Consider the following 44,268-nt stretch of genomic DNA (forward strand, 5'->3'; position numbering starts at 1 on the left):
TTGAGCAGGTCGGTGGACATGACGACCGCGCCCTCGTGGTGTGCGGTCATCATCCGCACGAAGAGGCGGTCGAAGGCCGCGCCCCGGGTGGCGGCGAGCTGCCGGATGGCCTCGGCGGACTGCATCCCGCGCATCGTGCCGTGGTCGTGACCGGGGACCTCGGCGGGCAGCCCGCGGGTGCCGAGCCAGCCGCGCAGCACCCCGATCTCGGGCCCCTGGGCGGCCCGGATGCGGTCGGCGACGGCGCGTACCCGGGGGTCGGCCGCCCGGTCGGGGGCGAGGGTCGCCATCTCCAGCGCCTGCTGGTGGTGCGGGATCATCATCCGGACGTACCAGACGTCGAGGCCGTTGTAGCGGGGCGGTGCGGCGTCGCGGACCTCCTGGGCGGCACGGGTGGCCGCCGACGCCCCCGGCCGGCCGGGCACGACGACGGGTGGCGCGTCGACCGGTGGGGCGGCAGCGGTGGCGGCAGTGGTGGTGGCGGACGGAGCGGCCGCGGGGCGGTCGTCCCCCGGCCACGCCAGCGCCACGCCGGCCACGACCAGGAGCACCGCCAGCGCTGTGACGGCGAGCCAGACACGTCCCTGCCGGCCGGTCATACGAAACTCCCTCCGGTCGAGGTGAGAGCGATCCTATCCATAGACAATCCTGCTTGAATGTGACTGGCATCACATTGATGAATGTCATCGACCGGTAAGGTGTGGAAAATCATCATCCCCTTTCGGAGGGTGCCGCCGATGATCAGCATCCGCACGTCCCGAACCCGGATCGTCAGCCTCGCCGCCGCCGGCCTGCTCGTCGCCGGCGTCGTCGCCGCCCCGCCCAGCAGCGCCCAGGAGGTCCCCCGGGCGCAGGCCGCACCGGCCACCGTGGACAACGCCGTCCCCGGGGTCGACGAGATCTCCAGCAGCCCCAACCTGCGCCAGGTCGCCAACCTGCCGAAGCAGGCGCCGTTCGACACCTCCGCGGCGTTCGGCACCGACATCGCGTTCCAGGGCCGGTACGCGTTCGTCGGCAACTACGACGGCTTCGTCGTCTACGACATCTCCCGGCCGAGCGCGCCCACCATCGTGTCCCAGGTGCTCTGCCCGGGCTCCCAGAACGACGTCTCCGTCCACGGTGACCTGCTGTTCCTGTCCACCGACTCGTCCCGCAGCGACGACTCCTGCAGCAGCGTCGCCCAACCCGCCTCCGAGGCGGGGTCGTGGGAGGGCATCAAGATCTTCGACATCAGGGACAAGCGCAGCCCTCGCTACGTCAAGTCGGTGGAGACCGCCTGCGGCTCGCACACCCACACCCTGGTGCCGGGCAAGGACCGCAGGACCGTCTACCTGTACGTCTCGTCGTACAGCCCGCGGGCCGAGTTCCCGGACTGCCAGCCGCCGCACGACTCGATCTCCATCGTGAAGGTGCCGCTGCGGTCGCCGACCGACGCGGCCGTGGTGGCCACCCCGAACCTGTTCCCGGATGGCGGCTACCCGGGCATCCCGGGTGAGAAGTCGGCCACCACCGGTTGCCACGACATCACGGCGTACGCGGCGAAGGACATCGCGGCCGGCGCGTGCATGGGCGACGGCATCCTGCTCGACATCGCCAACCGGGAGGCGCCGCGGGTGATCGAGCGGGTCCGCGACACCGAGAACTTCGCCTTCTGGCACTCGGCGACCTTCAACAACTCCGGCACCAAGGTCGTGTTCACCGACGAGCTGGGCGGCGGTGGCGCCGCGACCTGCAACGTGGCCACCGGGCCCGAGCGCGGCGCGGACGCCATCTACGACATCACCGGTCGCGGCGACAACCGCCGGCTGGCGTTCCGCAGCTACTACAAGATCCCCCGGGCCAACGCCGACACCGAGAACTGCGTGGCGCACAACGGCTCGCTGGTGCCGGTGCCCGGCCGGGACATCATGGTCCAGGCCTGGTACCAGGGCGGCATCTCGGTCTGGGACTTCACCGACTCCCGGCAGCCCAAGGAGATCGCCTTCTGGGAGCGGGGTCCGCTGGACGCCGGTCAGCTCCGCACCGGTGGCTCCTGGTCGGCCTACTGGTACAACGGCCACATCTACTCCAGCGACATCCAGAAGGGCCTGGACGTGCTGGAGCTGCGCGACCCGCGTACCTGGCTGGCGCAGCTGTTCCGGGTGCCCGAGCTGAACGTGCAGACCCAGACGGGCTACCTGAGCTGGTGACCCTGAGCTCGTGATCCGTCGGCCGGGTCCGGCCCCCGTCGTGGGGCCGGGCCCGGCTCAGCTCATCGGCAGCCGGTAGCCGCGCTCGCCGCCGCCCGCGGTGACCAGCCGCACCTCGCCGGTGCGCAGCCCGTAGGTCACCGACCAGCGGGTGTGCGGCTGCCGGACGGAGTCGAGCAGGCGCAGCGCCGCCGGGGCGTCGACCGTGCCGCCGGCCCGGTCCAGTGCCTCGGCCAGCACCCCGTAGCGGTGGTCGGTGCGCAGCTCCCGGTCGGCCACCCCGACGGCCGGCACGTTGGTCAGCGCCTGCCAGGCGCCCCGGCCCTTCTCGGCCCGCATCCGGCCGTCCACGAACTCGATCACGGCGGACGCCCCGGTGGCGTCGGCGATCAGGTAGTGCAGCGGCGGGCCGCCGTCGAAGTCCAGGTTGTAACGCCCGAACACGGCGATCGCCTCATCCACCGTGGCGGCCGAGTCCAGCACCAGGCGCAGGACGCGCACCGAGCCGACGGTGGGCCGGCCGGGCACCGGCTCGGCGGTCGCGCCGTCGTCGGCGGCCAGCCCGACGGCCAGGCCCCGCTCGTTCATCCCGTCGAAGGGCAGCAGCGGGGCGTTCAGCAGCCGGCGGTCGCCGGCCGGGTCGGCCGTGACCCCCAGGTAGGAGATGTCCACCAGGGAGATCGAGGCGTAGCCGTCCGGCGGGTCGGTGCGCAGGACCAGCGCCGGGTTCGCGTCCCAGTCGAAATTGCGGGCGAACAGCGGCCGGCTCCGGTCGCCGCCCGCGGCGAAGAGGGAGCAGCCGAACGGGCTCGCCTGCGGGGTGCCCGCGATGCCGACGGTGGGATCGTAGTCGCCGGCGTACGTCATCTCGTACAGCGGCAGGTCGTCGACCCGGCGCAGGCTGGCCAGGGTCCGCTCGACCTGGCCGGCGTCCTGCCGGGAAGCGCTCGGCGTGCCGGTCCCGGCCGGCGCGGCGGCCGGGCGGCCCTCGGCGCAGCCGGTGGTCACGAGGAGCAGGGCGAGCCCGGTAGCGAGCAGGGTCCTCCGCATGCCCGCGACGCTAGAAGAGGCGGCGACGGTTGTCCATGGGGGACGTCAGCGGTCGGGGATGCGCGCCAGCTGCGCCTCGATCGCCTCCCGGGTCAGGGCGGGCCGGCCCCCGGCGTGGCCGACGGTCGCGCCGGCCGCCGCGACCGCGTACCGGGCGATCCGGGGGTACGGATCCTCGCGGAGCAGGCCGGCCGTCACGGCGGCGACGAAGGCGTCGCCGGCCCCGGTGCTGTCCACCGTGGCCGTCTCGCTCAGCGGCACGAACAGCTCCCCGTCCGGCCAGACGAACGCGTTCCCCTCCCCCGCCACCTCGATGGCGACCAGCGCCGGCCCTCGGGCGGCCAGCTCCCGGCCGGCGCCCAGCCCCGCCTCGGCGTCCTTCGGCGGGTCGCCGCCGAGCAACAGGCCGGCCTCCCGCGCGTCGGCCCGCAGCACGTCCGCCCGGGACAGCAGTTCCGCCGCGCCGGCCGGGTCGGCCGGCGCGCCGTCGAGCACCACGAGCCGGCCGGCGTCGCGGGCGTGCCGCACCGCCGCGAGGGCCGCCGGCAGCGGCTGCTGGAGCTGGACGACCACCGCGCGGGCGGCCCGCAACACCTCGGCCGCGCCGGTCACGTCCGCCTCGGCGAGCAGGGTCGCCTCGGGGATGTCCTCCAGGTACCGCCAGCGGGCCCGGGCGTCCACCACGTCCACGATGAGCGCGCTCGGCGTCCCCGCCCGGCGCAGCACCGGGGCCACGTCGATGCCGTCGCTGCGGGCCCGGCCCAGCAACCGGTCACCGACCTCGTCCTCGCCGACCACACCGAGCAGCCCGACCCGGACGCCGAGCTGGGCCAACCCGACCGCCTGGTTGGCGCCCTTGCCGCCGAGCAGTTCCCGCCGGCACCGCACCGGGGCCGTGCCGGACGGGCCGGGCACCTCGTCCACCCGCAGCACGAGGTCCCGCGCCACCTGCCCCACCACGATCGCGTCCAGTCCGGTCATGCCGGGCTGATACCCCGGCCGCCGCCGGTCACGCCCGGCTCAGCCGCGGACCACGGTGAACATCCAGCAGCCGTACACCACGTTGCGGCTGTGCAGGCGGTCCACGGTGGGGTCGGCCAGCAGCTCCGCGATGACCGCCTCCGGGTCGTCCCCGTCGTGCCGCCGGCCGCCGACGATCCGGCCCCGCCGGTCGTACGCCCGCAGCACCTGCGGTCGCCCCCGCCAGTCGGCCGGGTACGCCGTCACGTCGGCGGGGCCGGGGCACTCCGCGGCGTGCGCGAAGATCGGCCCCACCTCGCGGTACGGGCCGGGCGGCAGCGGCGGGGCGTACCCGAAGAGCAGCAGCGCCTCGCCCGCGGCGGCGTCGCGGAGGCAGCAGCGCAGCGGCTCGCCGCCCTCGGCGCAGCACCGCTCGGTCGGCTGGCCGGAGGCGTCGCGGCCGGTCCGCCGCACGTCGGCCAGCGCCTCGGCGGGCACGGGCTGGATGGCGTACCTGATGCGCGTCGTCGTCATGCGTCCAGCCTGGCGCGGGACGCGCCCGGTGGCTGGCGGCCATCGGACCTCGCGGGCGCGAGGCCGCGGTCACGGACGGGACGGGACGCGCCGCACGGCGCGCGGGCCGACCAGGCGCCGGACCACCGGCACGGCGTTCCACTTCGCCGCGCCGACGAGGTCCCGGGCGTGCTCCAGCACGGTGTAGTCGGGGCGGGCCTGCCCGTCGGCGATGGCCCGGTCCAGGTCGTTGCCGCACCGGGTGAGCACGCTGTCGAAGTCGCGCCGGACCGGTTCGAGCAGCTGGTAGCCGAAGGAGCGGTGCAGCCGGGCGAAGAGCGGCTTGTAGAGCCGGGCCCGCTCGTGCAGCCCGGACGAGTACGACATGGGGTTCTTCGGCCGCCGCCGGACGTAGTCGGGCAGCAGGTCGGCGAAGGCCCGCCGGACGATCCACTTCTCCTGCCCGTCGCGCAGCTTGAGGTCCAGCGGCAGCCGCATGGCCAGCTCGACCACGCTGAGGTCGAGGAAGGGCACCCGGGCCTCCACGCCGTGGCCCATGCTGGCGCGGTCCACCCGCTGCAGCTCGGTGCGGCACAGGTTACGGATCTTGTGGAGGAAGAGCCGCCGGGACCGCTCCGGGCCGACCTGGTGGTACATCGGGTAGCCGCCGAACAGCTCGTCCGAGCCGTCGCCGGTGAGCACCACCTTGACGCCCAGCTCCCGCAGCCGCCGGAAGATCGGCACCGAGACCACGGCGTTGATGATGTCGCCGTACTCGGTCAGCTCGGAGATCCGGATGGCCTCGCGCACGTCGGCCAGCCGGATGTCGCGGGGGCGCAGCTCGATGACCTCGTGCGGCACACCCAGGTCGGCGGCGAGCCGCCGGGCGTACGCCACGTCGGGGCTGCCCGGGGCGCCGACCGTGACCGCCACGCAGTCCGGGTGCAGCTGGGTGGCGTGCAGCAGGGCCAGCGAGCTGTCCAGGCCGCCGGAGAGCACCACCCCGACGGTGAGGTCGGTGTCCAGCCGCACCCGCATGCTGTCGGTGAGCGCGACCCGGACGAGCAGGGCGGCCTCGTCCGGGTCGTCGATCACCGGCAGCCCGGCGCCGAGGGTGAGCAGGTCGACGTACGGGCGCAGCCGGACCGGCCCGTCGGGCTCGGCCCAGCCGTGGTGCCCCGGCGGCACCTCGCTGATCGGCGCGCCGTGCCCGACCAGCGCCTTCAGCTCGGAGGCGAGGTGCAGGCAGCCGGGGCCGCGGGACCAGTAGAGGGGCTTCACCCCGAGCGGGTCCCGGGCCACGTAGGTCCGGCCGGTCGCCCGCTCCACCACCGCGAAGGCGTACTCGCCGCGCAGCCGGCGGACCGCCTCCTCGCCCCACTGCCGAAAGGCGACGAGCACCACCTCGGTGTCGCCGGTGGTGCGGAACTCGTGCCCGAGCCGGGTCAGCTCGGCCCGCAGCTCGTGGTGGTTGAAGACCTCGCCGTTGTAACAGAGGACGTGCCGCTCGTCGGGCGAGACCCAGGGCTGCACGGCCCGCTCGCGGTCCACCACCCGCAACCGGCGTACGCCGGCGAGCAGGCCGGCCTCCTGCCGGGTCTCGGTCACCTCGCCGCGCGGGGCGAGGACGGCCAGCATCCGCCGGAAGAGGGCCGGGTCGGCCTCGGGGCCGATGCTCAGCGCGATCCCGCACATCGACTCAGATCCCCATCTCGGCCTCGTAGGCGCGCCGGAACCGGCGGCGGGCGGCGGGCGCGAGGCAGAGGTGCCAGGCCTGGCCCTCGTCGACGACGTTGATCTCGCCGGCCTCCTGCCGGGCCAGCAGCAGCTCGGCGAGGAGGTCGCGGGCGCCGAACCGCTCGTACCACTCCAGTTCCACGTCGGCCGCCCAGCCGAGGCAGTGGCCGCTGGGCACCATGGCGGCGTAGCCGAGCCGGCGCAGCCGGTACTGGTGCTCGGCGCTGCGCGCGAGGCTGGTCACCCAGAGCGCCGGGGTGCCCGGCCGGGCCGCCGCGGCGAACTCCCGGCCCACGTCGTTGAGCAGCGCGATCACCTCACGCCGCGCCCGGCGGAACCGCAACCCGGCGGTACGCGGGGTGGCGTCCGGCCGGAGCCGTCGCTGGACCGCCCGCAGTCCCCGACCGAGGACGGTGCCGGGCTGCTCCTGGTAGCGGAAGGCGAGCAGCCCCCGCCGGCGCAGCCACTCCAGGTCCACCAGGTCGGTGCTGGTGTCGACCTGACCGTCGGTGAGGAAGGTCCCGCTGTCCCGCCACCACAGCACGTCGATGCGGGAGAGCAGGTAGATGCGGACCAGCGCGGTGAGGTCGTGCGCCGAGCTGCGGGTGTTCGGCTGGTAGCGGGCCATCTCCAGCAGGAGGGTCTCCCGGGCGCCGACGAACCCCTGCGGGGTGGCGTCGAGGACGGCGGCGATGGCCGGCTCCCGCAGCCGCTGGTCGAGCAGCACCTGGCGGGCGGTGGTCGACGGCGCGTCCGCCAGGGCGCCCACCTCGACCAGCAGTTCCGCGACCGCGGCCCGGTACGCGGCCAGGTCCGGCTGCTGCCCCGGCCTCGTGCGCGCCCCGGTGGCCGGGGGCAGCCGGCGGGCGGGGGCGGCGGACGCGACGGCTGGCCCGGGCTGGTGGCCGGGGCTTCGGCTGGGCACTCGCATGGTCGGCCCCTTTCCGGGCAGGACACGGCGTAGTCGAACCTGGACACACCGTAATCACCAGGATCGGCAGCTCCCCGAACAATCCTCCTATCTCCCCCCTAAGGTGCTCATCCTGCCGAGAGGCCCTGCACCCAGGCGTAATCCGGGGCGGCCGGCAGGCCGGCGTCCCGGCCGGTAACAACCGCGTCGGCCAGGTGCAGCGCCGCGCCCAGGGCGGCGCGGAACAGCAGCGAGCCGGTGCTCACCCGGGCCACCCCGAGCCGGCCCAGCGCGGCCAGGTCCGGGCCGCCCGGCCGGTGCAGCACGTTGAGCGGCAGCCCCACCTCGGCCACCAGCAACCCGACGGTGTCGTCCGGTGCGCCCGGGGCGAACAGCCCGTCCGCGCCCGCCGCCCGGTACGCCGCCGCCCGGTCCAGCGCCGCCGGCAGCGGGTCGGGCACGCCCAGCCACCAGGCGTCGGTGCGCGCGTTGACGAAGAGGCCCGGCACCGCGGTCCGGACCGCCGCGATCTTGGCGGCCACCTCCTCGGCTGGCGCGAGGGCGCCGTCCGGCCGGCCGTCCTCCAGGTTCACCCCCACCACGCCGAGCGCGGCCAGCTCGGCGGCGTACCCGGCCACGGCCGCCGGGTCGGCGCTGAAACCGTCCTCGATGTCCACGGTGACCAGCGCCGGCAGGTCCCGCAGGCGGCGGGCCAGGTCGAGGGTCTCGTCGCGGGTGGCCCCCGTCCCGTCCGGCCGGCCGGCGGCCGCGGCCACCCCGAGGCTGGTGGTGCCCACGGCCGGGTGGCCCCGGGCGGCGAGCGCCGCGGCGGAGGCGTGATCCCAGGCGTTGGGCAGCAGCAGGGGCCGGCCCGGCCGGTGCAGGGCGCGGAAGGCGGCGGCGCGGTCGATCATCGGACGATCACCTCAAGGCTGGTCGGGACACGCAGGGTGGGGTGCGGGGCGTAGCTCACGGGCTCGGCGCCGGGCGCGACGGGTCCGGTCGGCGCGGTCGGCACGGCGGAGGCGGGTCCGGTCGGCGCGGCCGGCACGGTGGGGCGGCACCGGTCGCGCAGCACGTCGACCACGCCGGCGGCGAGGGCGAGGGCCTGCCGTTCGCCCGGGCAGCCCCGGGGACCGGCACCGAAGGTCAGTGGCCCGACGGGCCGGCCGGGGTGGAACCGGTCCGGGTCCGGGTGGAGGGCCGGGTCCCGGTTGGCCGAGTCGAAGCGGAGCAGCAGCACGGCCTCCGGGCCGATCTCCCGGCCGCCCAGGCGGCGCGCGGCGGTCGCGACCCGGCGGGTGGCGCGCACCGGCGGGTCCAGGCGCAGCACCTCGGCCAGCAGGTCGGCGGTGCCGACCGTGGCCGGCGCGCCCAGCCCGTGCCGGACCGCGGCGCCGATCAGCCCGGCCGTGGCGTCGGCGGCCTGCACGAGCAGACCGATGCGGTTCGCGACGACCTCGGCCGGGGCCGGCGGCGACAGGGCCAGCAGCGTGGCCACCGCCCGGTCGGCGCGCGCCACCGCCGCCGGTTCGGCGCCCGGGTGGTAGGCGGCGGCCACCACGGTGACCGCCGGCACGGCCGCCGCCGGGTCGGCCAGGCCGAGCCGCGCCGCCAGCACCTCCAGGGGTACGCGCCGCGCGAGCAGTGCCATCACGTCGACCCGCTGCGGGCGGCCGTCACCTGGCCCGACGGCGGGCGGTTCCACACCGGCCCGGGGCGCCGGGGCAACCGCCCCGGACGGCCCGCCGGCGGTGGTGGTGTCCGGCACGGTGCTGGTCACCGGCACGGTCATCGCGCCGAGCAGCGCGGCGGTGGACCGGGCTGCCGCCGCCCGCAGCTCGTCCGGGTCGAGGTCGGCCAGCGCGGCGACCCCGATGGCGCGCCGGGCGGGATGCCGGTCCGGCGCGCTGAACCGGCTCACGGCGCCGCGCAGCCAGGCCAGGGTGCCCGGCGGACCGTACGGTGGCGTACCGGGGGCGGGGGCGATGATCGGCCAGTTCACTCCTCGACCGTAGGTCCGCCACCTTTCGGCCCGGACCGAACAATCCGCCGCCCGGGTCCACCGGGCGGGGTGAGGCGGAGCGCCGGGCCGGCGCCTCGGGCGGCCCAGCCGAGGTCGAGGAAACGGCGGCCCCCACCGTCCCCTACCGGCGCACAGGGCGCGGCCCCCGCCACCGGGAGGTGACGGGAGCCGCGCCGTGGTCCGATCGCCGGTTCAGTCGGTCGGCGCCGGGACGGTGTGCGCGGTGAACCGGTCGCGCGCAGCCAGGCCGGGCGGGTTGGAGTCCACCGTGAAGACCTGGAACGCGTCGTTGAGGTTGCGGTAGACGACGATCCAGTCGGTCTGGCTGCCCTTCACCGCAGCGATGGTCGGGTCGCTGGCCGCGAGGCGGGCGGTCCCGGTGTCGCCCGGATCACGCACCAGATTCCAGTTGTCCCAGACCTGGGAGCCCTGCGCCGTCTCGAACACCCGGTACACCTCGCTGTCGGTGCCCCGGACCACGATGGCGGCCCGGCCGAGGATGGGGTCGAGGATCGCCGCCGGCGACCCGGCGGCGTTGGTCAGCGTGCCGACCGCTGCCCACGACGTCGGCCAGCCGCCGGCCGGGCTCTGCCGCTTGGTCACGATCGAGCCGTCCGCCGCCCGCGCGAAGATCGCCGTGTAGGGGCCCGGAAAGACGATCGCCGCCGGGGTGCCCGTCACGTTGCCGCCCAGGTCCGTCCAAGGCGTGAGTCCGCCGTCGCTGGCGTACACCGCGGTCTTGACCGTGCCGGTGGTGCTGGTGGCGACCAGCCGGAATCCGTTGTCGACCTGCACGGCGGTGAGCGGCCCGGCGAGCCCGGCGACACCCAGGCTCACCCACGAGGCGCCCGCTCCGGTCTGGCGGTAGTGCCAGAGCCGCCCGTCGGCATCGACGCCGAAGACAACACTGACACCGGTGGAGAGGGTCACCGCGACCGGCGGCGCCGCCATCGAGCCGCCAAGATCCACCATGGGCTTCCAGGTGGGCGCGCTGGCGCCGGTCTGCTCCGCCGCCCAGATGTTGCTGCTGATGTGCTGGGCGGTGACCTGGACGTGGTCGCCGAGTTGGTTGAGCGACGGCCGCCCGGTCATCGCCTCGATGTCGGAGATCACCGTCCACTGGGGGGTGCTGAAGACGTCGGGGCTCTCCTGGTGGGCGACCCGCAGCCGACCCAGGTTGTCGGTGTACGCGTATTCGATCGTGCCGACCTGCGCGCCGGCCGCCGGCGCACCCTGCAACACCGCGATCGGCGCGTACGCCTGCAGCGGCAGCGGGTCGGTCCTGTCAGCGAACCAGGCCTGCAGCTCGACCAGCAGGTGCACCGTGCCGGAGCTGTTGTTCTTGATACGCACCTTGCCCTCGGTCCCCACCTTGCTGACCACGAGGCTGGAGCGGGCGATCTGCCCGGCGGTGAAGTTGTCCGTCGACGGGGTCGGCTGAGTGCCGCCGAGTGGCCACACGGTGAGGAAGCCGCCGGTTGCCGGGCTGACGGCCGTGACATTGAGGACCGCGCCGGCGATGCCCCGGGTGGGCAACCCGTTGGTACCGCCGACGGCGACGTCCACCGTGCCGTTCGCCGGCACCGCGGTGCCGCCGTTGGCGCGCGTGTCGAGCAGCCGGCTGGCCAGGATCGGTCGCAGGCCGGCACCCGTGGTCGGGCCGCTGGTGAAGTACCCCTGCACGGTGATGGCCACGTGCACCGCGGAGCCCCGGTTGTTGATGACCACCTTCCCGTCGGCGGGAAGCTTGACGCTCAACCCCATGGAGGTCGTGCCGACCAGGTAGTCGATGCCGCTGGCGGCGGCCGGCTCGTTCGCCGGCGCGAGCGTCGCCCAGCCGCCGTTGGTCGCACCCGTGACGATCAGGTCGACCATCGCGGCCTTGGCACCGGCCGGCACGACACCACCGGTCAGGGTGACCGTCCGGGTGCCGCCGCTGGCGATCGTGCCGGTCGTGGTGCCCAGCCCCGTGCGGGTGTCCACCACCCGGGTGTGGTCGACCGGCACGAAGCCCGAGCCGGTTACCCCGTCGTAGGAGGACTTGAAGTAGCCCTGCACGTCCAGCTTGATGTGCGTGTTGCCGCTGTTGTTGTAGACGGCCACCTTGCCGTTCGTGCCCACCTTGACGACGACGGAGTTGGAGATGACCTCCCCGACCGAGGCGTTCAGGGAGGAGGCGGTGGGCCTCGTCGTCTGGTCGGGGTAGACGGTCAGGTGGGTGTTCCCCGTCGAACTGATGGCGGTCACGTCGACCAGGAGGGCGTCCACACCGGTCGCCGGGACGCCGCCGACGCCGAGCGCCTGGACGGAGGCGGTGCTGCCGGCGGGGCGCGCGCCGGTGTAACCGCCGATGCCCGAACGGGTGTCCAACAGGACGGCGGCGGCGGGTACGTAGTCACCCTTCTTGCCGGACACGTCGGCGTGCGCCGGTCGAGTGGGTACTGCAGCTACGGCGAGAAGTATCGCTACCAAAGCGCACAGGGCGCCGCCGTTGCGTTTCCATACAGTTCTCAACGAGGTGGCTCCGCTCTTTCTCGATGCTCGTTTGCAACGTTCGGGAGGGGTTGTTGGGCCAGGTCGGCCCACTGGAGAAGCTCTTCTACGCGGCCTTTGCCACGCGACCAGCGGTCAATCCAGATCGGCCAGCGAGCTTTCAATGAGATCGGAGATCGGTCCACACGTCGGCTCTTGCAGGGCACTCCGGAAAACCGCTTCGACCCGATTGCGGAGGCGTGGATCAAAAACGGCGCACATCAGCAGGATATCTACACAACTGGAATTCCCTCGACGAAAGAGTTCGTCAACGAACACCGGCAGGCACTCGGCCATCTGCCGCACGCATTCTTTCGCGGAAACAGGACCGACGACACTGGAATCCACGTGATCGCCATGACCGCCGGCGATAACTGCAAGAAGGTCGAAGACGTACGGGCGGGCCGCTTCGCCGGCCAGCGGCAGCCCGGCGAGCAGGCACGACGTCAACGGCACCACACTCTCCGAGAGTCGCCCCTGGACCATCGCAACGTTGTCGATCCGCCAGTAAGCCTCGCGCGCCTTGTCATCGGAGCCGGCGCACACAAGCGCCTCGACGGCGGCTGGAAGCGTTGAAGCGTCTCCACGGAACGACCTCAGAAGGGACCAGTTGTGTCGTGCAATCTCGAGACGTAGCGGCTCCACGCCGAATACCTCCTGATTCACTCTGGCCATCCCCCCGCGTGCCATTCGGCAGCCAGCCGATCGGAGTCGAACACGGTTTCCCCTCCGGGAAATGCGCCGCGCCCGAAGCGTGCCTCACAGAAGATGCACACAGGCTGCTGCTCCAGCAGCCTGTTGGGCCGCAGCAGAACCGCCGCAGTGAACCTCACCTTACTCGCGTCGCCACCCAGGGCATTGACGACGCACACCTCGGCGCAGCCCTGCGTAGAGGAGGCACCGGCAGCGAACTCGCCGGTCTCGACGTTGTAGCCGGCCGTCGCGACGGTGGGTCGCTGCCGCTGGGACAGCTTGCTCATCTGCTTCGCGAACTGGTCCCGGACCTGGATGGCTGCGCCCTCCAACTCGGAGTCGGAAAGGCCAGTGGACCTGTAGACGCCACTGGTGTTGCAGTTGTGGACCAGAACGGCGGCGCTCTCGGCTACCACATAAAAGGTGTGGAGGCCGTCGACCGTCAGGTTGTAGGCCGTCTGCCATTCCGACCACTTCCGGGTCTCCACCACGCTGGCGGGCCGGTGGTCGGCAGTCTCGAAGACGTACCCGGGACGGAGGTTCTCGGCGTTGGTCCACCGCTTCGGGTCGGCCAACCAGAACGGATGGCCGTCGGTAGCCGTCACCTGGGCGGTACGTTCACCGTTCTTGCCGTCCACGTCCACGGTGATCTGGACGAGCTTCTTCACTCCGGTGCCGACGATCAGCCCGGTGACGACCCGCTCCTCGGTGCGGCCGGTGGTGGGATCGGTGGCCACCACCCGGTCGCCGATCCTGACGTCGCGAATGGGCTTGACCCCACCGCCAGCCATGAGGACCGGCGTCGAGCCGGTGAAGCTGTTCGCGCACCGCCCCAGCAGCTTGTTGCCGAGAGATCGGGCGCCACCCGCCAGGGCACGCGATTCGGACGCGATCGCCCGGGCCTCTCCGAGGCCGGCGCTCAGCGCCTTGCTACCGGCCGACCGCAGGCCACCGCTCAATCCGCGGATTCCGGCCCCCAGTGCCGCACCACCGATCGAACCGAGCGCACCGCCGATGGCGCCGGTCAACGCGCCGAAGGCCGCCGTGCCGGCCAGGTCCCAACCGCGCTTGCCTTCCATGTAGCCGGTGACCGCCGAGCCGACGGCGCCCGCGAGGGCCCCGCAGGCGACCGCGCCGACACCGGTCCAGCCGATCGCCGCGCCGCAGCCGAGCCCGACGACGGTTCCTGCGACGAAGCCGGCGATGTCCGCCTTGTGGTCCTCGACGAACTGGGTCGCCTTGTCCCACACGGTGGAGACGCCCTCGGTGATCGACCCGACCGCCTTGGCGGCGTCCTGCCACAGCTTCTGCTGGAACTTCTTCGGGTCCTTGATCGCCATGGTGGTGGTCGCGACGATCGCCGGCAGCATCTTGAAGCCGGTCGACACGACCTTGCCGAGGGCCATGAGCGGTTTGGTGAGGGCCTGGACCACCGGAAGCCTGGTGAACTTCACCGCCTGGGCGATGGCCGCCTTCGCCTTGGCCTGCACCGCGACTTTCATCTGGTGCACCTGTGCGGCGATGGCGGCCTTTTGCTTCTTCGCCCAGTCGGTCGCGCTACGAACGACCTTCGAGTTGACGACGGCGTTCTTGAGCGTCCGTAGCCCGTTGACCGCCTTGTTGAGCAGGGCCTTGCCGGCGTCGGAGACCATCCGGGCCGCCGTCTTGAGGCCGGACCACGCCAGTCTCGCGCCGGTGTAGAGGGTGTCGCGGGTCCAGGTGTAGGCGGAGTACAGCGTGCCGACCGGGTTGCTGACGAAGCTGGACACGGCGTTGCCGACCTTGTTGGCGGCCTTCTTCAGCCACCGCGGCCAGTGCCCGTCCGGGTCGTCGAAGTCCAGCGGGGCACCGGCGGCGTACGCGTACCGGTTGGCCAGGATCGAGTCGCCCGTGCTGTAGGTGACGCTGTCCCGGGAGGTGAAGGTGCCGGTGCCGGGCTCGTACCAGCGGGCGCCCATGTCGACCTGGCCGGTGTCCGGGTCGGTCCAGTCGCCCTGGTAGCCGAGGCGGCCGGTGTTGCCGAAGCTGGCCGTCTTCTCGCCGAACGGGTCGTACCCGGTCGAGTCGTTCAGGGTGGCGAGTTTGGTGTCGGCCGGGTCGATGGCGGCCACGACGTCGCCGTGCGCGTCGGTCAGCGACAGCCGCTCCGTCGAGCCGATGCCGGTGGCGAGCAGGTCGTTGCCCGGCCCCCGGGCGTAGTACTCCGCCCCGTCGTGCACCACGTCGTCGGTCAGGCCGGCGTAGACGAACGTGTTCCCGGTGCGGGAGACGACGCGGTCCAGGCCGTCGTACTGGTAGGTCTGGTCCTCGGCGGCGGTGAGGCGGTCGAAGGCGTCGAAGGAGAACTGCTCGGCCAGGCCGGAGCTGGTCCGGGTGCGCAGCGTGCCCCGCGCCGTGTACGCGTAGGTGTAGTCGCCGTCGGAGACCAGCCGGTTGCGCTCGTCGTACGTGGCGGTCTTCGAGCCGGCCTTGATCCGGTTGCCGCTGGCGTCCCAGGCGTAGTCGATGGTTCCGGCCGACGACGTCCAGGTGAGCAGACGGCCGGCCTTGTCGTAGGTGTAGCCGTTGGTGCCGGCGCCGGCGGTGCCGCTGGTGTTCTTGCTGGTGACGTGACCGTTCAGGTCGAAGCCGTAGGCGATCGAGGCGACGGTCTGGTTGGCGGAGTTGCGCAGCACGTCGCTGTTGACCCGGCCGTAGTCGTCGTACCCGAAGGTCCGCACCCGGCCGGCGCCGTAGTCGATGGTCTTGAGGTCGCCGGCCGGGTCGTAGCCGAACTTCTGCTGCTGGCCGGTGATGCTGTCCGTCGCCGTGTCCAGCCGGCCCTTCAGGTAGCCGAAGCTGGCCGTGCCGGTGACGTCGGTGCGGCTGGTCATCAGCCCGTCGTCGTCGTAGCCGAAGCTGGCCGAGCCGGACGGGCCGGCGGCCGAGAGCAGCTGACCGCGGTCGTTGTAGCTGAAGGTGTTGTTGCCACTGGGCGCGCTGACGCTGGTCAGCCGGCCCGCGCGGTCGTAGTCGAGGGTCCGGGCCGCGGTGCCGGTCTCGCCGCCGGAGCCGGTCTCCCCGGTCAGCCGGCCGGACGCGTCGAAGGTCCGGGTGCGACTGACGCCGCCGGGTGCGCTGAGCCGCACGGCGTTGCCGTCGGCGTCGTACCCGATGGTCCAGGTGCGGTCGGCGAGTGCCGGGTGGGCCGCCGTCGACGGCTCGATCGCCGACTCGGGCAGGCCCAGGGTGTTGTACGTGTAGATGGTGGAGTTGCGCCGGCCGTCGGTGTAGCGGGTGCGGTTGCCGGCCGCGTCGTAGCCGAAGGTCGTGGTGATCGACTGGGTGTCGTTCACCGGCTCGACCTGCTTGACCAGCCGGCTCGCCGCGTCGTACTCCTGGGTGGTGACGGTGCCGTACGGGTCGGTGGCGGAGGTCATGTTGCCGGCGATGTCGTAGCCGTAGGTCTGGGTGCGCAGGACCGTGCCGTCCGGCTTGAGGTCGGCGTCGCTGACCCGGTTGCCGAACAGGTCATAACCCACCCGGCTGGTCCGGCCGAGGCCGTCGGAGACCCGGATCTGCCGCCCGACGTGGTCGTAGCCGAAGAGGGTGGCCTCACCGGTCGGCCTCGTGGTGCGGGTGACCGCACCGGCCGCGTCGAAGGTGTTGACCGTGGTCGCCCCGGTGGGCGAGACCACCGAGGTGGCGTTGCCCGCGTCGTCGTAGGCCATCCGGGTGACCAGGTTGCGGGTGCTGGGCTTCCGCTCGACCAGCGTCTGGGTGACCTGCCGGTCCAGGTCGTCGTAGGTCGATTCGGTGCGGACACCGGTCGGTCCGGTCGTGGAGAGGACCTCGCCGGTACGCGTGTACGTGTAGCTGGTGACCGCGCGGTCGTCGTTCGTCTTCGCCGGCTCGTCCTGCGTGACCAGACGGTTGAGCTGGTCGTAGGTGTAGCGGGTGGTGCCGGCCGGGTCGATCTCCTCGACGACGTTGCCCAGCGGGTCGTAGCTCCGGCGGGTCTCCGGCGTGACGGGCTGGGTCACCCCGGGCGCCTGGTAGGTCGGCGCGACGGTGCGCACCGGCCGGCCCAGCTTGTCGTACTCCGAGCGGTTGATCAGGCCGCGCGGGTCCCGGACCGCGACCTGCTCGCCGAAGCTGTTGTAGCCGACGGCGCTGGTCGGACTGGTGGCCGCCGGGGCGCCACCGTTGCTCTCCGCGTCGACGGCGGGACCGGTCGCGCCGACCTGCTGGCCCAACTCGTCGTAGCGGTAGGTGGTGGTGTAGGCCGCCTTGTCGGCGCCGGCGGCGTTGCCGCGCGGATCGGTGACGGTCAGCCGCAGGCCGCGCTGGTCGTAGGTGTAGCTGGTGATCCGGGACTCGCTGCCCGCGACCACCTTCTCGGTGAGCACGTTGCCCGCGTCGTCGTAGGTGTAGTCGACCGTCTCCGAGGTGACGGGCACGAACCACGGCAGGTTGGAGGGATTGCCGGTGCGCACCGACCGGGTGACGTTGCCGTTCGGGTCGTAGGTCACCGTCGTGGTCCGGGCCAGGCCGGCCGGGTCCGCGATCGTGCTGATGACCTTGCCGGCCCGGTCCGGCGTGTAGTCGGTGGTCTGGGTGCCGTTGCTGCCGACCTTGCGGGTCAGGTTGCCCGCCCCGTCGTACGTGTTCGCCTCGACGACGTAGTCCCGGGTGGTGCCGTCCGGGTTGTGGAAGCCCTTCAGGGTGATCTTCTGCAGCAGGTCGTCGCGGTAGTACAGGTACTCCAGCCGCCGACCCATCGCGTCGGTGTCACTGGCCAGCCGGCCGGCGAAGTCGTACGAGTAGGAGTGCAGCACCAGGTAGTCGCCGGTGCCGGTGGCGGGCGAACCCGGCGGGTCGCTACGCCAGTCCCGCAGCCGGACCTCGGCCACCTTGTTCTGAGCGGTGTACGCCCAGTCGTACCGGTTGCCGTTGGCGTCCGTCATGGTGGTCTTGTTGCCGAAGCGGTCGTAGCCGTAGGTGGTCTCGTTGCCCTCGGGGTCCACCACCCTGGCCGGGCGGCCCTGGTCGTCGTACTCGGTGGTGGTGACGCGGTCGGGATCCCCGCCCACCAGGTCCGAGACGGTGACGGTGGTCGGGTTGCCGTCGGCGTCGTACTGGGTGGTGCTCCGGCTCTGGTGCTGGGTGCCGTTGACCGCGTCGGTGGTGACCGGGCCCGTGACCGTGGCGACCCGCGCGTGCTTGTCGTAGGTGATCGTGGTGGTGACGCCGGCCGGGTAGCTGTCGGAGATCACCTTCTCGGTGATCCGCCGGCCGAGCGGGTCGTATGTGTACTCGGTGACCAGGCCGGACGGTTCGGTCAGCCGGGCCAGGTCGCCGTTGCTGTAGTACGCGTACCGGGTGATCTTGCTGCGGGCGTCGGTGCTGGTGGCCAGCAGGCCGGCCGGCACGGTGCCGCCGCCGACCGCCGACTCCGTGCCGTTGGTGTAGGTGTGGCCGACCGTGCTGCCGTCCGGGTTGGTCTGGCTGGCGAGCTGGCCGTTCGGGGCGTACGACATGGTGGTGCGGTACGTCGTGTCGGTGGCGCTCGCCGAGCGGCCGTCCCGGGTCTCGACCGCGAGATCCTTGCGGGGGTCGAGCGAGTTCGTGATGGTCGCCGAGTAGGTGTAGTAGTTCGTGAAGCACTGGGTGCTGGTGCGGCAGCTCTTCCGGGTGGCCAGCCGGCCCTGTGCGTCGTAGGTCATCTCGACCGAGTCACCGTTCTCGTTGGTGACCTTGGTCTGCATGCCCTTCTCGTCGTAGGAGAAGCTGCGGATGGCCATGCCGTCGAGGGTGTGCCGGACGAAGACGGGGCCGTCGGAGTCGTCCGGGATGATGGTGCAGAACGCCGGGTCGTTCGGGTCCGGTTGGGAGCAGGTCGGCGTCGGGCTGGGAGTCGGCGTCGGGCTGGGCTGCGTCGGCTGGTCCTCGGGGCGGGTCTCGAGGCCTAGCGGGCTGCCCGACCGGAGCATCTGGCCGCCGAGGGCGTCGTACTCGTACAGGTAGGGACGGTTGGCGGGGTCGAGCACCTGGACACCGCGGCGCAGGTCCTTGTCGCTGCCGTAGATGGTGGGCGCGCCGACCTTCCAGGTGCCGCCGTCGTCGTCGGTGTACTCCTTGACCCGGTCGGTCGCCGTGTCGTACTCCACCTCGGTGGCGACCCGCCCGCTGGGCAGGGTGACCCGGGACAGTTGCTGGGCGGCGGGCTTGGCGTACTGGAAGTGCGCGGCCACGGTGGGCGGGCCGAGCGGGTGGGAGTAGAGGGCGACCTCGTCGATGGTGCCGGCGAAGTACCGCTGCGCGGTGGCGCCCCAGCCCGGCCAGGACGCGGGAGTGGTGGCCGAGGCCAGGCCGACTTGGTTGAAGGTGAGCAGCGAGCCGTCGATCGTCTGTCCGGTGAGGTCACCGACCTTGACGCCGTCGAGGTACATCGTCTGGGTGTTGGCCATCGCGGACAGCACGACGTGGTGCCACTTGTTGTCGTTGACGGTCGTCGTGGAGGTGATCGGGGCGATGGTGCCGGTGGCGAACTGCCCGCGCAGCTTGCCGTCGCTGCCGGTGTAGAGGATCGGAACGCCGCTGGTCGCCGCCGTGCCGACCGCCTTGTCCTGGTAGCCGACGAGCGGGCCGCCGGTCTGGGTCAGGCCGATCTTGAACCACAGCTCCACCGCGGCGTCGCGGCTCTTCTTCACCAGGCCCTTGGGCAGCTCCAGGTAGGCGGTGGTGCCGTTGAACGCCGCCGCGGTGCCGCTGGTCCCCTCCACCACTCCGGGCTGGTTGAGCGTGACGTTGCGGTAGGTGGCGGCGTCCTTGCCCAGGTTGATGGCGACGTCGCTGCCCGCCGCGGTGCCCTCCGACTCCCCCAGGTGGTAGTACGAGTCGGGCTTGGCGTCGAGGACGGCCGTCCGGTAGTGCGACCCGGGCGTGTAGTCATAGGCGGTGCACACCCCGTCCGGGCCGCAGACCTTGGTGAGCAGGTCCCCCGTGTGGGTGTAGTTCCAGGTCAGGGCCGCGCCGTTGACCACGTCCGTGCTGACCGTGGTGATGTGGTTGCCGGTCCACGTGAAGCGCAGCGCCCGGCCGGCGGTGTTGGTGAGGCTGTTGGAGACCTGGGCCTTGGCGAGCTTGCCGGTCAGCGGGTCGTAGGTGAGCACGACCGAACGCGACGAGACGTCGGTGATCTTCTGCAGCTTGCCGGTGAGGGCGAACTGGTAGGTGGTCCCTCCCCGGTCGAGCAGCTTCCAGCTGGTGGAGTCGACGGTCAACTGGGCGACCCGGCCGGGCGGCGCCGCGTAGGTGCCGTCGCTGTTCCTGCCGAACCGCACCTCCTGGCCGTCGGGGTAGCGGATCACCACGTTGCCCGACCCGTCGTTGTCCGGGATGAGGGCCACGTCGTAACGGCTGGACCAGCCGGCGCCGAACACCCCCGTCGACCGCGGGTCGAGGCTGTTGTACGTGCGGCCGAGGTTGAGCTCCGGGCCGACCGTCGCCACCGTCGCGTCGACGGCGGCCGTGGAGAAGTTGCCCGTCTGGGCGTCGAACTCCCGGCCCTGCTCCGCGCCGGGGGCGGTGCCGACCTTGGAGAGCAGGTCCGGCTGGGGCACCGAGGCCATCAGCACCGAGTACGGCGAGATCACCTCGTTGGCGGCGTCCTTGACGTACGCCCGCCACATGTAGTTCTTGCTCCAGGCCAGGCGCCCGCCGGGCACCACCCAGGACTGCTTGGCCTGATAGCCGGAGTTGGTGCAGTTCGTGGCGGTGCCGGAGTCCGTCCGGTCGCAGATCTCGAACTTGAACGACAGGGTGGACCCGGGCGGAGCGTCGGTGTCGACGGCCCGCGCCCACAGCAACGGGGTCAGCGTGGGGGCCTGGTAACCGTTCTCGGGATAGAGCTCCTGGACCACCGGAGGCACGTCGAACACCTGGAGCACGATGCGGCCCGGCGGCACCTGCTGGTCGGTGAAGACGACTCCCCCGTTGCGCACCATGGTGAAGTCGACGAAGTAGGAGCCCGGAGGCAGGGCCTTGATGGTGGCGTCGAGCGTCACCTTCGCGCCGCGCGCGAGGGTGGCGGGAAGGCTGGCCGCGCGCTGCTGGGTGACGGCCGCGCCCGTGCTGGCGTTGTAGACCCGGTAGGCGAGGTAGTAGTTGGCCGGGGACCATGCCTCCGCGCCCAGGTTGGTGACCGTCACCTTGACCTTGCCGGCCTGGTTCTGCAGGACGGGCGGCTCGGGCGTGGGCTTGGGGATCGAGTACGCGGCGTTGTAGGGCGTGTGGGTGATGTACAGCGCCGGCGGGTTGGCGGTGCCGGTGCCCGCGAACTTCTTCCAGGCCGTGCTGTCGGTGGTGGACGCCCGCAGGGAGAGGCCGTAGTTCGCCTGGGTGCCGTTGACCCAGCGCTGCACCAGGTTGCGGCCCGCCACGCCGAGGTCGAACATCTCGCCCGCGGCCGGGCATGCCGACTGGGACTGGCCGAGCCCGACGTACCCGTGGGCGAACGAGCGGCTCGCCAGGGCGCTGCCGACGGCCGGGCCCGGGTAGGAGTAGCCGCTGCCCGCCGACCAGGACCCGGTCACCGGATGCACGGTGACCGTCCGGGCCTTGCAGGAGGCCGCGTCGAAGTTGACCACGGACAGCGCCGCGCCGTGGATGGTGTGGTACTGGAGCCGGCTGACCAGGTCGCCGAACTTCAGGTACGCGGCCGCGTTCTGCCCGCCGGAACGGCCGACGAGCAGCTCGGAACCACCCGAGGTGGAACCGCTGCCGTGCACGTACATGCTGCTGTCCGACCGAACGGCATCGACCGGGGGGCCGACCGTGGGGTCGACCTCGACCGGGTAGGTCCGGTCCCCGTCGGAGAGCCAGGCGCGGTCGAGGGTGACCTTCAGGGCCTGCTGGCCCCCCTGGGCGACCAGGTCGTACCGCACGCCGGTGGAGGTTGCCGGACCGGCGGTGCCGGCACCGGAGTCGATCATGTAGCCGGCCGGTATGACCCCCTGCTGCCGTCCCTCACGGTCGGTCAGCACGATCTGGCCGTCGACCAGCTTCGCGGTGAGGCCCCGCAGGCGCAGCGGGAAGACGTACGTCGTGGGCGCCTTCGCCGAGCGCAGGACCAACGTCTCCTTGACGCCACCCGCGCGCGGCTCCAGCCGCAGATCGACCTCGGGCAGGACCTCCGGGTAGGTCACGGCCCGGCCCTCCACCCGGCCCGGCGTGTCCGCCGCCCCGGCGAGCCCGAAGGCCAGCTCCGCGCCGCCGTCGAAGGTCACCGCCGCCAGCTCACCGGCGGCCCCGCGATCGGCGAGGCGCAGGCCGACGGAGTCCGCCACCGTGCGCCAGCCCGGGCCGTCGCCCGCGGGCGCGAGGTCGAGGTCGATCGGCGCCCAACTGCCGTCGGCCCTGCGGTAGTTGATCGGGGCGGACGAGAACTCGGTGGTCTGCGTGCCGTCGGCGTTGTCGTAGACCCGCTGGTGCGCGGTGCGCTCGTTCGCCCGCTCCCGGCTGGTGCTCCGCTCGTACCCCGGCTTGTGCACGGCCGGCGACGCGCCGACCGAGGCCTTGTTCCGGCCCGCCTGCGGCTTCTGGTCGAGCTTGTGCAGTGGGAACCGGCTGCGCATCGACCGGGGCAGCTCGCGGTTCACCGAACCGGGCTTGACGTGGGACCGGCCGGCGGCCGTGCCCCAACTCTGGCCCGGCTTGGTGCCGGCCGCCCGGCCGGCCGCCGCGCGCACGTCCCGTGCGGCCTCGCCGGACAGGGCCGTCACCCCGCTGCCGCCCACGTTGAGCATCAGTACGCCGGCCACGGCGGCGGCGACGGCCGAACGGGCGCTGGTGGAGCGGAGGAACGCTCCCCGTCGCCACGGCGACGGCCGCAGCCTGGACAGGCGTGCGCGCAGGTCGGACAGGTGGGGCGGGCGGAACGACATGGGAACCCCTGGAGGGAGGCGGGCCGGAATCGGCGGACGCGCGAGGGTGTGATGGCAAAGGACGCGGCCCGGCGTTCAAGAATCAGCGCGGGTCACGCAACAGGTATGAGGCGCAATCGGGAGCGAAGAAAGCTGGATCCGCCGGGGGATCAATACACCCCGGGGAGCACGGAATCAGGTGGCAGCAACTCGGACCGACGGAACGGTCCCGGATCGGGACAAAAACCTGATAGACGAACGCCCACAGCTTCACACCCCCGCGTGTCGCTACTCATCAATGCGCCGCTGTACAGTGGCAGCGCCCCGATCAGGTGTCAAGACCCGTCTATCTCTGCGGGTGGCACCTTCATCGCGACCTGCGGCGATCACGGAGCGTGAAGATTCCGTGCAAAATGTCCAGATAGCGCGACCTGGGGCGGTTTGAAGGGCGGGTACAGCCGGTCCACGAGGGCGGGTAGCGGGGACCGTTCGGATGGTGCATCATTGCGCCGTGTCGGCGTCGGACCGACCGCGGAACGGGCGGCCAACCGGCCATCACGACCAGACGGTCAATTGTCGTGGCACCCGTTCGCGCCCAGAATCGGGGAGAGTAAAACAATGGGCGATCACGATCAGGATCAATCTGCCAGAGGCATCCGCCGGCGCACCGTGCTCGGTTTCGGCGCAGCTCTGGGAATTGCGGCCGGGAGCCTCTCGGTGCCGTTCGCGCAGACACCGGCGCAAGCGGCCGACAGTTTCACCTGCAGCGGTCCGGCCAGCTTCTTCAACAACAACACCTCGGGCCTGCTGTACCACCGGACCCTGACCAACCCGTTGACCACCACCTACTCCTGGAGTGGCGCGACGGACATCGGCAAGAGTGGCTGGACGTTCGGCCGCATGCTCGGCGGCCCGAACGGGCGCGTCTACGCCATCAACTCCGCCGGCCTGACCCGCTTCCGGTGGACCGGAACCACCTGGGAACAGGTCGACGGCAAAATCAACTGGCTGCTCAGCAGCAGCTTCACCGGATACGCGACCAGCGCCTTCCGCGACAAGATCACAGTGGACGAGGCGGGCGACTTCTACCTCATCGACGGCAACGGCATCCTGCGCTGGTATCGGTTCGACGAGCCCAGTCGCAAGTGGGTGATCTCCGGCAAGGCCCTCGACACGGGTTGGGACAAGTACAACCTGGTCGTCGCCACGAGCCCTGGCGTGCTCTACGCCCGGCTGGCCGCCGACGGCACCCTGCACCGCTACCGCTTCGACCCGGCGACCGAGCGCTGGCTGATGCGCGACAAGCTCGTGGGCAGCAGCGGTTGGGCCGCCTTCACCAGGGGGCTGTTCTCCGCCGGCGGCGACTCGGTGTTCGGCATCCAGAGCAACGGCGACCTGTACCAGTACCGATACCGCGAGGACACCGGCACGTGGCCCGTGCTCTTCCAGAAGATCGGTAGCGGCTGGAACTTCCCGAACGTCTTCGCCACCACGAACACCTGCCACCAGGGCGGACTGACCAGCCCGGTCAAGCCGTCCACGCCGACGGTGGCGAACGCCCCGCTGTCGGCGATGCAGGCCCCGCCGGCGCCCGGCGCGACACTGGGGACGGTCGAGTACGCCTACACCGACAACATCGGCCGGCTGGTGCACGGCCGCCAGACGGACCCGGACAGCTTCAGCTCGGTCCAGTGGACCCCGGTGTCCGGCGCCGACGCCCACACCGGAAAGCCCGCCCTGATCGCCGACTACCAGGGCCGGATCAACCTCTACGGACACCAGACGAACAGCGACATCCGCCCGCTGAGCCAGACCGCCCCGGGCGCGCTCACCTGGAACGCCTGGGGCAATCTGGCCGGCGGGATGCGGTCCGAGCCGTCCGTGGTGCGGCTCTCCGACGACAGCCTCGCCGTGTTCGCCCTGGACACCGACGGCGCCTTGTGGGCCCGGCCCCAGAACGGCAGGGACGGCGACCTGCTGCCCTGGACGAAGCTGGGCGGCACCGGCCTGACCGGCACGCCGGTGGTCGACGCCGGGCTCAACGGGACCGCGACCGTCACGGCGATCGACAGCACCGGCGCGGTCGTCACCGCGACCTACCAGAACCGGGCCCTCACCGCGCCGTTCGCCAGCATCGGTGGCGGCACCGGCTTCGCCGGCACCCCCGCCGTCGTGGTCATGCCCGGGCGCCGCGCGATGGTCTTCGCCCGCCACAGCGACGGCACCATCAAGAAGCAGTACCAGAACACCGACGGCACCTGGCCCGGCACCTGGACCCTCGTCGGCACCGGCACCATCACCCCCGCCGGCAACCCCGCCGCCATCCTCGACCCCAATCTCGGCCGGATCCTCGTCGTCACCCGCACCACCGAGAACAGCATCTACAACGCCTGGGAAACCGGCCAGGGCACCGAAACCTGGGGCACCTGGACGCTCAACGGCGGCGAGGGCCTCTACGGCGTCGATCCCACCGCCTTCAGCTACCAGGCCAGCGGCGGCACCCGCCTCGCCTTCGTCAGCCGCACCCTCAACGGCACGGTCGTGCCCTTCGTCACCGACGCGAGCGTGCTCACCCGCACCGCCGCACCCAGGTTCAGCTCGGTGAAGATCCCCCAGCCGAAGAAGTGACGGCAGCGGCACCGGCCGGCGGACCCAGGGAGGACCGCCGGCCGGTGCCCGCCGGTCGACGCACCGTCAGCGCCGTCTCTCCTGCTCGAGGCAGGACAGGGGGACGGTCGTCCGGGTCTCGCTGTCGTAGCTGCGCGCCGCGACGAACTCCCCGGTGGGGCGCTCACCGCCGGCCAGCGCCCGGGCCCGGCGCCGGTCGGCGTCCCGGAACCGCAGCGCCAGGCTCAGGTGCGGCACCCAGCGGCCGGGGGTGTGCCACGGGCGCGGCCCGGGGGCCGCGGCGAGCACGTCCCAGACCGCGCCGTGCAGGGCGACCAGTTGCGGGGCGGGGCGGACCAGCCAGACCAGCGGGGCGGTGCCGTCGAGCACCTCCACCCGGTCGAGGCGGGCCGGCAGGGGCAGCGCGGCGTCGCAGAGGTCGGCCAGGCGCTCCTCGGCCCCGGACGGGAACTCGTCGACCGAGGCAAGGGTCAGGTGCGGCCGGTTCGTCGGGTGCGGGTGGCGGGCCAGGCTGGGCAGGCCGGCGGCGGCGAGCCGATCCCAGGCCGCCCGTACCGCCTCCTCCAGCTCCGGGGAACAGAGCAGTTCGACCGTACGCACGCCGTCAGGCTAGCCGCCGGCGCGGTGCCGCGGCGTCCCCCGGGGAATGCCCGCCCGATGAGCGCGCTGGCCGGGACCGGTGGCCACCCGTGACCGGGGCCGCCCGTCGCCGGACGGCCCCGGTCGCACCGGTCAGCGGTGGAACCGCAGGTAGTCGAACTCCGCGGTCACCGCCGGGGTGGCGCCGCCGTGCGCGACCAGACCGATCCGGGGCGTGGTGTCGGCCGGGAAGGTCCAGACCGCGCCCCACGTCCAGTGCCTGCCGTCCCGGCTGGAGCCGGCCCGGAACTCGTGCTCGCCGGTGACCCGGTCGACGTGGTGGGCCAGCCGCAGCCACGTCGTGGTGGCCGGGGTGCCGACGATGCTGCCGCCGTACACCGGCTGGCCGGCGAAGGGCAGCTCGTAGCCGTACTCGACCTGGCGGGTGTTCCAGATGGCCACCTGGGCGAGCCGGGCGAAGCGGTCGTCGTCCACGTACGCCACGAGGCCGGCCTGCTGGTAGTTGCGGACCACGTCCTCACCCAGGTCGAGGGTCACCTTCGTCTCCGCGACGTAGTCGCCGGCGGGCGCGTCGCGCAGCAGCACGCCGGCCGTGTTGCCGGTGCCCACCAGGTCGCTCGACTCGACCGGCCAGCGCAGCGCGCCGCCGCTCACCGTGGCGGCCGGGTTGGGCCGGACCCACTGCCAGGCCGGGTCGAGCCCGTCGGAGAACTCGTCGGAGAACCGGGACAGCACCGGACCGACGCGGGGCGGGGCGACGGTCTGGCGGACCGGGCGGTACAGCGCGGCCGCGCTGACGTTGTCGAACTCGGCCGTGCCACCGTCGGCGCGCAGCGCGAACGGGCCGGCCGCCGGCCTGGCGAGCTTCAGCGCCACCACGGCGAGCTGGTCGCCGAGGCGGGCCGGGCTCAGCTCGGCGACGAGCTGGCGGTCGCGGACCTCCACGGCCAGGTTGTGCCGGCCGGTGAGGTCGAGCCCGGCGGGCAGCGGCACGCTCGCGGTCGCGCCGCCGCTCTCGCGGGCGGTCAGCCGGCCGCCCCCGACGCTGACCTCGACCCGGCCGAGCCGCAGCACGGCCGTGTCCGCGCCGGCGAGGCGCAGGTCGGCCTCGGCGCGGACGTCGCCGCCGAGCCCGGCCCGGGCGGTCAGCGTGCCGGTGCCGGACAGCACGCCGCCGGTCACCCGCCAGTGGCCCGCGCCGCCCCGCCAGCCGCCGAGGTCGGCGGTGTCGAAGCGGGCGTCGATCCGGCCGGTGGTGACCGGCGCGGGCCGGGCTCCCTCGGAGGGGCCGGCGCCGGCGTTGACGGTCGGCCAGCCGTCCACCCAGTCGAGGCGGTCCAGCAGCATCGGCCGCTCGTTGATCCCGAACGGCTCGTCCAGGTACGGGTCGGCCCGGTCGATGGCGTGGTACGCGATCCAGTCCTGCCCGGACAGGTCGGTGAGCACGGCGTTGTGCCCGGTGCCGATCCACCGGTTGCCGTTCTGGGTGAGCACCGGCGTGCCACCGGCCCGGGAGGCGTCCAGCCGCTGGCCGTCCCGGTCCACGAACGGCCCGCGCGGGTCACGCGCCCGGCCCACCTGGACGGAGTAGCCGGTGGCCGGGCCGGCGCAGCAGTTCGCCGTGGAGGCGAACAGCCAGTACCAGCCGTCGTGGCGCAGCACGTAGCTGCCCTCGAACTTGTTGTCGACGGCGACCAGGCTCGGCGTGCCGACCGCGCGCAGCCCGTCCGGTGACAGCTCGGTGACCGAGATGCCGCCGTAGTAGCTGCCGAAGTAGAGGTACGACCGGCCGTCGGAATCGGTGAACTGGCTGGGATCGATGGTCCAGAGGTAGCCGCCGCCCCCGCCCGGCCGCGGGGCGACCACGGGCGTGTCGGAGAACGTCCACGGCCCGGCCGGGGTGGGCGCGGTGGCCGCCCCGATCGCGGTGTCGAAGGTGTCGCCGGAGACGGTGGTGTCGGTGACGGTCACGTACATGACCCAGCGGTCGGCGACCCGGCGCACGTCGGGTGCCCAGAACGCGGCCCCGGGTGCGGCGAAGGACGGCCGCTGGTCGGGCGTGAAGGCGTCGCCCACGTAGGTCCAGTCGACCAGGTCGGCGGAGCGGGCGATCGGCACCCGGTGCGCCTGGCGTTCGCCCTCGCGCAGCGGGTCGGAGGTGCCGAAGGCGTACCAGAGGCCGTCGTCGCCACGGACGACGGCCGGGTCGGCGAAGGTGTCGGCGAAGCCCGCCGAGACCGGGTTCCGGTAGCGGTCGGCCCCGGCGGCGGGGGCGCCCGCCGCGGCCGTGGACGTGGTCAGCAGCAGAGCGAGTGCGGCGGCGAGCACGCGGCCGCCGCGGTGGAGGTGTCCCATCAGGCCTGCCTTGGAGGTAGACGGAGGTCACTGCGGTGCCCCCGCTTTCTACAACGTTGGAGACAACGATGTAAAGGGCGACGCGCACGCGTCGGTGGGGACCGAACAATTCCCGTGCCAGCATTGCCCGCATGACCACCCGCACCGACGGCCGCACCCTGGCCGGGCTCGCCGCGCTGCTCGCCGACCCGACCCGGGCCGGCTTCTGCCTCGCCCTGCTCGACGGGCGGGCCTGGACAGCCGGCGAACTGGCCCGGTCCGCCGGGGTGGCCCCGTCCACCGCGAGCGACCACCTCACCCGCCTGGTCCGGGGCGGGCTGCTGGCCGAGGAACGGCAGGGCCGGCACCGCTACGTCCGCCTCGCCGACCCGTCGGTGGCCCAGCTCATCGAGGACCTGGCCGGCCGGGCGCCCGCCCCGGCGACCCCGCCCCGCACGCTGCGCGCCGCGTCCGCCCAGGCGTCCCTCGCGTACGCCCGGACCTGCTACGACCACCTGGCCGGCCGGCTCGGCGTGCTGGTGCACGACGCCCTGCTGGCCCGGGGCGTGCTCGACCGCGCCGGCGGCCTGGCGCTCACCCCGGCCGGGATCAGCTGGCTGACCGACCTCGGCGTGCCCGTCGAGCCGCTGCGCGCCGGCCAGGTGGTTGCGGACCGTCCCGGCCGCCAGGTGGGTCCGCCGGGCGATCACGGCCACCGGGGTGCCCAGCTCGGCGAGGCGCAGCGTCTCCAGCTCCCGCGGCGTGAGCGGGCACTCCGGCAGGGTCAGCGCGTCGGCGGCGAGGGCCGGGTCCACGTACCGGGCGCCGGCATGCACCCGGCGGATCACGTCGGCCAGCGCACCCCCGGGCGCGCCCTTGGCGAGGAACCCGCGGGTGCCCGCGGTCAGCGCCGGCCGGAGGTGGGCGGGCCGGCCGTGCCCGGTGAGGATCACCGTGGCGCACCCGGGCAGCACGCGGGCCAGCTCGGCGGCCACCTGGACCCCGCCGGGCGGCGGCATCTCCAGGTCCAGCACGGCGACGTCGGGACGGTGGGCCAGCGCGGCGGCCAGGGCGGCCCGGCCGTCGGCGGCGTGCGCCACCACCTCCAGGTCGGGCTCCAGGTCGAGCAGGGCCGCGAGGGCGAGGCGGATCAGCTCCTCGTCGTCGGCCAGCAGCACCCGGATCACGACGCCACCGGCACGGTCGCCACCAGGTGGAACACCCCGTCCTCGGCGTACGCCCGGACGCTGCCCCCGGCCGGTGCGAGGCGGTCGGCCAGCCCGCGCAGCCCGCCGCTGAGCGCGTCCGGGCCGGCGCCGCCGGCGCCGTCGTTGCGTACGGTCATGGTCACGAGGCCGTCCTCCCGGGTGAGTTCGATCCGGCACCAGTCGGCCCGGCTGTGCCGCAGCACGTTCGTCCCGGCCTCCCGCAGCACGGCGGCCAGGTCGGCGGCGACCGGCGCGGGCAGCTCGCCGGCCGGTGGCACCACCGTGCAGCGCACCCCGCTGGACCGCAGCACCTCCCCCACCGCGGCCAGCTGTTCGGCCAGGTCGACGGCGCGGTAACCATGCACGGCCTCGCGTACCCGGGTGAGGGCCGACCCGGCCAGCCGGCGCACCTCGGCGGCCTCCCGGCCCGCCCGCGCCGCGTCGACGGGTGCGAGCCGCTCGGCGAGTTCGGCCTTGAGCGCGATCACGGTGAGGTCGTGGCCCAGCAGGTCGTGGACGTCGCGGGCGAAGCGCAGCCGCTCCTCGGCGGCGGCGAGCCGGGCCCGGGCGGCCTGCCCCTGCCGGGCCTCGACGACCAGGTCCCAGAACCAGACCTGGAGCCAGGTGACCGCGGCGACGCCGGCGCCGACGCCGCCGGTCACGAGGAGGGCGGTGGGCAGCGGCCCGCCGGTCGCCAGCGTCACGGCCGCGGAGGCGCCGAGCACCCCCGCCGCCGCCAGCAGGGCGGGCAGCGGCCGGAACAGCAGCGGGGACATGCCGACCAGGGACGCGCCCAGCCACGCCCAGGTGGGCCAGGCGCCGGCGGCGACCGGGCCGACGAGCGGCAGGCTGAGCAGGGCGGCCACCGCCAGCGCGGCGTGCCGGCGGCGCCGGGCCCGCCCGGCGAGCCACGGGGTGACCGCCGCGTGCAGCACCGCCGCCTGAGCGGCGGTGAAGCCGGCGAGCCCGAGCACGCCGAGCGCCACCCGCCGCGGCTCCGGCTCCCGGGCCAGCCCGACGCACGGCAGCAGCAGGGTGGTCCCGACGTTCGTGGCCAGCGACAGCAGCGTGAGCTGCCGGGCCCGCCGCAGCCGGCGGTCCGCCGCGTCGACCGTCATGTCCGCCGATCCTAGGGCCGCCGGCCGCCCGGTTCACCCCTGCGGAATGTCACGCCGCACCCGTGCACGACGCACGGCTTTCCCGTGACGGACGCGCATGGTTCCGCGCGCGGGGCGCCGGCAGGCTCGGGGCATGACGGAGACGACGGTACGCGTACCCCTGCGGACGGATGCCCGACGGCTGGCCGGCCACCTGGCCGGGATGGTCGTGGCGATGGTGGTCGGCATGCTGCTGCTCGGCCCGCTGTGGCGGGCCGGCACGGCGCTGCTGGGCGGCGTCGACGCGCTGGCCCGGGCGGATGTCGGCGCGCTGGTGATGGCAACGAACATGGGCCTGGGCATGGCCGCCTGGATGTGGCACCGGGGCCACGGATGGGCGGCCACGGCCGAGATGGTGGCCGTCATGTACGTCCCGTTCCTGCTGCTGCTTCCACCCTGGTGGGCCGGGCTGGTCGGGGACGACGCGCTGATGCTCGGCGGCCACCTGCTGATGCTGCCGGCGATGGCGCTGGTGGCGCTGCGGCACCGGCACGCGCATCCGGCGCCGGCCCGCCGCCATCCGGTCGCCGCGGCGGTGGCGCGCCGGTGGCCGACCGGGCTGGCCCTGCTGATGACCGTGGACCTCTGGGTCGCGCCGACCGTGTTCTCCCCGTGGACGCTGCTGGTGCTGCCGGCCGGCTACCTGCTCATCGGCACCTGGCGGCGGCAGTGGGGCGACCGCCGGACCGTGGCGTGGCAGCTCGCCGGGCTGGCCGGCTGGGGCGGCCTGGCGGCGGCCGCCCTGCTCGGGCCGGACGGCCTGGCCGGCGTGCTGGTGGGCCTCGGCTGGCTCGGGCACGCCGCCTGGGACGTGGCGCACCACCGCACCGGCCGCGTCGTGCCCCGGGGGTACGCGGAGTGGTGCGCCGTGCTGGACGTCGCCGTGGGGGCGACCACCCTGCTGGCCGTCCTTTCCGGGTGATCCGGCCGGCCGTCACCCGGCCGGATCACCCTTGACGTGGCGGGGACGACGGTTTGCGGCGGTCGCCGCGACGGCCGGGCGGCGGTGATGAAAAGCTTGCCCCATGAGTTCCGCACCAACCCCGACCGATCCCGCCCAACCCGCCGAGGACGAGGCCGTCGCCTTCACGGACCTCGGGCTGCGCACCGAGCTGCTGAACGCGCTCGCCGTCCTCGGCTACGAGGAGCCGACCCCGATCCAGCGGGAGGCGATCCCGCCGCTGCTCGCCGGCCAGGATCTGCTGGGGCAGGCCGCGACCGGCACCGGCAAGACCGCCGCGTTCGCCCTGCCGCTGCTGCAGCGGATGCCCGACGACCGTCCCGGCGGGGACCCGGTGTCGCTGGTGCTGGTGCCGACCCGCGAGCTGGCGGTGCAGGTCTCCGAGGCGTTCCACCGCTACGGCAAGGACCTGGGCGCCCGGGTGCTGCCGATCTACGGCGGCCAGCCGATCGGCCGGCAGCTGCGCGCCCTCGACGCCGGCGTGGACGTGGTGGTGGCGACGCCGGGCCGGGCGCTGGACCACATCGCCCGGGGCACCCTGCGGCTGGGCGGCCTGACCACGGTGGTGCTCGACGAGGCCGACGAGATGCTCGACATGGGCTTCGCCGAGGACATCGAGGCGATCCTTGAGCACGCCCCGGCCGGCCGGCAGACCGTGCTCTTCTCGGCCACCATGCCGGCCCGGATCGACGGGCTGGCCCGCCAGCACCTGACCGACCCGGTGCGGATCCAGATCGAGCGCGAGCGGCCGGTCGCGGGCGAGGCCCCGCGGGTGCGGCAGAGCGCGTACATCGTCGCGCGGGCGCACAAGCCGGCCGCCCTGGGCCGGGTGCTGGACGTGGAGTCGCCCACCGCGGCCATCGTGTTCTGCCGCAGCCGCGAGGAGGTGGACCGGCTCACCGAGACGATGAACGGCCGCGGCTACCGGGCCGAGGCGCTGCACGGCGGGATGAGCCAGGAGCAGCGCGACCGGGTGATGGGCCGGCTGCGGTCGGGCACCGCCGACCTGCTGGTCGCCACCGACGTGGCGGCCCGCGGGCTGGACGTGGAGCAGCTCACCCACGTGGTCAACTACGACGTCCCGTCGGCCCCCGAGTCGTACGTGCACCGGATCGGCCGGGTGGGCCGGGCCGGCCGGGAGGGCGTGGCCATCACCCTGGCCGAGCCGCGCGAGCACCGGATGCTCAAGACCATCGAGCGGGTCACCGGCCAGCGGATCGCGGTCGACAAGATCCCCACGGTGGCCGACCTGCGGACCCGGCGGCTGGAGCTGACCCAGGCGGCGCTGCGGGAGTCGCTGCTGGAGGACGACCTGGAGCCGTTCCGGGCCATCGTCGAGTCGCTGACCGACGAGTTCGACCTCGTGGAGGTCGCGCTGGCCGCGGTGCGGCTGGCCCACGAGGCCACCCTGCCCGGCACGGCCGACGAGGAGGAGGAGATCCCGCAGGTCGCCGTCCGCCCGTCCCGCGAGCCCCGACCCGGGTTCGACGCCCGGGACCGGCGCGGCGGCGGCGGTGCACGTCCCCGCTCCGGCGGCACCACCCAGGTCTTCATCGGCCTGGGCCGGCGCGCCGGGGTGCGCCCGCAGGACCTGGTCGGGGCAATCACCGGGGAGACCGGGGTCAACGGCCGGGACATCGGTTCGATCGAGATCGCCGACCGGTTCTCGCTGGTCGAGGTCCCGTACGGGGTCGCCGACGAGGTGATCCAGGGGCTGCGGGGCAGCACCATCAAGGGCCGCAAGGCCACGGTGCGCCGGGACCGGGACGGCGACGGCGGCGGCGAGCGCCGCTTCGACGGTGACCGCCGGGAGCGCCGCGGCCGGGACGGCGACGGCGGCGAGCGGCGGGAGCGCCGGGACCGCTGGTGAGCACGGCCGAGGCCCCCGGTCCGGGTGGACCGGGGGCCTCGGCGTGGCGGGTGGTCAGGCCGCGGCGAGCGGCTGGCCGCCCAGGCTCTCCGCGTCGACGTCGGCCGGGCGCAGCGCCAGGGCGAGCACGTCGGCCACGTCGGCGAGGGTGTGGACGGTCAGCGCCTCGCGGACCTCGGCGGGCAGGTCGTCCAGGTCCGGCTCGTTGCGCTTCGGGATGATCACCTCGGTCAGGCCGGCCCGGTGGGCGGCGAGCAGCTTCTGCTTCACGCCGCCGATGGGCAGCACCCGGCCGGAGAGGGTGACCTCGCCGGTCATCCCGAACTCGGGGCGCACCGGCCGGCCGGTCACCAGCGACGCCAGCGCGGTGACCATGGTGATACCGGCGCTGGGGCCGTCCTTGGGCACCGCGCCCGCCGGGAAGTGCACGTGGATCCGCCGCCCGGCGAGGACGTTCGGGTCGATGCCGAGGCGTCGCCCGTTGGAGCGCAGGTAGGACAGCGCGATGTGCGCCGACTCCTTCATGACGTCGCCGAGCTGACCGGTGAGCGTCAGCCCCGGCTCGCCCTCCATGCTGGTCGCCTCGATGAAGAGCACGTCGCCGCCGGCGCCGGTGACCGCCAGCCCGGTGGCCACGCCGGGCACCGCCGTCCGCTCGGCCGACTCCGGGGTGAACTTGGGCCGGCCCAGGTAGCGGGCGAGGTTGTCGGTGTCGACGCGGACCGGCGCCGGGTCGGACGCCAGCGCCACGGTGACCTTGCGCAGGATCTTCGCCAGAGCCCGTTCGAGCTGCCGGACACCGGCCTCCCGGGTGTACTCACCCGCGATCAGCGCCAGCGCCTCGTCGGCCACGGTGACCTCGTCGGCGGTCAGCCCGGCCCGCTCCCGCTGCCGGGGCAGCAGGTGGTCCCGGGCGATGGCCACCTTCTCGTCCTCGGTGTAGCCGTCCAGGGTGACGAGCTCCATCCGGTCCAGCAGCGGGCCGGGGATGCTGTCCACCACGTTGGCGGTGGCCAGGAAGAGCACGTCGGACAGGTCGAGGTCGACCTCCAGGTAGTGGTCCCGGAAGGTGTGGTTCTGCGCCGGGTCGAGCACCTCGAGCAGGGCCGCGGCCGGGTCGCCGGAGTAGCCGACGCCCAGCTTGTCGACCTCGTCGAGGAGCACCACGGGGTTCATCGAGCCGGCCTCGCGCAGCGCGCGGACGATGCGGCCGGGCAGCGCGCCGACGTAGGTGCGCCGGTGGCCGCGGACCTCCGCCTCGTCGCGGACGCCGCCGAGGGAGACCCGGACGAAGGTGCGGCCGAGCGCCCGCGCGACGGACTCACCGAGGCTGGTCTTGCCGACGCCGGGCGGGCCGGCCAGGGCGAGGACCGCGCCGGAGCCGCGCCCGCCGACCACGCCGAGGTTGCGCTCGGCGCGCCGGTTGCGCACCGCCAGGTATTCCAGGATGCGGTCCTTCACGTCGGCCAGGCCGGCGTGGTCGGCGTCGAGCACCGCACGCGCCGCGGCCAGGTCGGTGTTGTCCTGGGTACGCGTGCTCCACGGCATCTCGAGGACGGTGTCCAGCCAGGTCCGGATCCAGCCCGCCTCCGGTGAGGCGTCACTGGCCCGCTCCAGCTTGCCGACCTCGCGCAGGGCCGCCTCGCGCACCTTCTCCGGCAGGTCGGCCGACTCCACCCGGGAGCGGTAGTCCGCGGAGCCGTCCGGCTCGTCCTCGCCGAGTTCCTTGCGGATCGCGGCGAGCTGCTGGCGGAGCAGGAACTCGCGCTGCGACTTCTCCAGCCCCTCGCGGACGTCGCTGTTGATCCGCTCGGTGACCTCCTGCTCGGCCAGGTGGTCCTTCACCCAGCCGACCAGCAGCTCCAGCCGGGCGGTGACGTCCGGGGCGGCGAGCAGCTCGGTCTTCTGCGCCAGGGTCAGCCAGGGCGCGTAGCCGGCCGCGTCGGCCAGCTCGGAGAGGTCGGTCATCCGCTCCATGGCGTCGATGACCTGCCACGCGCCGCGCTCCTGCAGCACCGAGGTCATCAGCGCGCGGTACTCGCGGGCGAGTTCCCGGGCCCGGCCGGCCGGGGCGGGTTCGTCGAGGGTGGTCGCCTCGACCCAGAGGGCGGCGCCCGGTCCGGGCACGCCGGAGCCGATCCGGGCCCGGGCGAGGCCGCGGACCACGGCGGCCGGTTCGCCGCTGGGCAGCCGACCCACCTTCTCGATGGTGGCGATCACGCCGACCGAGCCGTACTCGCCGTCGAGGCGGGGCACGGCCAGCAGCGTCTTGTCGCCACTGGCGCGGGCCGCGTCGACCGCGGCCTGGGTGGTCGGGTCGAGGGTCACCGGGATGACCATGCCGGGCAGCAGGACGGCGTCGGTCAGGGGAAGTACCGGAAGAGTTGCCATCGAACACCTGCTATCGCGTTGAGTTGAGCGTGTCAGGCTCAAGTAACAAACCGTCTCCCTTGTTCCGGCTTGTGACCCACGCCACTCCCGCCGTGCCGGCAGACCCGTCACGCGCGCGAAGACGCATTTGACGGCGCGCGGATAACCCGACCCGCCGAATGGCGAAGGACGGGTATTGTTGCGAAATTGCCACGAGATACGTCAAACTCATAGCCACACCCCGCCCGACACAGGGAGTAATGGCGATGGCAAGGAAAGTAATCACCGTTCTGACCGACGACCTCGACGGCGGAAAGGCCGATCGGACCGTCGAGTTCAGCCTGGACGGCGTGGCGTACACGATCGACGTCTCCGACGAGAACGCCGGCGTCCTGCGCAAGGCGCTGGACCCGTACATCAGCGCTGGCCGACGGATCGGGCGCGGCCCGGTGGAGGCCGGTCGCGCCACGCGTGCCGGCGCCCGCCCGAGCACCTCGGGAATGGACCGCGAGCAGAACCGCGCCATCCGGGAATGGGCCGTCAAGAACGGCTACGAGATTTCCGAGCGGGGCCGCATCCCCGTCTCGGTGGTGGAGGCCTACAAGAACCGCTGAACCCTCCCGGTTCACCGTCGGGCATCCCGGGGTCACGCTGAGAAATCGGCGCGACCCCGGTCGGCTTTTCCCGGCGTTAACAATTTTCAGCCGGGTGGGGTGTCCCGGCAGCCAACGTCGTCCCGCGCCGGCCCTCCCGAGGGCCGACACTCCCCGACCCGGGAGCCCATCGGTGCACGTCAGCATGGCGACCAGCGCCGGCACGGCCGGCCGGCCGAACGAGGACTTCGCCGGCGCCGTTCCCGGCGCCGCGGTGCTGCTCGACGGCGCCGGCATCCCGGGGACGGAGTCGATCTGCTCCCACGGTGTCGCCTGGTACACCCAACGGCTCGGCGGCGCGCTGCTCGGCCGGCTGTCGCGCGGCGACGGCCGGGATCTCGCGGCGATCCTCGCCGCCGCGATCGACGAGATCGCCGCCGAGCACCGGGGCACCTGCGACCTCACCAACCCCGCCAGCCCGCAGGCAACCGTGGCGATCGTCCGCGCCCACCGGGGCCGCCTGGACCACCTCCTGCTCGCCGACTCCTTCCTCGTCCTCGACCGGGTCGGCGGCGGCCCGCAGGTCGTCACGGACGAGCGCGAGGTCACGGCCCGGCGCATCTGCTCCACACCCCTGGCGGGTGTTCCCGAGGGCACACCGGAGTACGACCGCATCCGCGCCTCCTGCGCCCAGGCGCTGCGCGCCCGCCGGAACCAGCCGGGCGGCTACTGGATCGCCAAGGACGACCCGCACGCGGCGGAAGAGGCCGTGACCGGCAGCCGGCCCCTGCGCGACCTGGACGGCGTCGCACTGCTCAGCAACGGCGCCAGCCGCCTCGTGAGCCCGTACGCGCTGACCGACTGGGCCGGCGTGCTGGGGCTGCTCGCCGACGGCGGGCCGGCCGAGGTCGTCCGTCGCGTGCGACGGGCCGAGGCCGGCAGCCCGGCCGGCACCGCCGCGCCGGCACCGGACGACGCCACGGTCGTGCACTGCACCGACCTGGGCGGCTTCGACATCGGCGCGGCGACCGGGCCGACCGGCGGCCGCTGAGGCCGGCCACCCACCCGGGAGGGCACGCACGGAACGGCGGAGCCGCCCGGGGCTTACCCCCCGGGCGGCTCCGGCCGTGGGTGCTCAGTTGACGCGGATCCGCACCACGTCGATGGCGGGGGTCTGGTTGGCCCGCTCCATCATCGGGATGCGGTGCGAACCGTCACCGGCCCAGACCGCGCACTGCGCGAGGCCCGACTGGGGCAGACCGGGGACCTGGATGGTCACCTGGTCGGCCTGGTTGCTGCCGCCGCCGTCCTCGGTCGCCACGAAGAACGCCGGAACGTCCTGCGGGTTCGACGGCGCCGCCTGGGTGGTCTGCAGCATCCGGCAGGCGGTGTGGAAGTGCCCGCGGACCAGACCCTGGTCGTTGAGCAGCGAGCTCTCGACGTAGTAGCCACCCTGGCCGGCGGCGAGGAACCGGTCACGGATCAGGTTCCGGGTGCTGACCTGGAGGGTGAACGGCTGGTTGCGCTGGACCCGGTTCGGGAACTCCGTGATGAGCAGCGAGGGGTTGTTGGCGGCGGAGCCAACCTCACCGAACGCGGTGCTCACGCAGCGGTTGCCGTTCTGGAAACCGTCGTGCGCCTGGAGCTGGCTGTCGGTGCAGTCCTTGGCTAGCACGTTCAGGCCGTTGTTGCCGCCGTTGTTGCCGCCGTTGTTGCCGCCGTTCTGGCCACCGTTGTTACCGCCGTTCTGCCCACCGTTGTTACCGCCGGTCGGCGTGCTGCTCGGCGCGCCGGTCTGCCCGCCGTTGTTGCCGCCGCCGTTCTGGCCGCCGCCGTTCTGGCCGCCGTTCTGGGCGTTGTCGGCGATGGCGCACTGGGCCAGCTGGTCCAGGCCCTGCGGGCGCTGGGCGACCCGGCCGATGGCGGTCGCGATCCGGTTCAACGTCGCGGTCCGCTTCTCGGCGAGCGGCCGCAGGATGGCGTTGTTGATGAAGCTGCCGCCGTTGCGGGCGCCGTCGGCCGCCAGCCGCCGGTTGGCCTCGGCGATCTGGCTGTCCAGCAGGGCGAGGTTGCGGTCCACCTCGGCGCGCGCCTGCTGGGGCACCTGCGGCAGCTTGCTCCGCACGTCCGGGCAGGCCACGGTGGGCGTCCCGGCGCCCGCGCCGCCACCCTTGGTCTGCTGGCACTCGGCGGACGACATCTGCCCGTCACCCCAGTGGTTGCGCACCCAGCGGCCGTTCTGCCAGGTCCGGGTGGTGCTGCCGCGGCCGTCCGGCGCGGTGGCACCCGGGCTCGGGGCCACGCAGGACGCCGAGGCGGCGCGGACGGTGGTCCGCCGGTCCTGGGCGGACGAGATCTGGGTGACGGCGACGATTCCGCCGAAGACCGCGAGCGTGCCGACCACGGCCAGCAGACGCTTGCTCCGCGCGTTACCGGATGACCGGCGCGCCCGTGTGGACCTGCGCATCGAATTGCTCTCCTTCTCGATCCGGTAGTTGACTGGTGACCCCGGCGGACCGATGAATTTCGGGGTGAGGATCACCGCGACGTTCCGGTCGCACGTCGATGACCGACGATGCCCTTTCCGCACCGTCCCCGCGCCGTCCGGCGCGGCGGGGAAGATCTGCGTCCATTCCCGCTTAGGTACGGAGCGAGGACGGCGAAGGTTCAACCGGGGATCGGGAGAATTCGCGGAGATTTCCGGGGCGGCCGGACGCGGCCCCGCGACGCCGGGTCAGTCGGCGCAGAGGTGGTCGAAGGCGAAGCCGCCCACGAACTCGTCGCGCCGAGCGGCCAGCCGCCGGATCTGCCCGCGTACCTCGTCCCGGTCCACCAGGGACGGATCGGCGGCGTCCAGGTCACGCATCCGCTCCCCGACCGCCACGGCGGCCAGGTCCTCGGCCAGCCGGCCCGGGTCCACACCGCAGGAGAAGCGCTGGGCAACCAGGTGCACCCGCTCGACCAGGCACCGGCCGGGCCGCACCTCGATCCAACCCCAGCCCTCGGCCGGCCCGTCCGTCCACCGCACGTGCAGCCCGCGCACGATCGGGTCGGCGAGCCGGCGCTCCACGTACGCGTCGACGGCGGCGGCCCGGGCCAGCGCCCCGAGGTCGTTGACCGGCCCGCGCCGGCCGTCGGGAAGCCGGCCGACGATGTCCCGGAAGCCGACCGCGTCGCCGCTGTCCGGGTCGGTGCCGGCGGCGTAGTCGCGTGCGTCGATGACGTACTCGACGAGGCGGCGGGCATGCTCGGGGGCGCGCAACGTCGGCGACTCGACCCGCAGCAGCGGCAGCCCGACCGCGGCGCAGACCGCGCTGGTCATCCGTTCGGCCCGGCGGGCCGGCGACCCGGCCGGGGCGGCCGGCGCGAACTGCACGGCGAACAGCGGCAGGCCGGTGTCGGCGGCGCAGACCACCTGGTCGAGGCCCTCCCGCCCGGCGGTGCTCCACTGGTGCCCGGTGACGCCCGGCGGCCGGCCCTGCACCAGCTCACCGAGCCGCCGGGCCGGGTACGCCACGTGGCCGGCGCGGACGAGCTGCGGCGCGACCCCGGGCGGGATCGGACGCAGCCAGGAGGTGGCCACGCTGCCGGTGCTCGTCATCTCGCCAGATCCATCCGTCGCTCGGTCGATGCCCGAGTTTAGGGCGTCGATCATGGCGGCCGCCTCGGCGGTGCGGCGGAATCCGGTTGCCCGGTCCGGCCCCGGCCGGTGGAATCGCCCGATGGCGATCCTCCTGACGACCGGACGGCTGGTGCTGCGCGAGTTCACCCCGGACGACGCCCCGCTCCTGACCGAGCTGGACGGCGACCCGGCGGTGATGCGCTACCTCACCGGCGGCCGGCCCACCCCGGCCGGCGAGATCCGCGACCGGGTGCTGCCCGCCATGCTGGCCGCGTACCGCCGGCCGCCCGGGCTCGGCTGGTGGGCGGCGGAACGGCGGGCCGACGGGGACTTCCTCGGCTGGTTCGAGTTCCGCCCGCTGCGCGACGGCGACCCCCGCGAGGTGGAGCTGGGCTACCGGCTGCGCCGGGCCGCCTGGGGCGCCGGATACGCCACCGAGGGCGCGCGGGCCCTGGTCGAGCACGGCTTCACGGCGCTCGGCGTGGAACGGGTGGTGGCGACCACCATGGCGGTCAACACCGGGTCCCGCCGGGTCATGGCGAAGGCGGGGCTGGCGTACCGGCGGACGTTCCACCAGGACTGGCCGGAGGCGATCCCCGGCTCCGAGCACGGCGAGGTGGAGTACGCGCTGACCCGCGCGGAGTGGGCCGCCCGCCGGCCGGCCACCGATACCGACCCGTCGTCCGGTGCGCGGCGGGTTCCGGGCCTCTAGGCTCGGCCGGGTGCACAGCGGACGGACCCCGGAGCGGCTGACCAAACGCGGCCTCGTCGCCGTCTCCCACGCCATCGAACGGGCCGCGCTGGCCGAGGCCGAGGACGGGCCGTTGGTCGTGTTCGCCCTGTTCCAGCGGCTGCCGTACTTCGCCCGGGAAAGCGCCGTCTACCGGCGGATCGCCGCCCAGGCCGCGGTGACCGTGGTCGGGATGGTCGGCGGGCCCCCGCCGGACCTGCCCGCCGGGGCGTACCCGGTGCTGCTCGAGGACGCCGAGGACCTGGCCCGGGAGTGGAGCGTGGTGGCGCTGACGCCGCGCTTCGGGGCGAGCCTGGTGGCGTACGACCGGGCCGAGGTGGCACCGGCGGAGACCCTCGAAGCCGGCCGCCTCTTCGACGGGCGCTGGGGCTTCCGCCGGGACGAGGCGCTGCACGACGTGCTCCGGCTGTGGGGACAGCTCGACGGGCGGCTGCCCGGGCCGGCGCGGACGGCGCTGGAGCAGGCGGTCGCGCGGGTCCGGGACATCCCGGCCGCCCCCGGCGAGTCCCGCGCCGAGGCGGCGCTGCGGCTGCTGGCCCGGCGGGGCGAGCGGGCGCGCCCGGTCGAGCCGGCCGACGGCCTGCTCGACGAGCCGGGGCTGCGCCGGTGGACCGGCATGGACGGGGTGACCGCCTCGGGCACCCTGCCGGTGGCGCTGGTCGGCCTCTGGGTGGACGAGCCGGCCGGCGCGCCGGAACGCTTCGGCCGCCGCGGGGCGGCCCGGGAGGGCCAGGCCGTGCTCGCGGCGGTCACGAGCGTGCTGAGCCCGGTCGACCGGGCGGTCCGCCTCGCCGACAACGAGTTCCAGCTGATCCTGCCCGGGCGGGACGAGGCGGCGGCGCTCGCCGTGGTGGGCCGGCTGCACGAGGCGGTGGGCGGCTTGGCCCACTCGTACCCGTTCGTCGCGTACGCGGTGCACGCGGCGGTCACCGTGACCGCCCGGCGGCCACTGCCGGTCGCCGACCTGCGGCACGCGGTGGAGTGGGCGGTGCGCGAGGGTGTGCCCGTGGCCTCGCTGCCCTCGGAGCGCGTGCCCGTCCCCGCCGGCTGACCGCCGCATGCCTGGCCCGGAAACGGGTACGCCCCGCCGGTCCGGATCGGGGCGGAGCGGGGGTGGGGCATGACGCGCGGGCAGTTCGGCTTCCTGGCCGGCTTCCTGGTGGTCGGGGTCTGGGCGCTGGGCGGCGCCGGGGCGGCCGCCGCCGCGACCGTGGCCGGCCTGGTCGGGTGGCTGCTGGTCCGGGTGCGCGACGGGGACGTCAGCCTGCCCGGGCTCGCCGACCGGGCCACCGCCGACCGGCGTCGCTGAGGCGGGTTCACGATGACCGGCACCCTGCCCCGGCGCGCCACCGCCCCGCGCGCGCCGGTCACCTGGTCGGAGGAGCGGACCGCCGCGCTCGCCGAGGACGTGGCGCGCCGCACCCCGGCCGTCACCGGCCCGGTGGCCACGGTGCGCGTCGACGGCGGCGCCGTCCGGGTCGACCTGGACGTGGTGGTCGCGCACGGCGCGCCGCTGACCGCGGTGGCCGAGGCGGTCCGCCGCCGGGTGGCGGCCCGGATCGAGGCGCACACCGGCCTGACCGTCGAGGCGGTCACCGTCACGGTGGTCGACCTGCGCCTGCCCGGCGAGCCGACGAGCGTCGACCGGGACGACCGCGACCGGCAGCGGGCCGCGGACCCGCGGGAGGCGACATGAACGCCACCGGGGGCGAGCGGAGTGGACCGTGCGCACGGTGAACCGGGCCGCCACCCTGCTGCTCGCCGTGGCCCTGCTGGGCGGCGGGGTGCTGATGGCCGTCGCGGGGCTGCTCGCCGCGCTGGGCCGCCCCGGTCCCCTGCCGTCCGGGTGGTCGGCCACGCTGACCACGGCCCGCTGGGCGGACGCGCCGGTGCGCGGCGTCGCCGCCGCCGTCACCCTCCTCGGCCTCGTGGTGCTCGGCGCCGAGCTGCGCCGGTGGCGGCCGACCCGGCTGCGGCTCACCGACGACGACGGCTGGCACCTGCACCGCCGCTCGGTGGAGCGGCGGCTGGCCCGGGCGGTCCGGTCGGTGCCGAGCGTCCGCCGGGCCCGGGTCCGCGTCCGGCGGCGCGGGGACGCCTGGCGGCCCCGGGTGACCGCCACCGGCGACCCGGCCGCACGGGCCGACGTCGAGTTCGCGCTGCGCCGGGAACTGGACCGGCTGACCGCGCCCCGCCGCGGCCCCATCGAGGTCCGGCTCGTCCCCGCCCGGCGGACGCCGTGAGCAACGCCGCCCACCGGCTGCTGTGGACCGTCCTCGCCCTGCTGCTCGTGGGGGCGGGCGGCACGGCGTGGGCGGTCGGGGCGGGCCGGCTGCCCGGCGCTGGCGTGCCGCTGGTCGGGGCCGGGCCGGTGCGCTGGTGGCGGGCCGGCGCGCCGTGGAGCGGCCTCGCCGTGGCCGTGGGTGGGCTGCTGCTCGCCCTGCTCGGGCAGCGGCTGCTCGCCGCCGCGCGGCGGGTCCCGGACCGGCTCGGCGGCACGCTTGCGCACCGCGGCGACGGCGCCGGCCGGACCCGGGTGGCGAGCGGTGTGCTGACCGGCGCGCTGGAACGCGATCTGCTGCGGGCGCCGGGCGTCCGCCGGGCGCGGGTCGTCCTCACCGGCCCGGTCACCGGCCCGGACGTGTGGGTCGAGGTGCGCCTGGCCCCGTCCGCCGGGATCGGGGCGGCCCGCGCCCACGTCGACGCGGCGGTACGCCGGTTCGCCGCCACGGTGGGCTGCCGCCCCGCCCACCTGGACGTGACGGCGCTGGTGGACGAGACGAGCGGCTGACCCGGTACCGGCCCCCGCACGGACGACCGTCGATGGGCGACGATGGGCCGGGGCGAGGGAGGGAGCCGTCGTGCGGGTGGTGTCGCTGGTGCCGTCGTTGACCGAGGCGGTGGCGCTGACCCGCCCCGAGGTGCTGGTGGGCGCCACCGACTGGTGCACCCACCCGGCCGGGCTGGACGTCGCCCGGGTGGGCGGGAGCAAGTATCCGGACCTGGACCGGGTGCGCGCGCTCGAGCCGGACCTGGTGCTGCTCAACGAGGAGGAGAACCGCCTCGCCGACGCGGACGCGCTGCGGGCGGCCGGCGTGCCGGTGCGGGTCACCTTTCCCCGTACCGTGCCGGAGGCGCTGACCCAGCTCGGCGAGCTGGTCGCCGCGCTCGGCGTGCCCGCCGAGCCGGACTGGCTGCGAGCCGCGCGCCGGGCCTGGGCCGCGCCGCCCGCGCCGGCCACGCGGAGGGCCGCGGTGGTGCCGGTGTGGCGGCGCCCCTGGGTGGTGCTCGGCCGGGACACCTTCGCCGGTGACGTGCTGCTGCGGCTCGGCGTCACCAACCGGTACGCCGACCACCCGGAGCGCTACCCCCGGCCCGGCCTCGACGAGCTGCGCGCCCGGGAACCGGAGCTCGTGGTGCTGCCGGACGAGCCCTACCGGTTCGCCGCCGACGACGGGCCGGAGGCGTTCCCCGGCGTGCCGGCCGCGCTGGTCTCCGGCCGGCACCTCACCTGGTACGGGCCGTCGCTCGCCGAGGCGCCCGCCCTGCTCGCCGCCCAGCTCGCCACGGACACCTGAACGAGCCGCCGGCACCGACCGGGCCGTGTCGACACCGGACCAGGGCGCCGGTCCCCACGGCGGCGCCCGCCCTCCCCTGCC

The 44,268-nt window shown here is 74.0% G+C and carries 30 protein-coding genes and 2 pseudogenes (1 of these 32 running past the window's edge); 14 read left to right on the plus strand and 18 right to left on the minus strand.

Translation table 11 applies throughout. From position 1 onward, the window contains the following. Positions 1–599 carry the 5' portion of a DUF305 domain-containing protein gene (locus F8274_RS01865; protein WP_151460508.1) on the minus strand. The gene continues 97 nt to the left of window position 1, outside the view, so 599 of the gene's 696 nt are visible here — the first part of the coding sequence; its start codon is at positions 597–599; its stop codon lies beyond the left edge, outside the window. Between the two features lie 138 nt (positions 600–737). Between F8274_RS01865 and F8274_RS01870 the strand changes: the two genes are divergently transcribed. Then, positions 738–2,189, plus strand: a complete 1,452-nt coding sequence (locus tag F8274_RS01870; protein WP_151460509.1) for an LVIVD repeat-containing protein — start codon at positions 738–740, stop codon at positions 2,187–2,189. Positions 2,190–2,246: 57 nt separating this feature from the next. On the opposite strand, the gene F8274_RS01875 is transcribed toward F8274_RS01870, so the two are convergent. The 10 genes from F8274_RS01875 to F8274_RS01920 form a co-directional block, all read right to left on the minus strand. Next, positions 2,247–3,239, minus strand: a complete 993-nt coding sequence (locus tag F8274_RS01875; protein ID WP_151460510.1) for a linear amide C-N hydrolase — start codon at positions 3,237–3,239, stop codon at positions 2,247–2,249. Between the two features lie 45 nt (positions 3,240–3,284). Next, a complete protein-coding gene (locus tag F8274_RS01880; protein ID WP_151460511.1) occupies positions 3,285–4,220 on the minus strand; it encodes a PfkB family carbohydrate kinase in 936 nt (311 codons plus the stop codon). A 39-nt stretch (positions 4,221–4,259) separates the two neighbouring features. Then, complete coding sequence (locus F8274_RS01885) at positions 4,260–4,733, minus strand: DUF1203 domain-containing protein (RefSeq protein WP_151460512.1); 474 nt, start codon at positions 4,731–4,733, stop codon at positions 4,260–4,262. Between the two features lie 69 nt (positions 4,734–4,802). Continuing rightward, positions 4,803–6,407 carry an asparagine synthetase B gene (locus F8274_RS01890; protein ID WP_151460513.1) on the minus strand — a complete coding sequence of 535 codons (1,605 nt, stop codon included), beginning with the start codon at positions 6,405–6,407 and terminating at the stop codon, positions 4,803–4,805. A gap of 4 nt (positions 6,408–6,411) precedes the next feature. Continuing rightward, on the minus strand, positions 6,412–7,380 hold the full coding sequence (locus tag F8274_RS01895; RefSeq protein WP_151460514.1) for a hypothetical protein: 969 nt from the start codon (positions 7,378–7,380) through the stop codon (positions 6,412–6,414). 107 nt (positions 7,381–7,487) lie between these two features. Then, positions 7,488–8,273 (minus strand): isocitrate lyase/phosphoenolpyruvate mutase family protein, encoded by a 786-nt coding sequence (locus F8274_RS01900; RefSeq protein WP_151460515.1) that lies wholly within the window; start codon positions 8,271–8,273, stop codon positions 7,488–7,490. Then, complete coding sequence (locus F8274_RS01905; RefSeq protein ID WP_225853546.1) at positions 8,270–9,364, minus strand: cytochrome P450; 1,095 nt, start codon at positions 9,362–9,364, stop codon at positions 8,270–8,272. Before F8274_RS01905 ends, F8274_RS01900 begins: the two co-directional genes overlap by 4 nt. Positions 9,365–9,577: 213 nt before the next feature. Beyond that, entirely contained in the window at positions 9,578–11,800 is a 2,223-nt protein-coding gene (locus F8274_RS01910) for a hypothetical protein (protein WP_151460516.1), read from the minus strand. Positions 11,801–12,013: 213 nt separating this feature from the next. Continuing rightward, complete coding sequence (locus tag F8274_RS01915) at positions 12,014–12,583, minus strand: hypothetical protein (protein ID WP_151460517.1); 570 nt, start codon at positions 12,581–12,583, stop codon at positions 12,014–12,016. Continuing rightward, a complete protein-coding gene (locus F8274_RS01920) occupies positions 12,580–22,536 on the minus strand; it encodes a LamG-like jellyroll fold domain-containing protein (RefSeq protein WP_151460518.1) in 9,957 nt (3,318 codons plus the stop codon). The genes F8274_RS01915 and F8274_RS01920 overlap by 4 nt, the downstream gene beginning before the upstream one ends. Positions 22,537–23,232: 696 nt before the next feature. On the opposite strand from F8274_RS01920, the gene F8274_RS01925 reads away from it, so the two are divergent. Further along, positions 23,233–25,143 (plus strand): tachylectin-related carbohydrate-binding protein, encoded by a 1,911-nt coding sequence (locus tag F8274_RS01925; RefSeq protein WP_225853547.1) that lies wholly within the window; start codon positions 23,233–23,235, stop codon positions 25,141–25,143. Positions 25,144–25,209: 66 nt separating this feature from the next. Here the strand turns inward: F8274_RS01925 and F8274_RS01930 are convergent, their stop codons facing one another. Then, positions 25,210–25,743, minus strand: coding sequence for a 2'-5' RNA ligase family protein (locus F8274_RS01930; protein ID WP_151460520.1), 534 nt, complete (start codon positions 25,741–25,743; stop codon positions 25,210–25,212). A gap of 132 nt (positions 25,744–25,875) precedes the next feature. Further along, on the minus strand, positions 25,876–28,098 hold the full coding sequence (locus tag F8274_RS01935; RefSeq protein ID WP_151460521.1) for a family 43 glycosylhydrolase: 2,223 nt from the start codon (positions 28,096–28,098) through the stop codon (positions 25,876–25,878). A 131-nt stretch (positions 28,099–28,229) separates the two neighbouring features. Here F8274_RS01935 and F8274_RS31675 point away from each other — a divergent pair. Continuing rightward, positions 28,230–28,379 (plus strand): annotated as a pseudogene (locus F8274_RS31675) (transcriptional regulator); the annotation flags it as partial. Between the two features lie 558 nt (positions 28,380–28,937). On the opposite strand, the pseudogene F8274_RS31680 reads toward F8274_RS31675, so the two are convergent. Next, positions 28,938–29,264: pseudogene (locus tag F8274_RS31680) on the minus strand (response regulator); the annotation flags it as partial. Next, positions 29,261–30,403, minus strand: a complete 1,143-nt coding sequence (locus F8274_RS01950) for a sensor histidine kinase (protein ID WP_151460522.1) — start codon at positions 30,401–30,403, stop codon at positions 29,261–29,263. The pseudogene F8274_RS31680 and the gene F8274_RS01950, both read right to left, overlap by 4 nt. 133 nt (positions 30,404–30,536) lie before the next feature. Here F8274_RS01950 and F8274_RS01955 point away from each other — a divergent pair, with 133 nt between their 5' ends. After that, a complete protein-coding gene (locus tag F8274_RS01955) occupies positions 30,537–31,364 on the plus strand; it encodes a hypothetical protein (protein ID WP_151460523.1) in 828 nt (275 codons plus the stop codon). Positions 31,365–31,467: 103 nt separating this feature from the next. After that, a complete protein-coding gene (locus F8274_RS01960) occupies positions 31,468–33,273 on the plus strand; it encodes a DEAD/DEAH box helicase (RefSeq protein WP_151460524.1) in 1,806 nt (601 codons plus the stop codon). A gap of 54 nt (positions 33,274–33,327) precedes the next feature. On the opposite strand, the gene lon is transcribed toward F8274_RS01960, so the two are convergent. Next, entirely contained in the window at positions 33,328–35,664 is a 2,337-nt protein-coding gene (lon, locus tag F8274_RS01965; protein WP_151460525.1) for an endopeptidase La, read from the minus strand. A 245-nt stretch (positions 35,665–35,909) separates the two neighbouring features. Between lon and F8274_RS01970 the strand changes: the two genes are divergently transcribed. Both F8274_RS01970 and F8274_RS01975 read left to right on the plus strand, forming a co-directional pair. Continuing rightward, on the plus strand, positions 35,910–36,257 hold the full coding sequence (locus tag F8274_RS01970) for an Lsr2 family protein (protein WP_151460526.1): 348 nt from the start codon (positions 35,910–35,912) through the stop codon (positions 36,255–36,257). Positions 36,258–36,429: 172 nt separating this feature from the next. Continuing rightward, complete coding sequence (locus tag F8274_RS01975; RefSeq protein WP_192579663.1) at positions 36,430–37,287, plus strand: hypothetical protein; 858 nt, start codon at positions 36,430–36,432, stop codon at positions 37,285–37,287. Between the two features lie 84 nt (positions 37,288–37,371). Here the strand turns inward: F8274_RS01975 and F8274_RS01980 are convergent, their stop codons facing one another. Further along, entirely contained in the window at positions 37,372–38,703 is a 1,332-nt protein-coding gene (locus tag F8274_RS01980; RefSeq protein WP_192579664.1) for a hypothetical protein, read from the minus strand. Between the two features lie 267 nt (positions 38,704–38,970). Beyond that, positions 38,971–39,837: a hypothetical protein gene (locus tag F8274_RS01985; protein WP_151460527.1), complete on the minus strand. Its 867-nt coding sequence runs from the start codon at positions 39,835–39,837 to the stop codon at positions 38,971–38,973. 121 nt (positions 39,838–39,958) lie between these two features. Here F8274_RS01985 and F8274_RS01990 point away from each other — a divergent pair, with 121 nt between their 5' ends. The 7 genes from F8274_RS01990 to F8274_RS02020 all read left to right on the plus strand — a co-directional run bounded on the left by F8274_RS01990 (position 39,959) and on the right by F8274_RS02020 (position 44,187). Beyond that, positions 39,959–40,570, plus strand: coding sequence for a GNAT family N-acetyltransferase (locus tag F8274_RS01990; protein ID WP_151460528.1), 612 nt, complete (start codon positions 39,959–39,961; stop codon positions 40,568–40,570). 10 nt (positions 40,571–40,580) lie between these two features. Continuing rightward, entirely contained in the window at positions 40,581–41,660 is a 1,080-nt protein-coding gene (locus tag F8274_RS01995) for a DICT sensory domain-containing protein (RefSeq protein ID WP_151460529.1), read from the plus strand. 69 nt (positions 41,661–41,729) lie between these two features. Then, positions 41,730–41,918: a hypothetical protein gene (locus F8274_RS02000; RefSeq protein ID WP_151460530.1), complete on the plus strand. Its 189-nt coding sequence runs from the start codon at positions 41,730–41,732 to the stop codon at positions 41,916–41,918. Between the two features lie 12 nt (positions 41,919–41,930). Further along, entirely contained in the window at positions 41,931–42,305 is a 375-nt protein-coding gene (locus F8274_RS02005) for an Asp23/Gls24 family envelope stress response protein (protein WP_151460531.1), read from the plus strand. Positions 42,306–42,333: 28 nt separating this feature from the next. Continuing rightward, the gene (locus F8274_RS02010; protein ID WP_151460532.1) at positions 42,334–42,852 is read left to right on the plus strand and encodes a hypothetical protein; all 519 of its coding nucleotides are present in this window, start codon (positions 42,334–42,336) and stop codon (positions 42,850–42,852) included. After that, entirely contained in the window at positions 42,849–43,400 is a 552-nt protein-coding gene (locus tag F8274_RS02015) for a hypothetical protein (protein WP_151460533.1), read from the plus strand. Before F8274_RS02010 ends, F8274_RS02015 begins: the two co-directional genes overlap by 4 nt. 70 nt (positions 43,401–43,470) lie before the next feature. Continuing rightward, positions 43,471–44,187 carry a helical backbone metal receptor gene (locus F8274_RS02020; RefSeq protein ID WP_151460534.1) on the plus strand — a complete coding sequence of 239 codons (717 nt, stop codon included), beginning with the start codon at positions 43,471–43,473 and terminating at the stop codon, positions 44,185–44,187. Positions 44,188–44,268 lie beyond the last annotated feature (81 nt).

Source organism: Micromonospora sp. AMSO31t (assembly GCF_008868175.1).
Classification (GTDB): domain Bacteria; phylum Actinomycetota; class Actinomycetes; order Mycobacteriales; family Micromonosporaceae; genus Micromonospora.

Bases quoted from the DNA above. Each gene is read 5' to 3' on its own strand.
- F8274_RS01885 (WP_151460512.1), bottom strand. From the start codon at position 4,733: ATGACGACGACGCGCATCAGGTACGCCATCCAGCCCGTGCCCGCCGAG.
- F8274_RS01980 (WP_192579664.1), bottom strand. From the start codon at position 38,703: ATGCGCAGGTCCACACGGGCGCGCCGGTCATCCGGTAACGCGCGGAGC.
- lon (WP_151460525.1), bottom strand. From the start codon at position 35,664: ATGGCAACTCTTCCGGTACTTCCCCTGACCGACGCCGTCCTGCTGCCC.
- F8274_RS01875 (WP_151460510.1), bottom strand. From the start codon at position 3,239: ATGCGGAGGACCCTGCTCGCTACCGGGCTCGCCCTGCTCCTCGTGACC.
- F8274_RS01960 (WP_151460524.1), top strand. From the start codon at position 31,468: ATGAGTTCCGCACCAACCCCGACCGATCCCGCCCAACCCGCCGAGGAC.
- F8274_RS01950 (WP_151460522.1), bottom strand. From the start codon at position 30,403: ATGACGGTCGACGCGGCGGACCGCCGGCTGCGGCGGGCCCGGCAGCTC.
- F8274_RS01985 (WP_151460527.1), bottom strand. From the start codon at position 39,837: ATGACGAGCACCGGCAGCGTGGCCACCTCCTGGCTGCGTCCGATCCCG.
- F8274_RS01895 (WP_151460514.1), bottom strand. From the start codon at position 7,380: ATGCGAGTGCCCAGCCGAAGCCCCGGCCACCAGCCCGGGCCAGCCGTC.
- F8274_RS01990 (WP_151460528.1), top strand. From the start codon at position 39,959: ATGGCGATCCTCCTGACGACCGGACGGCTGGTGCTGCGCGAGTTCACC.
- F8274_RS01955 (WP_151460523.1), top strand. From the start codon at position 30,537: ATGACGGAGACGACGGTACGCGTACCCCTGCGGACGGATGCCCGACGG.
- F8274_RS01970 (WP_151460526.1), top strand. From the start codon at position 35,910: ATGGCAAGGAAAGTAATCACCGTTCTGACCGACGACCTCGACGGCGGA.
- F8274_RS01870 (WP_151460509.1), top strand. From the start codon at position 738: ATGATCAGCATCCGCACGTCCCGAACCCGGATCGTCAGCCTCGCCGCC.
- F8274_RS01900 (WP_151460515.1), bottom strand. From the start codon at position 8,273: ATGATCGACCGCGCCGCCGCCTTCCGCGCCCTGCACCGGCCGGGCCGG.
- F8274_RS01880 (WP_151460511.1), bottom strand. From the start codon at position 4,220: ATGACCGGACTGGACGCGATCGTGGTGGGGCAGGTGGCGCGGGACCTC.
- F8274_RS01890 (WP_151460513.1), bottom strand. From the start codon at position 6,407: ATGTGCGGGATCGCGCTGAGCATCGGCCCCGAGGCCGACCCGGCCCTC.
- F8274_RS02005 (WP_151460531.1), top strand. From the start codon at position 41,931: ATGACCGGCACCCTGCCCCGGCGCGCCACCGCCCCGCGCGCGCCGGTC.
- F8274_RS01935 (WP_151460521.1), bottom strand. From the start codon at position 28,098: ATGGGACACCTCCACCGCGGCGGCCGCGTGCTCGCCGCCGCACTCGCT.
- F8274_RS01920 (WP_151460518.1), bottom strand. From the start codon at position 22,536: ATGTCGTTCCGCCCGCCCCACCTGTCCGACCTGCGCGCACGCCTGTCC.
- F8274_RS02000 (WP_151460530.1), top strand. From the start codon at position 41,730: ATGACGCGCGGGCAGTTCGGCTTCCTGGCCGGCTTCCTGGTGGTCGGG.